46 protein-coding genes and 1 other RNA gene (2 of these 47 cut by a window edge) are annotated in these 57,540 nt (G+C 71.5%); 31 read left to right on the forward strand and 16 right to left on the reverse strand.

Translation table 11 applies throughout. The annotated features are described in order from the left end of the window. From CXR44_RS06120 to CXR44_RS06135, 4 genes are all read right to left on the reverse strand, one after another. Positions 1–673, reverse strand: partial view of an NADH-quinone oxidoreductase subunit NuoF family protein gene (locus tag CXR44_RS06120; RefSeq protein ID WP_245898882.1) — the 5' end (the start) only. 830 nt of this gene lie to the left of the window's left edge; the window shows 673 of its 1,503 coding nt (coding positions 1–673); the start codon lies at positions 671–673; its stop codon lies beyond the left edge, outside the window. Positions 674–716: 43 nt separating this feature from the next. Further along, positions 717–1,496, reverse strand: coding sequence for a ferric reductase-like transmembrane domain-containing protein (locus CXR44_RS06125; protein WP_101783885.1), 780 nt, complete (start codon positions 1,494–1,496; stop codon positions 717–719). A 179-nt stretch (positions 1,497–1,675) separates the two neighbouring features. After that, positions 1,676–3,238, reverse strand: coding sequence for a DUF1996 domain-containing protein (locus CXR44_RS06130; protein WP_101783886.1), 1,563 nt, complete (start codon positions 3,236–3,238; stop codon positions 1,676–1,678). Beyond that, positions 3,235–3,879: a DUF4142 domain-containing protein gene (locus CXR44_RS06135; RefSeq protein ID WP_180903198.1), complete on the reverse strand. Its 645-nt coding sequence runs from the start codon at positions 3,877–3,879 to the stop codon at positions 3,235–3,237. The genes CXR44_RS06130 and CXR44_RS06135 overlap by 4 nt, the downstream gene beginning before the upstream one ends. Before the next feature lie 108 nt (positions 3,880–3,987). Here CXR44_RS06135 and CXR44_RS06140 point away from each other — a divergent pair, with 108 nt between their 5' ends. The 4 genes from CXR44_RS06140 (at position 3,988) to CXR44_RS06155 (ending at position 10,539) form a co-directional block, all read left to right on the forward strand. Beyond that, the gene (locus CXR44_RS06140) at positions 3,988–4,542 is read left to right on the forward strand and encodes a sigma-70 family RNA polymerase sigma factor (protein WP_245898883.1); all 555 of its coding nucleotides are present in this window, start codon (positions 3,988–3,990) and stop codon (positions 4,540–4,542) included. Continuing rightward, entirely contained in the window at positions 4,542–4,739 is a 198-nt protein-coding gene (locus tag CXR44_RS06145; protein ID WP_101783888.1) for an anti-sigma factor family protein, read from the forward strand. The genes CXR44_RS06140 and CXR44_RS06145 overlap by 1 nt, the downstream gene beginning before the upstream one ends. Before the next feature lie 86 nt (positions 4,740–4,825). After that, positions 4,826–5,629, forward strand: coding sequence for a tryptophan 2,3-dioxygenase (locus CXR44_RS06150; RefSeq protein WP_101783889.1), 804 nt, complete (start codon positions 4,826–4,828; stop codon positions 5,627–5,629). Positions 5,630–5,667: 38 nt separating this feature from the next. Then, positions 5,668–10,539, forward strand: a complete 4,872-nt coding sequence (locus CXR44_RS06155) for an NAD-glutamate dehydrogenase (RefSeq protein WP_101783890.1) — start codon at positions 5,668–5,670, stop codon at positions 10,537–10,539. Positions 10,540–10,637: 98 nt separating this feature from the next. Here the strand turns inward: CXR44_RS06155 and CXR44_RS06160 are convergent, their stop codons facing one another. Continuing rightward, entirely contained in the window at positions 10,638–11,648 is a 1,011-nt protein-coding gene (locus tag CXR44_RS06160; RefSeq protein WP_101783891.1) for a DUF8094 domain-containing protein, read from the reverse strand. 47 nt (positions 11,649–11,695) lie between these two features. Between CXR44_RS06160 and prfB the strand changes: the two genes are divergently transcribed. Beyond that, entirely contained in the window at positions 11,696–12,811 is a 1,116-nt protein-coding gene (gene prfB / locus CXR44_RS06165; RefSeq protein WP_101783892.1) for a peptide chain release factor 2, read from the forward strand. Here prfB and CXR44_RS06170 read toward each other — a convergent pair. After that, positions 12,797–12,988: a hypothetical protein gene (locus tag CXR44_RS06170; protein ID WP_101783893.1), complete on the reverse strand. Its 192-nt coding sequence runs from the start codon at positions 12,986–12,988 to the stop codon at positions 12,797–12,799. The two genes, prfB and CXR44_RS06170, sit on opposite strands and share 15 nt — an antisense overlap. A 204-nt stretch (positions 12,989–13,192) precedes the next feature. On the opposite strand from CXR44_RS06170, the gene ftsE reads away from it, so the two are divergent. The 5 genes from ftsE (at position 13,193) to ssrA (ending at position 17,865) form a co-directional block, all read left to right on the forward strand. Continuing rightward, the gene (ftsE, locus tag CXR44_RS06175; protein ID WP_091079803.1) at positions 13,193–13,882 is read left to right on the forward strand and encodes a cell division ATP-binding protein FtsE; all 690 of its coding nucleotides are present in this window, start codon (positions 13,193–13,195) and stop codon (positions 13,880–13,882) included. Between the two features lie 20 nt (positions 13,883–13,902). Then, a complete protein-coding gene (gene ftsX, locus CXR44_RS06180; RefSeq protein ID WP_101783894.1) occupies positions 13,903–14,808 on the forward strand; it encodes a permease-like cell division protein FtsX in 906 nt (301 codons plus the stop codon). Positions 14,809–14,830: 22 nt separating this feature from the next. After that, entirely contained in the window at positions 14,831–15,298 is a 468-nt protein-coding gene (gene smpB / locus CXR44_RS06185; RefSeq protein WP_101783895.1) for an SsrA-binding protein SmpB, read from the forward strand. Further along, positions 15,295–17,163, forward strand: coding sequence for a penicillin-binding transpeptidase domain-containing protein (locus tag CXR44_RS06190; protein ID WP_101783896.1), 1,869 nt, complete (start codon positions 15,295–15,297; stop codon positions 17,161–17,163). The genes smpB and CXR44_RS06190 overlap by 4 nt, the downstream gene beginning before the upstream one ends. A 318-nt stretch (positions 17,164–17,481) precedes the next feature. Continuing rightward, positions 17,482–17,865, forward strand: a transfer-messenger RNA (tmRNA) gene (gene ssrA, locus CXR44_RS06195). Positions 17,866–18,003: 138 nt separating this feature from the next. On the opposite strand, the gene CXR44_RS06200 is transcribed toward ssrA, so the two are convergent. Continuing rightward, positions 18,004–19,269, reverse strand: coding sequence for an erythromycin esterase family protein (locus CXR44_RS06200; RefSeq protein ID WP_219601684.1), 1,266 nt, complete (start codon positions 19,267–19,269; stop codon positions 18,004–18,006). 217 nt (positions 19,270–19,486) lie between these two features. Here CXR44_RS06200 and CXR44_RS06205 point away from each other — a divergent pair, with 217 nt between their 5' ends. Both CXR44_RS06205 and CXR44_RS06210 read left to right on the forward strand, forming a co-directional pair. Continuing rightward, positions 19,487–19,882: a type II toxin-antitoxin system VapC family toxin gene (locus CXR44_RS06205; RefSeq protein WP_245898885.1), complete on the forward strand. Its 396-nt coding sequence runs from the start codon at positions 19,487–19,489 to the stop codon at positions 19,880–19,882. Between the two features lie 305 nt (positions 19,883–20,187). After that, positions 20,188–21,195: a hypothetical protein gene (locus tag CXR44_RS06210; protein ID WP_101783899.1), complete on the forward strand. Its 1,008-nt coding sequence runs from the start codon at positions 20,188–20,190 to the stop codon at positions 21,193–21,195. 5 nt (positions 21,196–21,200) lie between these two features. Here the strand turns inward: CXR44_RS06210 and CXR44_RS06215 are convergent, their stop codons facing one another. Further along, positions 21,201–21,944, reverse strand: coding sequence for an endonuclease/exonuclease/phosphatase family protein (locus CXR44_RS06215; RefSeq protein WP_144069877.1), 744 nt, complete (start codon positions 21,942–21,944; stop codon positions 21,201–21,203). Between the two features lie 168 nt (positions 21,945–22,112). Here CXR44_RS06215 and CXR44_RS06220 point away from each other — a divergent pair, with 168 nt between their 5' ends. From CXR44_RS06220 to CXR44_RS06240, 5 genes are all read left to right on the forward strand, one after another. Next, positions 22,113–22,496 (forward strand): YbaB/EbfC family nucleoid-associated protein, encoded by a 384-nt coding sequence (locus CXR44_RS06220; protein ID WP_245898886.1) that lies wholly within the window; start codon positions 22,113–22,115, stop codon positions 22,494–22,496. Continuing rightward, positions 22,493–22,792 (forward strand): hypothetical protein, encoded by a 300-nt coding sequence (locus CXR44_RS06225; protein ID WP_101783902.1) that lies wholly within the window; start codon positions 22,493–22,495, stop codon positions 22,790–22,792. Before CXR44_RS06220 ends, CXR44_RS06225 begins: the two co-directional genes overlap by 4 nt. 6 nt (positions 22,793–22,798) lie before the next feature. After that, on the forward strand, positions 22,799–29,059 hold the full coding sequence (locus CXR44_RS06230) for a WXG100-like domain-containing protein (RefSeq protein ID WP_101783903.1): 6,261 nt from the start codon (positions 22,799–22,801) through the stop codon (positions 29,057–29,059). Positions 29,060–29,172: 113 nt separating this feature from the next. Continuing rightward, positions 29,173–29,802: a hypothetical protein gene (locus CXR44_RS06235; protein WP_101783904.1), complete on the forward strand. Its 630-nt coding sequence runs from the start codon at positions 29,173–29,175 to the stop codon at positions 29,800–29,802. After that, complete coding sequence (locus CXR44_RS06240) at positions 29,786–30,364, forward strand: OmpA family protein (protein WP_101783905.1); 579 nt, start codon at positions 29,786–29,788, stop codon at positions 30,362–30,364. Before CXR44_RS06235 ends, CXR44_RS06240 begins: the two co-directional genes overlap by 17 nt. 84 nt (positions 30,365–30,448) lie before the next feature. Here CXR44_RS06240 and CXR44_RS06245 read toward each other — a convergent pair whose 3' ends face one another. Next, positions 30,449–31,519, reverse strand: a complete 1,071-nt coding sequence (locus tag CXR44_RS06245; RefSeq protein WP_101783906.1) for a S1C family serine protease — start codon at positions 31,517–31,519, stop codon at positions 30,449–30,451. Positions 31,520–31,627: 108 nt separating this feature from the next. Here CXR44_RS06245 and CXR44_RS06250 point away from each other — a divergent pair, with 108 nt between their 5' ends. Together CXR44_RS06250 and CXR44_RS06255 are read left to right on the forward strand one after the other, a co-directional pair. Then, positions 31,628–32,512, forward strand: coding sequence for a hypothetical protein (locus CXR44_RS06250; protein WP_101783907.1), 885 nt, complete (start codon positions 31,628–31,630; stop codon positions 32,510–32,512). Between the two features lie 62 nt (positions 32,513–32,574). Further along, positions 32,575–34,752: an acyl-CoA dehydrogenase family protein gene (locus tag CXR44_RS06255; RefSeq protein WP_101783908.1), complete on the forward strand. Its 2,178-nt coding sequence runs from the start codon at positions 32,575–32,577 to the stop codon at positions 34,750–34,752. A gap of 43 nt (positions 34,753–34,795) precedes the next feature. Here CXR44_RS06255 and CXR44_RS06260 read toward each other — a convergent pair whose 3' ends face one another. Next, complete coding sequence (locus tag CXR44_RS06260) at positions 34,796–36,622, reverse strand: hypothetical protein (protein ID WP_101783909.1); 1,827 nt, start codon at positions 36,620–36,622, stop codon at positions 34,796–34,798. A 107-nt stretch (positions 36,623–36,729) separates the two neighbouring features. On the opposite strand from CXR44_RS06260, the gene CXR44_RS06265 reads away from it, so the two are divergent. The 5 genes from CXR44_RS06265 to CXR44_RS06280 all read left to right on the forward strand — a co-directional run bounded on the left by CXR44_RS06265 (position 36,730) and on the right by CXR44_RS06280 (position 44,768). Then, positions 36,730–38,514, forward strand: a complete 1,785-nt coding sequence (locus CXR44_RS06265) for an MmpA family trehalose lipid delivery protein (RefSeq protein ID WP_101783910.1) — start codon at positions 36,730–36,732, stop codon at positions 38,512–38,514. A 107-nt stretch (positions 38,515–38,621) separates the two neighbouring features. Next, positions 38,622–38,756 (forward strand): hypothetical protein, encoded by a 135-nt coding sequence (locus CXR44_RS41620; protein ID WP_281260254.1) that lies wholly within the window; start codon positions 38,622–38,624, stop codon positions 38,754–38,756. An 11-nt stretch (positions 38,757–38,767) separates the two neighbouring features. Continuing rightward, positions 38,768–39,571, forward strand: a complete 804-nt coding sequence (locus CXR44_RS06270; protein WP_101783911.1) for a glycosyltransferase — start codon at positions 38,768–38,770, stop codon at positions 39,569–39,571. Further along, positions 39,568–40,689 (forward strand): glycosyltransferase family 4 protein, encoded by a 1,122-nt coding sequence (locus tag CXR44_RS06275; RefSeq protein WP_101783912.1) that lies wholly within the window; start codon positions 39,568–39,570, stop codon positions 40,687–40,689. Before CXR44_RS06270 ends, CXR44_RS06275 begins: the two co-directional genes overlap by 4 nt. Continuing rightward, positions 40,686–44,768, forward strand: coding sequence for an alpha-(1->3)-arabinofuranosyltransferase domain-containing protein (locus tag CXR44_RS06280; protein ID WP_180903200.1), 4,083 nt, complete (start codon positions 40,686–40,688; stop codon positions 44,766–44,768). Before CXR44_RS06275 ends, CXR44_RS06280 begins: the two co-directional genes overlap by 4 nt. On the opposite strand, the gene CXR44_RS06285 is transcribed toward CXR44_RS06280, so the two are convergent. Beyond that, the gene (locus CXR44_RS06285) at positions 44,695–45,951 is read right to left on the reverse strand and encodes an acyltransferase family protein (RefSeq protein ID WP_180903201.1); all 1,257 of its coding nucleotides are present in this window, start codon (positions 45,949–45,951) and stop codon (positions 44,695–44,697) included. The genes CXR44_RS06280 and CXR44_RS06285 overlap by 74 nt on opposite strands. Then, positions 45,864–46,655 carry a class I SAM-dependent methyltransferase gene (locus tag CXR44_RS06290; protein ID WP_101783915.1) on the reverse strand — a complete coding sequence of 264 codons (792 nt, stop codon included), beginning with the start codon at positions 46,653–46,655 and terminating at the stop codon, positions 45,864–45,866. The genes CXR44_RS06285 and CXR44_RS06290 overlap by 88 nt, the downstream gene beginning before the upstream one ends. A 142-nt stretch (positions 46,656–46,797) precedes the next feature. Between CXR44_RS06290 and pgfA the strand changes: the two genes are divergently transcribed. Both pgfA and CXR44_RS06300 read left to right on the forward strand, forming a co-directional pair. Then, a complete protein-coding gene (gene pgfA, locus CXR44_RS06295; RefSeq protein WP_101783916.1) occupies positions 46,798–47,709 on the forward strand; it encodes a cell envelope lipid trafficking protein PgfA in 912 nt (303 codons plus the stop codon). Positions 47,710–47,879: 170 nt separating this feature from the next. After that, on the forward strand, positions 47,880–48,986 hold the full coding sequence (locus tag CXR44_RS06300) for an NAD(P)H-dependent flavin oxidoreductase (protein WP_101783917.1): 1,107 nt from the start codon (positions 47,880–47,882) through the stop codon (positions 48,984–48,986). A 2-nt stretch (positions 48,987–48,988) separates the two neighbouring features. Here CXR44_RS06300 and CXR44_RS06305 read toward each other — a convergent pair whose 3' ends face one another. From CXR44_RS06305 to CXR44_RS06315, 3 genes are read right to left on the reverse strand one after another with little or no spacing between them, the layout of a single operon-like run. Further along, on the reverse strand, positions 48,989–49,393 hold the full coding sequence (locus CXR44_RS06305; RefSeq protein ID WP_101783918.1) for a type II toxin-antitoxin system VapC family toxin: 405 nt from the start codon (positions 49,391–49,393) through the stop codon (positions 48,989–48,991). Beyond that, positions 49,386–49,661 carry a type II toxin-antitoxin system Phd/YefM family antitoxin gene (locus tag CXR44_RS06310; protein WP_101783919.1) on the reverse strand — a complete coding sequence of 92 codons (276 nt, stop codon included), beginning with the start codon at positions 49,659–49,661 and terminating at the stop codon, positions 49,386–49,388. Before CXR44_RS06310 ends, CXR44_RS06305 begins: the two co-directional genes overlap by 8 nt. A 39-nt stretch (positions 49,662–49,700) precedes the next feature. Then, on the reverse strand, positions 49,701–50,510 hold the full coding sequence (locus tag CXR44_RS06315; RefSeq protein ID WP_219601685.1) for a crotonase/enoyl-CoA hydratase family protein: 810 nt from the start codon (positions 50,508–50,510) through the stop codon (positions 49,701–49,703). Positions 50,511–50,705: 195 nt separating this feature from the next. Here CXR44_RS06315 and CXR44_RS06320 point away from each other — a divergent pair, with 195 nt between their 5' ends. The 5 genes from CXR44_RS06320 to CXR44_RS06340 are packed head-to-tail and all read left to right on the forward strand — an operon-like array spanning position 50,706 to position 56,940. After that, the gene (locus tag CXR44_RS06320; RefSeq protein WP_101783921.1) at positions 50,706–52,253 is read left to right on the forward strand and encodes an acyl-CoA synthetase; all 1,548 of its coding nucleotides are present in this window, start codon (positions 50,706–50,708) and stop codon (positions 52,251–52,253) included. Between the two features lie 19 nt (positions 52,254–52,272). Further along, on the forward strand, positions 52,273–53,181 hold the full coding sequence (locus tag CXR44_RS06325) for a Zn-ribbon domain-containing OB-fold protein (RefSeq protein ID WP_101783922.1): 909 nt from the start codon (positions 52,273–52,275) through the stop codon (positions 53,179–53,181). Further along, positions 53,181–54,200 carry a lipid-transfer protein gene (locus CXR44_RS06330; RefSeq protein ID WP_101783923.1) on the forward strand — a complete coding sequence of 340 codons (1,020 nt, stop codon included), beginning with the start codon at positions 53,181–53,183 and terminating at the stop codon, positions 54,198–54,200. The genes CXR44_RS06325 and CXR44_RS06330 overlap by 1 nt, the downstream gene beginning before the upstream one ends. Next, positions 54,200–55,354 (forward strand): thiolase domain-containing protein, encoded by a 1,155-nt coding sequence (locus CXR44_RS06335; RefSeq protein ID WP_101783924.1) that lies wholly within the window; start codon positions 54,200–54,202, stop codon positions 55,352–55,354. The genes CXR44_RS06330 and CXR44_RS06335 overlap by 1 nt, the downstream gene beginning before the upstream one ends. Next, positions 55,351–56,940 carry an acyl-CoA synthetase gene (locus CXR44_RS06340; RefSeq protein WP_101783925.1) on the forward strand — a complete coding sequence of 530 codons (1,590 nt, stop codon included), beginning with the start codon at positions 55,351–55,353 and terminating at the stop codon, positions 56,938–56,940. The genes CXR44_RS06335 and CXR44_RS06340 overlap by 4 nt, the downstream gene beginning before the upstream one ends. Before the next feature lie 65 nt (positions 56,941–57,005). Here CXR44_RS06340 and CXR44_RS06345 read toward each other — a convergent pair whose 3' ends face one another. Then, positions 57,006–57,540 carry the 3' portion of a LysE family translocator gene (locus CXR44_RS06345; RefSeq protein WP_101783926.1) on the reverse strand. 92 nt of this gene lie beyond the right edge of the window, so 535 of the gene's 627 nt are visible here — the last part of the coding sequence; its start codon lies off the right edge, out of view — the gene reads right to left on this strand; it ends in the stop codon at positions 57,006–57,008.

Below are 57,540 nucleotides of genomic sequence, written 5' to 3' on the forward strand. Positions count from 1 at the left end.
GCCCGAGCTCGGCCAGCAGGGCGAGCTGCGCGTAGGTCTCGGTGTTGGACAGCAGCGTGGGCAGCCCGTCCACCCCGCTCTGCGCGGCCCTGCGCTTGCGGCCGGGCGGGATGCCCTCCAGCCCGTTCACGGCGTTCACGAGCGCGCCCCCCTCGCCGGAGATGAACCGCTCCTGCAGCCCGACCACGCGGATCGGGATGTGGCTCTCGGCGGCGCCCGCGACCTTCGCGGCCCGGCGCTCGTTCACGGCGGCGGTGATCGACGCCTCGGCCACCTCGCCGGTGGCGGTCGCGACGACCACCTCGCGGGCGTTCAGCGCCTCGGCCGCCAGCACCGCGCCGTCGAGCACCAGGTGCGGGGCGCGGGTGAGCAGCATGGCGTCCTTGGAACTGGCCGGCTCGCCCTCGGCTCCGTTGACCAGCACGACGCTCTCGCGCGACCCGGCCGCCTCGGCGACCGCGCGCAGCTTGCGGCCGAACGGGAACGCCGCCCCGCCCCTGCCGCGCATGTCCACCTCGTTCGCCATGGAGACGAGGGACTCCACGTCACGGGGGACGGGTTCGCCGTGCACGGTGCGGTGGGCGGGCAGGTCCAGGCGCCGGGTGTGCTCCAGCCCGGCGGTCAGCCGCGCCGGCCCCAGCCGGATCACCTCGGGCACTCGGTGCGGGATCACATGGCCTCCTGGGCGTCGCTCCGGGGTGTCGTCCAGCGGGGGGTCATCCTGCCTCCCGGTACCTGCGCCGGGCGGCGGCGAGGCTCACCGGCGCGTTGATCTCTTCGGGGCGTACGAGCGGCTCGGCCGAGACCGCCGGGCCCGCCACGGACTCCGGCAGGGTGACGGGCCTGAGCAGCGTGGCCAGCACCCGCACCAGCAGGGCCGCGCCGACCGCGGCGAGGCACGCCGCGTACGACCAGACCACCCAGCCGGCGGCGGGCCGGCCCGCGGTCAGCCCGTGCAGCACCGCGACCGGCCAGGCGAGGTAGGCCCCGCCGTGCAGCAGCCGCCACATCCACGGCCGCCCGCTGACCGCGAACCGGCCGCGGACGACACCCGTCACGAGCACCATGACGAGGAGGTTGAACGAGACCGCGCCGAGCGCCACCCAGAGCCCTGCGGTCGGCAGCAGGACGGCGGTGACCGGCACGTGGCTCAGCGTCATCATGAGGACCACGTGCGTCACCAGGTAGCCGAGGCCGATGACGGCGGTGGCCCGGTGCGCGAGCTGAGCCCGCACCCGGTTGGCCGGGGAGAGGAAGACCCGCTCGGTGGTGAGCAGGCCCAGCCCGACGGTCGCGGTGAACAGCATGAGCGCGAACACGCCCGCGTACAACTCGAGGAAGGCCACCCCACGGCCCAGGAGCGCCATCCCGCGTTCGGTCCTGGCCAGGGCGAACACGGACAGCGCCACGGCGGCGATGGCGGCGCTCGCCGCCAGCCGGACATTGCGGGTGTCCAGCCTGGTGGGGGCGTGCCGGGGGGTTCGTCTGTGGAGCATGGATAGGTTTCCCTCCAAGGTCGGTTGAGGGCGCGCCTCGGGAGGGTCAGGCAAGCCTGACGGCGCCGCCCGACCGGGTCACCCGCCCGATCCCGCCCCTGCTCCCGCCGGGGGAGGCGGGAGCAGGGGCGGGGGGGGCGGGGGGGCCGGGGCGGGCGGCCGGGTGGGGCGGGGTCAGGTCAGCAGCGGCGGCCCCGGTTGATGCAGTCGACCACGAAGCGCATCAGCCGGTCGGGCATGACGTTGGCGAAGTCCGCGTGATCGGTGATCGGGTTGTGCAGCTGTTCCGGGAACGCGTCCAAGGCGTACGACGGGCCCTGCGGAACGGAGTACGTGAGGGTCATCCGCAGCTGCGGGACGGGCCTGGTCCCCTGAGGACAGGCGCCGCTCTGGTCGGGGAAGACCACGTGCGAGCGGTGGTTGGCGCTGTCGGTGTTCTGACCGTCCCAGCAGCTTGGGAAATCCAGAATACGCATCACCTGACTGCCGCGCGGGCAAAGCGGATATTTGGTGGTGATCCGGTTGTTGAAGCCGCTGCACGTCCAGGCGGCGCGGGCGTTGGCCCCGCCGTTCGTGGCGGCCTTGGCGTCACCCGTGATCAGCCGCAGGAACCTCGGCATCGGGCTGACGCGGGCGGCCGAGTTGCCCCGGAACTGCAGGATCACCTGGCGGGGCCGCAGCACGCGGCCGACGTTGCCGTCCGGGTCCTCGATGTTGTCGTCCACCCGGCGGTCACGCAGCACCGGCCAGAAGTAGGTCGACCTGTCGCCCAGCCGGCAGGTGGTGCCCGCCGCCGCGAGGCTCTGGTCGGTGGAGAAGGCGTCCGTCGACAGGTTGCCGACGTAGTCGTGCAGGTGGTGGGCGCCGTTGGACACCCCGGGGGCGACGATGAAGTTGTCCGGGTTGTTGTGCCCGTTCTGGTTCGTGCCGCAGCGGGAGACGAACGAACCGCGCGAGCCACGGCGGCCGCCGGGCGGGTCGATGGAGGTCGGCTGGACCTGGCGGATGTCGACGAAGTCGGTCACGAACGGGCCGAGGTCGGCGCAGTCGCCGTCGCCGCCGCCACCGGTGGGGGACGGCGACGGGCTGGAGGTGGGGCGCTGGGTGGGCCGGCGGCGGAACTGCTGCCCCTGCTCCTGGTCCTGGGCGCCCGGGTCCCGCGCGTCCTGGTCCTGGCCCGGGTCCTGGTCCTGGCCCGGATCCTGACCCTGCTCGGGGTCGCGGTTCCGGTCCTGGTCCGGGTTCCGGTTCGGGTTCGGGTCCTGGTTCGGGTCGCCCTGGTCCTGGCCGCCGGGGTCCTCGATCCGGTCGGCGGGGATCTCGACCGGGTCGAGCGACCGGGCGAGGGCGCCGCCGCCCGAGACGGGCTGGTCGCCGTCCTGCTGCCGGCCGATGCCGTCCTGGCCGTTCCCCACGTCCTGGCCGTCCTGGCCGTCCTGGCCGTCCTGGCCGTTCTGGTCGCCGGGGTTCTGTCCGTCGGGGTTCCGCCCCTGGTCCTGGCCGCCGGGGTCCTGTCCGCCGGGGTCCTGTCCCTGGTCCTCGTCGCGGCTTCGGTCCTGGTCCTGGTTCGGGTCCTGGTCCTGGCCGCGCCGGCGCTGGGACTGCGACTGCCCCGGGTTCTCGCCCGGCTCGCAGTGATCCGCGAGCACCGGACCGGCGCTGATGACGGCGGCGGACACCAGCCCGCCCGCCACCACGGCCAGGGCCGACACGGCCGCGGCCAGGCGTCTGGAACTACTCATTGTTGTCTCCTTGGGTCGACCACTGCGGGGGCGGGTGGACTGGCCGCGGGCAGCGCAGGTTCGGGCAGTTGGTCGTAGGCGACCAGCCCGGTGGACTCGAGCAGCGTCATGTGCTTCATGACCACGTTCAGCGTGTGCTGGCTGAACCTTCTGATCTCGCTGTTGCGGGTGCCTGCCCGCACGCCTGCCACGACGGAGAAGACCTTGCCGTGGGCCGCGCGCAGCAGCTGCGCGAAGTCCTTGTCGAACGCGGAGCCGCTCTGCGCGCCCAACTGGGCCATCCAGCTCTGCTGGTCCGGACTGGGGACGTCGGGCAGCGGGACGCCGAGCCGGGCCGCGTACTGGCGGGTGACCAGGTCGAGCTTGGTGTGGTCTTCCACCAGGTGCATCCCGACTTCCTTGACCCGCTGGGAGTCGGCGCGCTCCTGCGCCAGCCGGCCCATGGGTATCTCCCAGAGTCCTGCCTGCCGGACCTTGGCCAGCAGGTCACGATCCGCCGGCCCCAGAGGACCGGAGGGCAGCACCGACCACTCGGCGGACACGGGCGCGGTCGCGGGTGGCATGACCAGGAGGATCGTCACCACCGCGGCCACGGCGAAGCCGCCGAACATGAGGACCTCACCGCGTAAAAGCCTGTGCATGGTGGGAGGTACGCGGGCATCAGCGGGCCGGTTCAGCCATACCGGTGAATAGTTACAAATGACTGGAGTTATCGGAGTGGCTACCGCCCGCATAACGAAGGTGTAAAGATGTGCCCCGTGCTAAGTCACCTCGACGGCAGGTTCGAGAGTGCGGATGCCGAGGCGGAGCACCGCATCGCGGTCCTCTACCAGGAGTTCGGCGGCCCTCTGCTGCGCCACATACGCAAGTCGACAGGTAACGACCTCCAATGGGCTGAGGACGTCGTGCAGGAGACGATCGTCCGAGCCTGGCGTAACTCGGCAAGACTGCAATGGGAACCGAGCCTCATCTGGGCGTGGCTGCTGACCGTGGCCCGCCGCATCGTCATCGACGGGCGCCGGCGCAGAAGCGTCCGGCCCCACGAGGTCGAACCCCCCGAAGTTGACATGCTGGCCGTCCCCGACGGGTCGGAACGGGCGCTATCGGCGATCGTGGTGGCCGAGGCGCTCCGCAGCCTGTCCGAAGAACACCGCGAAGTCATTGAGCAGACGTACCTCAGGGACCGTACGATAAGCGAGGCGGCGGAAATCCTGGGGATTCCGCCGGGCACGGTGAAGTCCCGGCTCTACTACGGCATCCGGGCTCTCCGCGAACATCTGCGGGACAAGGGGGTAGCCGGGTAATGCACGAGGAGGTGGCCGCCTACGCCCTGGGCGTCCTCGACGAGGAGGACATCGAGGCGTTCGAGCGCCACCTCGACGGCTGTGAGTCGTGCAGGCGCGAGCTCAAGGAGTTCGCCGAGGTTCCCGGTCAGCTCGACGAGCTGAAGCATCTCCCGTCCGCCTCGGAAGACGATCCCCCACGTTCGATGTCGCGTTGACGTACTCGCCCTTTTCGGGTGATATCGGTACGGCAAGGCGAACGTCCGGTCAGTGACGCCCGGACGCGATCGGGGAGGTGTGTTCGGTGGGGCACAACGCCGATGCGGTCGTCCCCCCGGACAGGCGGTTCGGCGAGGAGGGCGGCAGGCTCTCCTACGGGGCCTACCTCCGCCTGCCCGAGCTGCTCGCCCAGCAACGGCCCCAGTCCGAGGCGCCCGACGAGCTGCTGTTCATCACGATCCACCAGGTCTACGAGCTGTGGTTCAAGCTGCTGCTGCACGAGCTGGAGAAGGCTCGCGACGCGATGTCCGGCGGCGAGCTGTGGCAGGCCAGGCACCAGTTCAGGCGGGTGCACGCGGTGGAGCGGGTGCTGGTCCAGCAGGTCGAGGTCCTGGAGACGATGACGCCCCAGGACTTCCTCGCCTTCCGCGCCCACCTGTCCCCGGCCAGCGGCTTCCAGTCCGTGCAGTTCCGCGAGCTGGAGTTCCTGTCGGGGCTGAAGGACACCGGCTACCTGGCACGGCTCAGGGACGCCGACGAGGCCGGACTCGCCAGACTGCGCCGCAGGCTGGCCGAGCCCACGTTGTGGGATGCTTATCTCACCGCCCTCTCCCAGCGTGGCCTGCCGGTCTCGGACGACGAGATCATGGGCTCGCTGCTGGCCGTGGCGAGGGACCGCCGGTCGTACGACGACCTGTGGCAACTGGCCGAGGATCTGCTCACGCACGACGAGACCGCCGCGCAGTGGCGGACCCGGCACGTGCAGATGGTCGAACGGCAGATCGGCACCAAGTCGGGCACAGGCGGCTCGACGGGCGCCCCCTACCTGCGCGGTAGGACGCGCCTGCACTATTTCCCGCTGCTGTGGGAACTTAGGGCCTGGCTATGAATTTGTATGGCAAACCCTCACAAAGGAGTGAGAGCGACATGCCGCTTGACGAGGCCAAGGACGAATTGCTCCAACGAGCGGCGCAGCGATGCGCGGCGGGCAGTGACCATGTGAGCCCCGAGGAGGCCCTGGCCCTGCTGCGCGTGTACTACCGGCACGTCGCTCCCGAAGACCTGCTCGACCGCAACCTGGTCGACGTCTACGGCCCCGCGATGTCCCACAAGCAGCTCGCCGAGGTGCGCCCCCAGGGCCGGGCGGTGGTCCGGGCCTTCACCCCGACCGTCGACGAGAACGGCTGGGACCCGGGGCGCTCGGTGGTGGAGGTGGTCACCGACGACATGCCGTTCCTGGTCGACTCGGTGACGATGGAGCTCGACCGGCACGACGTCGGCGTCCACCTGGTGGTGCACCCGCAGATGCGGGTCCGGCGCGACGTCACGGGCCGGATGCTCGGCCGCGGCCAGGACGACGTCACGGGCCAGACGGCGGTCGAGTCGTGGATGCACATCGAGATCGACAAGCAGGCCGACCCGGCGGTGCTCAAGGACCTCGAAGCCGACCTGCAGCGGGTGCTGGGCGACGTGCGCCACGCGGTGGAGGACTTCGCCAAGATGCGGGCGCTGGCCGTGCAGACGGCCGACGACCTGTCGGACAACCCGCCGCCCCTGGAACTCGCCGAGGTCGAGGACAGCCTCCAGCTGCTGCGCTGGCTCGCCGACGGGCACTTCACCTTCCTCGGCTACCGCGAGTACCGCCTGGAGAGCACCGGCGAGGGCGACGCGCTGCGGGCGCTGCCGGGCACCGCCTTCGGCATCCTGCGCGACGACAAGATCGGCTCGACGAGCTTCTCCGTGCTGCCGCCCGAGGTGCGCGCCAAGGCCAGGGAGAAGCGGCTGCTGATCATCACCAAGGCCAACTCGCGGGCGACCGTGCACCGGGCGGCCTACCTCGACTACATCGGGGTCAAGCTCTTCTCGCCCGAGGGCGAGGTCATCGGCGAGCGCCGCTTCCTCGGCCTGTTCACGCACATGGCCTACAACGAGTCGATCTCGCGGATCCCGGTGCTGCGGCGCAAGCTCACCGAGGTGCTGGAGCGCGCCGGGCTGGAGGCCGACAGCCACGACGGCAAGGATCTGATGGAGATCCTGGAGACCTTCCCGCGCGACGAGCTGTTCCAGACCTCGGTCGAGCAGCTCCTGCCGATCGCGCTCGGCGTGCTGCGGCTGCGCGAGCGCAAGCAGGTCAAGCTCTTCCTGCGCCCCGACGACTACGGCCGCTACATCTCCTGCCTCATCTACCTGCCGCGCGACCGCTACACCACGCAGGTCCGGCTGAAGATGCAGGAGGTGCTGCTCAAGGCGCTGGGCGGCAGCACACTCGACTACAGCGCGATGATCGGCGAGTCCGCGCTGGCGCGGCTGCACGTGGTCGTCCGCGGCGGGCGGGGCAAGCTGCTGCCGGCGCCGCGGGTGGACGTGGAGGAGCTGGAGGCGCGGCTGGCCGCGATCACCCGCTCCTGGCAGGACGACCTGGCCACGGCACTGGTCGAGATGAGCTCCGAGGAGGAGGCGCCCCGGCTCATCAGGCGCTACCAGTCAGCCTTCCCCGAGGGGTACAAGGCCGACTTCCCGCCCAAGATGGCCGTCGTCGACCTGCGCCGCCTGGAGCAGCTGCTCGCCGCCGACGACGACCAGGTCGACATCAACCTGTACGAGCCGTACGACGCCACCGAGGGCGAGCGGCGGCTGAAGATCTACAAGGTCGGCTCGCCCATCTCGCTGTCCAAGGTGCTGCCGCTGATCCAGCGGCTCGGCGTCGAGGTGGTGGACGAACGCCCGTACGAGATCGACGTCGACAACGACCCGGGCACGAGGAACGCCTGGATCTACGACTTCGGGCTCCGGTTCACCCCCTCGGAGGAGGTGGACCGCAACGACTTCAAGCGGCTCTTCCAGGACGGCCTGGTCGCGCTGTGGAAGGGCGAGGTCGAGGCCGACAACTTCAACGCGCTCATCCTGCGCGCCGGCCTGACGTACGAGCAGGCCGAGATCCTGCGGGTCTACGCCAAGTACCTGCGCCAGGCGGGCAGCACCTACTCCCAGCGCTACATGGAGCGGGTGCTGAACCACAACGTGCGGCTCGCGCGGCTGCTGGTGCGGCTGTTCGAGGCCAGGCTCGACCCGCGGCGCGACGAGGACGTGCGCGCCGACCTGGCCGACGCCCTCGGCGAGGAGATCCTCGGCGCGCTTGACGACGTGGCCTCGCTCGACGAGGACCGCATCCTGCGGGCCTACCTGGAGATGATCCAGGCGACGCTGCGCACCAACTACTTCCAGCGCGACGGTGACCGGCGCAAGCCGTACATCTCGCTCAAGTTCGACCCACAGGCGATCAGCGTCCTGCCGCTGCCGCGGCCGAAGTACGAGATCTTCGTCTACTCGCCGCGGGTGGAGGGCGTGCACCTGCGCTTCGGGAAGGTCGCGCGGGGCGGGCTGCGCTGGTCCGACCGGATGGAGGACTTCCGCACGGAGATCCTCGGCCTGGTCAAGGCGCAGATGGTGAAGAACACCGTCATCGTGCCGACCGGCTCCAAGGGCGGATTCGTGGTGAAGCGGCCGCCGAAGACCGGCACCCGCGAGGACGTGCTCGCGGAGGGCGTGGCCTGCTACCGGATGTTCATCTCCGGACTCCTCGACGTCACCGACAACCTCGTCGACGGCAAGGTCGTGCCGCCGCCCGACGTGGTCCGCCACGACGGCGACGACCCCTACCTGGTGGTCGCCGCCGACAAGGGCACGGCGACGTTCTCCGACATCGCCAACGGCGTGGCCAAGGAGTACGGCTTCTGGCTCGGCGACGCCTTCGCCTCCGGCGGCTCCATCGGCTACGACCACAAGGCCATGGGCATCACCGCCCGCGGCGCCTGGGAGTCGGTCAAGTACCACTTCCGCACGATGGGCGTGGACGTCCAGAGCACCGACTTCACCGTGGTCGGCATCGGAGACATGTCGGGCGACGTGTTCGGCAACGGCATGCTGCTGTCCCGGCACATCCGGCTGGTCGCCGCCTTCGACCACCGCCACATCTTCGTCGACCCCGATCCCGACGCCGCCGCCTCCTACGCCGAGCGGCAGCGGCTGTTCGAGCTGCCGCGCAGCTCGTGGGCCGACTACGACGCCGGTCTGATCTCCGAGGGCGGCGGCGTCTTCCCGCGCACCGCCAAGTCGGTCCAGATCACGCCGCAGATGCGCGAGGCGCTCGACCTGCCGGCCGGCGTGTCGTCCATGGCGCCCAACGACCTGATCAGCGCCATCCTGCGCGCGCCCGTGGACCTGTTGTGGAACGGCGGCATCGGCACCTACGTCAAGTCGGGCGCCGAGTCCAACGCCGACGCCGGCGACAAGGCCAACGACCCGCTCCGGATCGACGCCGGCGAGCTGCGCTGCAAGGTCGTCGGCGAGGGCGGCAACCTCGGCTTCACCCAGCTCGCCCGCATCGAGTTCGCGCTCAACGGCGGGCTGGTCAACACCGACTTCATCGACAACTCCGCGGGCGTCGACACCTCCGACCACGAGGTGAACATCAAGATCCTGCTCGACCAGGTCGTCCGCGACGGCGAACTGACCGACAAGCAGCGCAACCAGGTGTTCACCTCGATGACCGACGAGGTCGCCGATCTCGTGCTGCGCGACAACTACGCCCAGAACGTGGTGCTCGCCGCGGCCCGGTCGCAGGCCGTGGAAATGCTCCACATCCACGCCCGCTACCTGCGGCGGCTCGAACGCGACGGGCTGGTCAACCGCGAGCTGGAGTTCCTGCCGTCCGACAAGACGCTGGCCGAGCGCCGCCAGGCCCGCCTCGGGCTGACGGCGCCGGAGTTCTCCGTGCTGCTGGCCTACACCAAGCTCGTGGCCGACGCCGAGCTGCTCGGCTCCGACCTGCCCGACGACCCCTACCTCGCCTCCTGGCTGGTGTCGTACTTCCCGTCGGCGTTGCGTGAACGCTTCCGCTCCTACATGGACGCCCACCCGCTGCGCCGCGAGATCATCACCACCTGCGTGGTGAACGAGCTGGTCAACTCCATGGGCACCACGTTCATGTACCGCTTCGCCGAGGAGACCGGCGCCTCGACGCCCGACATCGTGCGCGCCTACCTCGTCACCCGGGAGGTCTTCGACCTGCCCAGCTTCTTCCGCCAGGTGGAGGCGCTGGACAACGTCGTCGACACCGCCACCCAGATCGCCATGCTGCTGGAGGCGCGCAAGCTCGCCGAGCGGGGCACCCGCTGGCTGCTCACCAACCGCCGCCCGCCGCTCGACCTGGAGGGCTCGGCCGGCTTCTTCCTCAAGGGCGTGAACGGCCTGCTCACGCACCTGCCGAAGCTGCTCACCGGCCCCGACCTGGTGGCCTTCGAGGACCGGCGCGACTCCTTCGTCGCCCGGGGCGTGCCCGTGGAACTGGCCGAGCGGGTGGCGGCCATGGTGCCCGCCTACTCCACGTTCGACCTGGTGGAGATCGCCTCGGTGACGGGACGGCCGGTCAACGAGGTGGCGGAGGTCTACTTCGACCTGGCCGACCGTCTCCAGCTGGCCCGCCTGCGCGAGCGCGTCATCGCCCTGCCGCGCGACAACCGCTGGAACGCCATGGCCCGCTCGGCGCTGCGCGACGACCTGTACGCGGCGCACGCCTCGCTCACCCGCGAGGTCTTGACCGGCAGCACCCCCGGCCTGTCGCCGGAGGACCGCCTGGCCCGCTGGAGCGAGGCCAACTCGGCCGCGGTCGGCCGGGCCCGGCAGACGCTGTCGGAGATCTGGGAGAGCGACAACTTCGACCTCGCCACCCTGTCGGTCGCCCTGCGCGCCGTCAGGACCCTGGTCTCGACCAGCAACCTGCCCCGAGTGGAGGACTGACCGGCACGGTGGAGCCGGTCGGCGACCCCGCCACGGGTGAGGAGCCGACCGGCACGGCGGCGCCGGGTCCCCTCCGCGCGGCGGCGGGGCGGGCGGCCCTACTCGCCGGAGGCGCGGGTGAGGGCGCCGTCGTGGGCGACGACGCGGGCGGCGGCCGGGGCCGAGGACGGGGGGACCGCCGTCGCATACTGGTGGGTCTCGGAGAGCCGGAGCGTGCGGCGCAGCACCGGCTCCCCGATGGCCCAGCGGGCCGGCTCGGGCACCGGGATGAAGTCCTTCTCCGCCGTGCGCGTCGTGGTGGTCGTGGTCCGCGTCAGGGAGTACTGGATCAGCGCCCCGCCGTCGGAGGTGCGCAGCGCGTAGACGGGGTGGTCGTTGCCGCTGAAGATCGAGTCGTAGCTGAAGCCGGCGAGCTTGGCCTCGTCGCGCTCCACGGAGATCTCCCGGGCGATGTCCGTCGTGTGCGGGCCGGGCGCGATGAGCCCGGCCGTCACGCCGCTCGCGCCCGCCTCCGCCACGGTGGCGTGCAGCGGGCCCATGTAGTGGGGGCTGATGGTGACGCTCTCGTCCTGGGCGCCCAGGGCCGTCGCGTAGCCGTCGGCGTCGAGCGCGATCTCCGGCGCCCGCTGCCCCTCCAGCAGCCGCGTCGCCGAGCCGAGCCGCCAGTCGGCGGCCTTGGCGAACGTCAGGAGCGTCAGCGCGTCGTCACGGGTGACGAGCACGCTGAACCACGGAGCCCGCTCCCCGGCCGGGAAGCGCGGCACGTAGAAGGTGGGCCGCCCCCACGTGTAGCGGGGCGGGCGGTTGCCGGTGGAGGCGAAGGCGGCCGTGGTGAGCAGCGACTCGGAGTCGCGGGTGATCTGCAGCGACAGCCGCAGGTCGCCGCCCGCGCGCAGCAGGTCGTCGGTGGCGATGAACTCGGCGAACGCCTCGGCGGCGTCGTCCAGGGTGACAGCGGGCGGCGCCGGCGTGGGCGTGGGCGTGGAACTCCCGGCGGCGGCCCGGCTGGGCACCGGCGCCGCGGAACCCGAGCAGGCGGCGAGCCCGGCCGTCCCGGTCAGCAGGGTGACGGCGAGCGCCAGAGCCTTGAGCCGACCAGATGCGCGCACCTCGCCATGTTATTCGGGCGCGCGAGGGTCGCGTACTCTTGGGAGACGTGGCAGTCATCGATCCCGCAGAAGAGATCAACGAGCTCGCGGGCACGCTCCGGAGCATCCAGGACGTGCTCGACCTCGACGCTATGCGCAAGCAGATCGAGGATCTGGAGCAGCAGGTTGCCGCCCCGGACCTGTGGGACGACCCCGACCAGGCCCAGAAGGTCACCAGCAAGCTCTCCCACCTGCAGGGCGAGCTCAACCGGGTCGAGGGCCTGGTCCGCCGGCTCGACGACCTGTCGGTCCTCTACGAGCTGGCGGTCGAGGAGGGCGACGACGACACGAAGGCCGAGGCCGACAAGGAGCTGTCGTCGCTGCGGTCCGACATCGGCGCGCTGGAGGTCCGCACGCTGCTGTCGGGCGAGTACGACGCGCGCGAGGCGCTGCTGACGATCAACTCCCAGGCCGGTGGCGTCGACGCCGCCGACTGGGCCGAGATGCTGCTGCGGATGTACCTCCGCTGGGCGGAGCGCAAGGGCTACCCGACCGAGGTCTACGAGACCTCCTACGCCGAGGAGGCCGGCATCAAGTCGGCCACGTTCACGGTCAAGGCCCCCTACGCCTACGGGACGCTGCGCGGCGAGCACGGCACCCACCGCCTGGTGCGCATCAGCCCGTTCGACAACCAGGGCCGCCGGCAGACCTCCTTCGCCGGCGTCGACGTCGTGCCCGTCGTCGAGCAGACCGACCACATCGACATCAACGAGGACGAGATCCGCGTCGACGTCTACCGTTCCTCCGGCCCCGGCGGGCAGGGCGTCAACACCACCGACTCGGCCGTGCGCATCACCCACCTGCCGACCAACATCGTGGTCTCCTGCCAGAACGAGCGCTCCCAGCTGCAGAACCGCGCGACCGCCATGGCCGTGCTCCAGGCCAAGCTGCTGGAGCGCAAACGCCAGGAGGAGGCGGAGAAGATGTCGGAGCTGCGCGGCGCCACGACCACGTCATGGGGCACGCAGATCCGCAACTACGTGCTGCACCCCTACCAGATCGTCAAGGACCTGCGCACGGGCACGGAGGCGGGCAACCCGACGGCCGTGCTCGACGGCGACCTCGACGGCTTCATCGAGGCCGAGATCCGCTGGATGCGCCGGCAGGAGTCAGAGACCGCCTAGGTGCTTGACCGCCAGGGTCACGAAGAGCAGGACGACCAGCAGCAGGACGATGAGAGCGGGTGGCAGCCCGGCGAAGCCGTGGTTGTGCATCCGCTCCCGATTGGCGCGGCAGAGGGCGCAGCGGCCCTCGATGACGGGGTGTGCGCACTGCGCGCAGACGAGGTGTTGGCAACTCATGTCAGCCCCAAGTGTAGCCGCACAATCGTTTTGTTTCCGTTATGGACGTTCCATGCCAGTCTTCCCCCTAGACTGTCCTCTGGCCCATCGGAACGTCGATCCTCGGTAAAGCCAAGGCGTCCCCGATAGGTGAGTGGCGGGAAGTGGGCATGTGCCACCCTCGCATCCGTCCTGACCCCTAGACTGGCATGCCGTGATGCTCTCGTGATCCATTTCGATAATGTCACCAAGGTCTACGCGAACCAGAACCGGCCCGCGCTCGACCACGTCTCGGTGGACGTGGACAAGGGCGAGTTCGTGTTCCTCGTCGGCCCGTCGGGTTCCGGCAAGTCCACGTTCCTGCGGCTGATCCTCAAGGAGGAGCGGCCCAACTCCGGCGCGATCCACGTCGCCGGCAAGGATCTGGCCCGCCTGTCCAACTTCAAGGTGCCGCACCTGCGCCGCCGCATCGGCTGCGTGTTCCAGGACTTCCGGCTCCTGCCGAACAAGAACGTCTACGAGAACGTGGCGTTCGCCCTGGAGGTCATCGGCAAGCCCCGGCGCTTCATCCGCAAGGTGGTGCCCGAGGTGATCGAGCTGGTCGGCCTGGAGGGCAAGGCGCACCGCATGCCCGACGAGCTGTCCGGCGGCGAGCAACAGCGCGTCGCCATGGCCCGCGCCTTCGTCAACCGGCCTATGATCCTGCTGGCCGACGAGCCCACGGGCAACATCGACCCCGCGACGAGCATCGGCATCATGAAGGTGCTCGACCGGATCAACAGGACCGGCACTACCGTCGTCATGGCCACGCACGACGCGGCCATCGTCGACTCCATGCGCAAACGTGTCGTGGAGCTGGAGGACGGCAAGATCGTCCGCGACCAGTCGCGTGGCGTGTACGGCCAGGCGTACTGACAGGGAGCAGCAGGCAAACCATGCGGGCCAATTTCATCTTCTCCGAGGTCTGGATCGGCCTCCGCCGCAATCTGACCATGACGCTCGCGGTGATCCTCACCGTGGCCGTCGGCATGGCGATGCTGGGCGTCGGCCTGCTGATCAACGCCCAGGTCTCCATGATGAAGGACTTCTGGTACGACAGGGTCGAGGTCTCGGTCTTCCTGTGCCACAAGTCCACCGCCATCCCGAAGTGCGGCGGCAAGGGCGTCAGCGACCCGCAGCTGAAGGCCCTCGAAGCCAAGCTCAAGGGCATCTCCGGGGTCGCGGACGTCATCTACGAGGACCAGGAGACCGCCTTCAAGAACTTCAAGGCGACCCTGGCCGAGGACGACGTGATGTCGCAGACCGCCAAGGTCGAGGACATGCCGACGTCCTTCCGGCTCAAGCTGGCCGATCCCGACAGCAACTACCAGCCGATCGTGGACGCGGCACGGGCGATGCCGGGCGTGGCGTCGGTGAAGGACCAGCGCGAGATCGTCGGCTCGCTCTTCGACATGCTGGACAAGCTCCGGTCGGCCGCGCTCATCGTGGCGGGCACGCTGGTCGTCGCCGCCGCGCTGCTCATCGGCAACACGGTGCGCCTGTCGGCCTTCAACCGGCGCCGCGAGACCGGCATCATGCGCCTGGTGGGCGCCTCCAACATCTACATCCAGCTCCCGTTCGTGATGGAGGGCGTGATCGCCGGCCTGATCGGCGGCGTGGTGGCCGCCGTCATGCTGATCATGTCGAAGGTCTTCCTGTTCGACGGCCTGGCGGGCTACCTCGCGAACAAGACGCTCGGCTGGGACGACGTGGCGACGTCGATCACCTGGACGATGGCCATCGGCGTCCTGATCTGTGTGCTGGCGTCGTTCATCACGCTCCGCCGCTACCTCAGGGTCTGACGAACGCCGGTAAGGTCGAGACATGCCACGTGAGACGGGGCGGAAAGTCATCGCCCAGAACAAGCGTGCTCGGCACGACTACACCCTCGAGGACACCTTCGAGGCCGGCCTGGTGCTGCAGGGCACCGAGGTCAAGTCCCTGCGGGAGGGCCGCGCCTCGCTCGTCGACGGCTACGCCTCCATCGACGGGGGCGAAGCGTGGCTGTTCAACGTGCACATCCCCGAATACAGCCAGGGGACGTGGACCAACCACGCCGCCCGCCGCAAGCGCAAGCTGCTGCTGCACCGTAAGGAGATCGACAAGCTCGCCGCCAAGACCAAGGAGGGCGGGCTGACGATCGTTCCGCTGCAGCTCTACTTCAAGGACGGCCGGGCCAAGATCGAGATCGCCGTCGCCCGGGGCAAGAAGGACTGGGACAAGCGCCAGTCGCTGGCGGAGCAGCAGGCCAAGCGGGAGATGGCCCGGGTGCTGCGGCACCGCAACCGATGAGCCGCCTGCGCCGCACCCTGACCGCCACGATGACGCTGGCGGTCGCGTGCACGACGCTGACCGGGTGCTTCGACGAGTCGTCACCGCACGACGCCGTCCGCGACTTCCTCGTGGGCTGGCAGTCGGGTGACTACGCGACGGCCGCCGCCCGCACCGACGGTGACCAGGCGGCCGTGCGCAAGGCGCTGTCCGACGTCAAGCTGCAGCTCGACGCCGCGTCGTTCCGGTTCCGGATCAAGCGCATCGCCCTGGACGGAGACACCTCGCGGGCCGAGTTCCGCGCCGAGGTGGACCTGGGGGAGAACAACCCGCTGTGGGTGTACGACGGAGCGCTGCCGCTGCACCTCGTCGACGGCCTGTGGAAGGTGCGCTGGTCGCCGTCCGTGCTGCACCCGCAGCTCAAGGACGGCCAGCGCTTCGCGGTCGACCTCGAACCCAAGACGCGCCAGCCGGTGGTCGACCGCTCCGGTGAGCCGCTGCAGAGCGACCAGGTGCTCTACGTGGCCGGGGTCGTCCCGTCCAAGCTCGGCGCGCAGGCGGAGGAGGTCGTCAAGCGGCTGTCGGCGGTCACCGGGTTCGCCCAGGACCGGCTGCTGAGCCGCATCATGTCCTCGCCGCCGGGCGAGTTCGTCCCGCTGGCCACGTTCGGCCGCCAGCGCTACCTGTCGATGCAGGCGCGGCTCGACGCGATCCCGCAGATCTCCGTCGAGCGGCAGCCGCAGCCGTTCGCGCCCGAGGCGCCGAAAGACCTCATCGGCAGGGTGAGCGCGCTCACCCCCGAGACCGAGCAGAAGCTCGGCGGCCCGCAGCGGGCCGGCGACTCGGTCGGGCAGAGCGGCCTGCAGCGGGCCTACCAGGACTACCTGACCGGCTCCACGCAGACCAGGGTGGTCATCCTCGACCAGGCCGGCAAGGAGGTGGCACGGCTGGAGGAGTGGCTGGGCCGCCGGAACCAGTCGGTCAAGACCACCCTCGACCGGGCGACCCAGGCGGCGGCGGAGACCGCGCTGTCCGGCACCACGACGAGCGCGCTGGTGGCCGTCGACAAGAACACGGGCGAGATCCGCGCCGTCGCCACCAAGGGCCTCAACCAGGAGAAGGACGCGCTGGCGGGCAAGTTCCCGGCCGGCACCGCCTTCTCCATCGTGGCCGCCGACGCGCTGGTGAAGGCCGGGGTCAGCACCGACCTGAGGCTGTCGTGCCCGGCCGAGCGCACGGTGGGCGGCGCCAGGTTCGTGGAGGCCGGTCACGTCGCGGGGCAGGCCGGTGGGACGTCTCCGACGTTCAAGGACAACTTCGCCAAGGGCTGCGTGACCGCGCTGGCCTCCCTCGCCCGCCGGGTCGACGCGGCGGCGCTGGCGAGCAGCGCCAAGCAGTTCGGCATCGGACAGCCGTGGCGGCTGCCGCTGCGGTCGTTCAGCGGCTCGCTGCCCGACCTGCGCAGCGACGCCGACAAGGCCAGGGCGATCGCCGGCCAGAACGTGCAGGTGAGCCCGCTGGCCATGGCGCTGGTCGCGGCGGCGGCCGGCTCGGGCACCTGGCGCCCGCCCGTGCTGGTGACCGATCCGCAGACTGCGGGGCCGACCACCGAGACGGTCGCCGCCCCGGCGGTGCAGCCGGTGTCCGTCGATCCGGCGGTCCGCACGGCGCTGTCCGCGATGATGCGTGCCGGCGCCGCGGGCACCCCCGCCCAGGCGGGCCGCGGCCGGGTGTACGGGGTGAGCGCGCCGGCCGGTGACGAGGGCAGCAGGCAGCGGTGGTTCGTCGGCTGGCAGGGGGATCTGGCGATCGCCGTGCTGGTCCGCAACTACGACCCGGCGGCGGTCGCGGGGAGTTTCTTCTCGGCGGTGCGCAGCGGCTCGTGACGGCCACAGCGGGCCGATCTGACGCAGCGTGAAATCTCCGTGACGGAGAGCAACCATCCGGACCTCCCGGAGCGTCTTTCTCAGTGACCGGGTCCGCTCGGGGGGTTGCGGCCCCGGTCACCGCGATGAGACCAGGACTTCATCTCGGGGGAAGTCCTGCCGTCGGACCGGCTCGACCCTGCCGGTCGGCCCCCGGGGACGTGAGCCAACAGCCGCGGCCCCGGGGGTTTCGTCATGGGAATCAAGTTGGCATCACGGGCGTTGTCGGATGTACAGTCGTCTTGCTCGGCTCTCCGGAGTCGTGTTGACAACTGCACAGGGGGTGACTGGCTTCGACTTTGACCTTGCAAGCCAGGTGAAGCGGGCCGAGGACTGCGGACATAACCTCGTTAATCCTGTGACCGCGAACAATAAGTGCCAATAAGAAGCACTCTGAGGTCAGCCAGGACTCCCTGGCTCTCGCTGCCTAAGTAGCGAAACCTCTGTCAGCCCGAGAGCGCCTTCGGCTCGGTGTCTGGCATCGTTAGAAGGCTCCACCGATCGACCCGGCCACGGGGATGATCGGGAAACCAAACAGTGGCTGAGCCCGTCGGCGACTCGCCTGCGTGATCGCCGGGGCCGAGAAAAGCACAGCAGGCTGCGCCCGGAGAAGCCCTGACTTGGGGTTGAAGGACGCGGGTTCGATTCCCGCCACCTCCACAAGATCAAATCGCCTCTGAGCTGTCCAAACATGGACAGCTCAGAGGCGATTGTGCGTTCGTGGTCTTCCGTGGGGCGCTCGTAGGCAGGTAAATCTGCCGGACGCTGCCCCTCGTCATGCTCGCGAACGCGTTGCGCGGCTCAGAGGGGGTCGGCCGCCTTCACCCGGTGGAGGTGGATCAGCGAGTCGTAGGCCTTGCCCAGGGCCAGGGGCTTGGTGAACATTTCGGGCATGTACGTGGCCGGGATCGTGAAGGTGGGCCGGGCGGTGTCCAGCCAGGTGCGCACCGCCGGGTTCCGGCCAGCCTGGCGCAGGCTCACGAGATAGTCGCGGTGGCCGACCTTGTCAAGCGTGTGCTCGCTGCTGCCGGTGCCCGGGGCGCCGGTGTCGAAGACCCCGACCTTGCCGGTCTTCGGATCGATGGCGCGGAACCGGCCGCCGTGGATGGTGGTGCCGATGGCCACGTAGGACTTGCCCGCCATCGCGCGCAAATGGGCGCCCTGTGTGACCGGGTACATCTCCGGCCAGGCCGAGACGTAGCCAATGTGGCCGTTGTGAGCCGCCGCCACCGTCTTCAGGCCCGTCTGCCGGTTCCACCACCATGTGTTCTCCGCCATGGCCTTGTCGCGGTGGCTGTGCATGGCGGGGCCGTCCAGGGTGTACATCGTGGCCATGTGCGCGATGACCCGCGCCTCCTGGGCCACGATCGGGGGGGCTTTCTCCACCAAGCGGTAGGCGGCCTCGGCATTCTCGGCCAGGGTCTTACGCCGCTCCGGTGGGAGGGCGGCGATGGCGTTCATGCGTTCTGCCGTACCGCCGGGAAGGGCGAGCAGATCGGCGTAGCGACGGCGCAGATCGGGCACGATCGCGGGCTTGTTCTTCTCGGCCCAGGCGATCACTCGCCCGTACTGGTCCGGATGGACGTCGCCGATGTCGAAGCCCATGACACGCAGCTTGTCGCGGGCCGTTCGGTTGTACTCGCGCATCCAGGTGTAGAGGTCCAGCCACTCCTTTGTCTGCCAGAAGCCGTAGGAGTGCTGGAAGTCCTCGCGCAGGATCGTGCGCAGGTCGCCCTTTCCGGTGCGGACGTACTCGTCCAGCCGGACGCCCGCCGACCAGGGCGCCTCAAGGGCGATCGTGGTGAAGCCCTGATCTCTGACCAGGTGCCGGAACATCCGATTGCGTACGGTGAACAGCTCCTTTGACCCGTGGGTCACTTCGCCGATACCCACGATCGAGGCGTCGCGGGTCATCTCGGACAGCGCGTCCAAGTCGCTCAGTGGGCGGGCGTACCGGTCGAGTCCGGCCACGACGCCCTTGTCGGAAGCGGCGTGGGCCGGAGCGGCCAGAATCGGAGCGGCCAGTGCCGCGACCAGGCCGAAGGTCAGTAGGGAGAGCTTCTTCATGTGTTCAACCGTAGGGATCGGTCCTCGCCGTCTCGATCCCGTGAACCGGCCTCTCGCTGGTACGGCTGGCATTACCTCGGGTCGGCCTCCAGGTAGTGCAGGGTGGGGATGCTCGGAGGTCTCGCCCGCCCGAGGTGAGCGTGTGCCAGTTCGTCGCGCTGCGTGAGGGGACCGGCCTGTGAATCGGCCTGAGCGAGGCGTTCTGGACACCGATATCGTGGCCGCCTTCAAGCTCTTCGATCCCGCCGAGCTGCCCGTGGAGTCGGCGATCACCGCCGTCACACTCGGTGAGTTGTCGCGGGGGCCGTACGCCACCGATGATCCGGTCAAGCGCGCAGGAAGGACCGCGGTGCTCCAGTATGTTGAGGCGGCGTTTGGTGATCCGCTGCCGTACGACGCCGGCGCGGCCCGGATGTTCGGGCAGCTCTGTGCCGTCGTGTGTGCGCAGGGCCGGCAGCCACGAAGTCGGACCGCCGACCTGATGATCGCCGCGACAGCCGCCAGTAATGAGTTGCCGTTGTTCACCGCGAATCCCAAGGACTTCGACGGCTTGGAACGGCTGGTGGACGTGGTCGCTGTGATGCCCCTTCACGGCGCGACGGGCCAGCCGTAAGAGGCGGGTGTTGCCTTGTCGAAAAGAACTTGGCGAGTGGTCGACCGATCGTCCTCCCGAAGAGCGGTTCGTCGCGCCGGTTCTGGTCGAGGCCGATCGACTCCTTGAGGCGTCAGATCATCCGATACAGCTTCACCACCTGCGACATGGTGTTCGAGTAAGCGTTGAGCACCTCCACTGACGAACGGTGGCGTCCCACGGGGCGCCGCCGTTCTGTTGTGAGCGGGCTCCGATCAGTGATCTTGCATGGGGCCGTGCGGTGATGGAAACCTGGTGCGGCTGTCCCGCGCACCGAGGAGGCGCTCATGGCCGAGCCGGCCCCGATCACGACCACCGACCTCTGGGATCTGAAGGCCGATCCGGTCCGCCTGGAGAAGCTGGCCGACACGTGGCGCAGCCTCGGCGCCAAGGCCGGCTCCGCGGAGAAACTGATCAACGACGCCGCCCATCTGGTGTTCACCAAGGACCACTGGACGGGCGACACGGCCACGTCGTTCAACGACTACCGCAAGAAGTTCACCGCCGACGTGGAGCTGTTCGGCAAGTGGGCCGCCAACGTCGGTGACCTGCTCTCGTACACGGCCACCGTGCTGAGGGTGCAGCAGGGGCTCCTCGACGAGGAGCGCAAGCGGCTCAACGGGGTCCCCGCGAGCGCCGATCTCAGCGGCCTGACCTTCCGCCCGCGCGACGCCGAGCAGGCGCGCCTGGTCTCCGGCGCGATCACGACGGCGAAGGAGATCCGCCGGCGCGTGGACGAGGTGCTGGCGGAGAAGAAGCGCGACATGAAGTTCTACCAGGACCAGTTCGAGGCGATCAGCAAGGAGTGGAAGCCGCGCACGGTGCGCCTGCTCAACTTCAACATCGGCCAGGGCGCCGGCAACTCGCCCGGTGACTCCGCCGGCACCGACTCCGAGGACATCTCAAAGATCGCCGGAGTGATCGCCGGTCAGGACACGGACATCGCCACCGTCCAGGAGGTCTTCAAGCACGACATCTACAACCTGGAGGAGGAGCTGGAGAACCGTACCGGCGACAACTGGGACGTCAGGTTCGAGGAGGCGAGCAAGAAGTACCACGCGAACGACGACTGGCCCATCATCGGCGACATCATCAACGCGCCGTTCGGCAACGCCGTGCTGGTCCGGGAGGGCGACGTCATCGAGGGCACCGGAGACAGCGAGCGGGTGAAGCTCGACGTCGAAGGCGGCAGCATCACGCTGCCGGCCAACGGACCCGGCACGGGCGACACCCGGATCGACGACGGCGAGGGCCGCTCAGCGGCGAGGACCGAGGTCGAGATCAAGCCGCGGTGAGCGGCCTACCAGTTGGGGACCTCCACGTCCACCTGCTGGGCGTCGTGGTCGGAGGTGGCTCCGTCGACCAGGACGGGCTGACCGTTCATGGCGAACGCCGGAGAGCCCGCGACGTGGTCGATGCGCGTCCCCGAGGGTGAGGTGCCGACGACCTTGCCGTCCTCGCCGACGGCGCCCGAGTAGACCGTGTAGCCCTCGGTCTTCAGGTCGTGGATGGCGTCGCCGGACGAGGTGTTCTTCGGGTTGTCGCCGTGGTGGGTCACGACGTTGAGGTCGCCGCCCAGCAGCGACGGGCCCCGGTTCATGGCCTCGTGGAGCTTGTCGATCTGGCCGGTCCTGACGAAGTCGTCGTACTCGTGCAGGCCGTGGCTGTGCACGTGGGCGCTGTAGACGTCGAACCCCTTGCTCGCCTGGGCGAACAGCCGGTCGGCGATCTCGTCGTCCAGTTCCTTGAAGGCTGTGATGACCTTGCGCAGCCTGCCCTCGTCGGAGTCGATCACATTGATGAGGATCTCCGCCAGGCTGTCGGCGGTCGACTGGAGCTCGGCGTGCGCGGAGCCGGCCAGGCCGGCGTTGGTCGTGTCGCCGAACGCGTTGGAGCCGGGAACGCTCGGCACGGGGATGTAGGTGACGGCTCCGGGACCCTCGGCGAGGGCCGTGCGCCCCTGCTCGACGGCCTTGCGGGCCTCGCCCACCTTCCCGGCCAGCTTGCCGACCTCGTCGAAATCCATGCTCGCTTCAGCACCCATGGTGGTCCAGCGTAGACCCGACGATCATCCGGGCATAGCGCGCACCTCGACCAGCGTCCTCAGTGACAGCGTTGTTAACAGTGGGCCAACATCACCTTGATCAGCTAAGGTCAGGTGAGAAGTCGCCTTATGCTGCTGTCCGGAAGCAGGCGGGTGGAAGGTGCATCTGTGGCGAATGCGTTCGAGGCCGAGATCACGCAGCTGGCGGCGGAGGTCAACCAGAAGATCGCACGCATCCGCGAGACGTACGAGGAACTCTCCGCTCTGGAGCACACGGCGCATTCCCGGGACGAGATGGTCAGCGTGACCGTGGGCCGGCACGGGCAGGTCCGCGGCATCAGGCTGAATCCGCGGGTGTATCGCACCCTGTCCCCCTCGGAGCTGGCCGACGCCATCATGCAGCAGGTCAACGACGCCACCGCCGCGGTCTCGGAGCGGAGCAGGCAGCTCCTGGCGCCCCTCATGCCGGAGGACGTGCCGCTGGAGCAGGTCTTCGGCGAGCACGCGACGCTCGACGCGTTCCTGCCCGCTCCCGTGGAGCCCGCCCCGTGAGCGGCTACCACGTGCGGTGGGAGGCGTTGCGCCGCGAGGCCAAGGTGTACGGCGAGTGCCGGCGCAACGCCCAGGAGGCGCGCGACGAACTGCTCGCCGCCTTCGACCGGGACAGGAACACGCTCGGCCACGACGCGTACGGTGCCGAACTGGCCAAGCACCTGCCCGGCGTCGAGCAGAAGATCTTCGACTCCCTGAAGGAGTACATCGACGAGCTCGACGGCGTCGCCTCGGGCCTGCACGTCAACGCTCGCGACTACGAGCGGCCGGAGCAGCCCCCCGCCGGGCGCAACTGATCGTTCATGGGCTTCGACGGATTCCTCGTCCCCGACTTCGCCAAGCCGTACATCGGCTGGGTGGTCGGCACGGACTGGCCGGAAGGCGACGAGTCCGGCTGCTTCCGGCTGGCCGACGCCTGCGTGCTCGCCGCGCACCGGCTCGTCGAGGGCACGTTCGCCGACCAGCCGGCGAGCGCGAGCAAGATCGGTGCCGACTGGGACGGGGAGGCCCATCTCGCCTTCGCCGCCCATGTCAAGAGGGTCGTCGGCGGTAAGGTCGCCGATCTGGTCGAGAGGCTGATGGGGACCGCCGTCGCGCTCAACGGCGTGGGCGTGCAGATCCAGTACGCCAAGTACATGATCGAGCTCACCGTCTGGCTGCTGATCGCGCAACTGGCGTATCTGCTGGGCGCGGCCCTGGCCACCGGCAACGCGAGTCTGGCGCTCATCCCGCCACGTCTGCAGATCGCGCGGATGACGGTCGCGCAGATCGCCCGGCAGTGCCTGCGCAACATGGTGCTGTTCGCGCTGATCGTGGCCGGGATGGACGGGGGCATCCAGGTCCTGCAGATGGCGAAGGGGCGCAGGGACGAGATCGACGTCCAGCAGCTCGCGATCTCGGCGGTGAGCGGCGGCGCCATGGGCGGCCTCATGGGAGTGTTCTCCGGTGGGCTGAACCGGCTGGCCACGCCCGCCCTGCGGGCCGGCCTGACCAGGGCCGAGATGACGACAGCCGAGAAACTGCTGGCCGCGGCCACCTCCTCGTTGTACGGGCAGGCCGCGCAGTATGCCGTGGCGGGCGGCATCACGACCGCGGGCACCCTGCTGGCCCAGGGGAACTTCAGCTGGGACATGCTGGCCAAGGGCATCACGTCGAGCGCGCTCGGAGCGGACGGGCAGCACCTTCTCACGACCCTGCCGCACGGCGGCGGCCCGTCCTCGCCCCACCCGGGTTCCTCGCCCGGCCCGGACCCCGCGCCCGGTCCCGGCGGCTCCACGCCTGGCGGCGGTCCCGGCGGGCCGGGGCACGCCACCGGTTCCGCCCCGAGCACGGGACGGGGCCCCGACGCGGGCCCGGGCGCCCACGGCGTCGGCCCTGCCGTGCCCGGTGACCCGGCTTCCGCGGGATCCCGCAACGGGACGTCCGGCCACTCGGTCGCGCGCGCGCCCGACACCGGTGCGGAATCGACGCTGGCGGCGGTGAACCACAACCAGCGGACCATCGACCAGCTGATCAACTCGCCGGTCGCTGACGGGCCGCCTGCCGGCAAGAGCCCCTCAACGCTGTCGCACCAGGCCGACGGCGTGTCTCGTCCGCCGTTCGAGGGCCAGACCAACACGGTGATGCCGCAGCCGGCGAACGGCTCTCCGGCGTCCCGGCCTGACGGCTCGCCGTCGTGGAAGCAGGCCGAGGTGGCCGGGCAGTCGTCGAACGGCGCGGGGTCGCGGCCTGACGCCGGCTCGCCGCCGGCCGGCCGAGGATTGCCGGAGATGGTCGCGGACGCCGGCCGGACGGCTTGGCCCGAGGGCGCTCCTGGAGGCAAGGGCGCGGAGCCGGTCACGCGGCCGGACTTCGGTTCGCAGCCGGTCAACAGGAGTGTCCCGGACACGGCGGCGAACGCCCCTCTGGCCTCCCGGCCGGATGGCCCGGTGGTCTGGAAGGACAGGACCGAGATCCATCCACCCCGTACCGTCGAGATCGGCGCCCTGGGGGAGACGGCCGTGCACGACGTCAAGGTCCCGGAGGACCCGAAGGCGTCGGCCAGGGCGCTGGCCGACGGCATCACGGGCGTCACCAAGCGCGAACGGGCCGCGATCCGCGACTGGCTCACGCAGGTGCTCTCCGACGGCAACCGCGACACGTGGACCGACCACCTCCACAAGGGCGTGGCGCTCAGCGTGCGCAACAAGCTGATCTACCTCAAGCTGAGGCCGAGCGAGCTCGCACACGTGGAGAACCCGAGCCTGGCGCCGGAGAAGCCGGTCGCGTTCGGCGGTGACGGTGTGGAGGGCAAGTCCGCGCAGGCGTCCTCCCTGGGCAGCACCGCGGGACTGATCCGCGAGTTGGGCCCCTCGGCGGACGAGGCCGAGGCGCACGCCGTGCCTCGGATCGGCGTCACCAGCACGTTGCGCACGACCCACACGAGCAGCATCGAGGTCATCAGCGGTCACAAGGCCGTTTCGCCGGAGCACGACTACTTCGTCGCGAAGGTCTCCGTCGAGGTCTACCGCGGCGGTGAGAAGGTCGCCGAGACCGGCGGAGTCCCCGGGATGTCCGTGACCCTCCCCTTCCCCAAGCAGTTCACCCGTGAAGGGCCGCTTCTGGCCGCCGACCATCCGCCGGCGCTGCCACGTCACGAGGTGCCCGCCGGAGCCGGGCACAAGTTCCGTGATCACGGGATCGCCATCACCGGGATGGACCCCACGCCTCTGGTGCTGGAGGTGCAGCGCCGGGCGCTGTCGATGGGCGTGCCCGCGCACGAGGTGGCCAAGATCATCGACCACCTCACGTCCACCGTGCTCAGCGAGCAGGGGTTGAAGAACCGCAGCCAGTCGTTGCTGTCGAGCGGGGCGGCCTCCGAGGCGGTCCGGTACCGGAGCTCCGTGCTGCGGTCAGCGGAGGAATCCATCCAGGTCACCGGTGAGGTCACGCGGATCGAGCCCGTGGACGGAGGCGCCCGGCCGCCGATCGAGACGATGTTCCGCGACGACCTGGGGCGGCGCGCGAGCGAGGGGACGACGCATCGGCAGGGTGCGAGCGTCAACATCCATGCGGGCGGCAAGGTCGGTCTGGCCCTCGGAGACCGGGTGGAGGTCGTCGCCCGGGCCATCGGCGGGTTCCATCTGGGATCGGACCATGTGACGACCGCCCACCAGGCGCACGGCAACCACACCGTCCTGAACAGGGTCGGCGACGTCACCCTCTACGACGCCCGGATGAGGCTGCAGGTGGTGACCGAGAGGATGGGCGCCTTCGACGTCGAGGTGCAGGCCGAGCTTGCCGTACCCGCTCGCGACGCCTCCCGGATGGAGCAGGACGTCTTCGGCCACGATCTTCGGCCGCAGGGCGAGTTCAACAGGGTTCGGGAGGCGCTCGCCGACCTTCACCGGGAGCTGGACGACGTCCGTCAGGAGTTCATGCGGAACGAGCCGGTCGGTGAGTATCCGCCCAGGGGCGAGCACCCGAACCGTGGCTACGACCCTCACGCGCTGGAACCGGAGACGCTCGCGGCGGGGCGGGGGACCGGACTGGGCAGCGGCGTCCGCGTCCACGCGGACGCGCGGCTCAGCACGGAGATCCGCCAGGCCGTCGATGAGGCACTGCCGGACCTTCCCCCCGGGATCAGGCGGCAGGTCATGCGGGACATCGACAGCCGTTTCGGCGGGCCGGCCCTGGAAGCGGACCTGACGGGCGCCCTGCACGGGATCACCTACAGGAAGACGATCGGCGGCTACACCGTCGAGATCCTGGCCGAGGGTGCCCTCGGCCGGCGGCACGAGGTCCGCTCGACCGACCTGACGGTGAACGAGCGCAGGATCACGTCCCGGATCGACACCAGCCAGCGGGAGACCTCGTCCGGGGGCCGTGCGGAGGTCCGTGCTGTCGCGCGCCTGGAGGTGAACGAGGGGCTGAAGGTCGATCCGGTGAACGTGTCGGTCGCCGGGAGCAGCGCGAAGGCGGGCAGTGTCGCCGTCACGGCCGGCCACACGAGGTACGACCGCACGGAGACCACCGGCGGAGGCTTCACCATCACGCGGGATCTCTCCTTCGACGTCAGGATGAGACTGTCGCGAGACGGTGCGGAGGTGACGAACACCTCGTGGCAGGTGCACGGGAGCAGGGCGGAGATCGTCGTGCCGAACGCCCACCTGCCGGAGACCCCGGTGCTCGCGGGGGACCTCGGGGACGTGGGCCGCGTGGAGGCGTCGGCCAGACCGCCCAGGGACGTGTGGGCGCACGACGACCGCCTGCACGCCATCGTCCGCCTGGGCGCCATGCCCGACCTGGCCCAGGCGGTGGCCGGCAGGTACGCCGACTGGGCGGGACTGCCGAGGCCCGCGGAGCGTCTGGACGTGCCGGCGGTGATCGAGACCGCCACCGACGTGCTCAAGCTGGAAACCATGATCACATCCCATCCCGACGGACTGCACTACACGGTGTCCGAGGAAGGGGGATGGCGTCATGACCTGCAGATCAAGGCCGACGTGGCCGGGCTGCGGCACGTCAAGTCGGAGACCGGGGTGGAGCACGAGACCTACGCGAACAGCAACTCGAAGCTGACGGACGGCGAGCGTCGCAGAGGGACCCTGGGCGGGCACGCGCGGAGCGGCCTGCGCGCCGGGTTCGGCCGCGACGGCGAGCACGGCGGTGAGCACGGCGGCGAGGCGGCGGGTCACGAGGCCGGGGAGAGCACGGGGACCGAGCACAAGGTCGTGGCACGAGCGGGGGTGCACGCCGCCGTGAAACGGATGTCCCACGAGACCTCCTACGTGGGAGGCAGCGACGTCGCCCGGGTCACCTACGGAGACCGGACCACCTCGCACTGGTATCGCGGAGATCTCGTCCTGGAGGTCACACCGACCAGGACCGACGGGATCACGGTCGAGCGGGGCCCGAGCACGTACGTCCGGGTGAGCGACATCATGGACGTCGTCCTGCCGGACGAGGTGGCGCGCCGTCACGGACTGGAGGGGCCGCAGGCCGCGGAGCCCGCCCAGCAGGCGGGAGACACGGCTCGCGCCTATTCCGCGCCGGACGCGGCGTTGAGCGCCGCCTCCGTCCAGCATCTCGACTCGCGGGCCGTGCTCCCGCAGATCGTCCAGAGCCTGCGTGACGAGGGCCTGCTCCTGCCGGGTCAGGAGTTGACGAACCATCCGGTGGCCGAGCACCTGCGCGGCATGTACGGCCAGGACGCGCTCGCCACGAGACTGGGCGAGCTCCGCGGCAACGGGGTGTCCTCCTGGCTGTTCGCCACAGACCAGCACGGCCGGGTCACCGAGCGGATAGGCATCCGGGTCACGGCCGAGATCGGCGACGGAGCGCACGTCGGTGAGCGTCCGGACGCCGGCCTCATGCTCCGCAGCGAGCGCCTCGGCGGCGAGCTGAGCCTGCGCGAGGCGGGAACCGACCGCGGAGTGGAGGCGCTCGCGCGCTACATCAGGTCTTCGGACGGCGATCTCGCGGGAGGCGAGGCGGCGTACACGAACGTCCGCGACTCCCACGCCGTGGACTCGCGCGGAACGAACGTGAAGGACATCAACCGCTACCAGACGCGCGAGGCTCCGCACGAGTTCACGCATCCGGTCACCTACAGGATCACGATCGAGCGGGCCCACGTCCGCCCCGTCCTGGAACCCATGCAGAGCGCCGCCCGCAGCGTTCTGCTCAAGGTGGGCGAGATGACCGGACATGACGGGGCCGTGAAGCTCTTCGACAAGCACGTAGGCGTCACCACGACGTCCAGCGCGGTCGCGGCCGGCGAACTCGGTGTGCTGGTCCCGGGGCACCTCACCACGGAGGTCCCGCCGGGCACCCCGGTCGCGGCGGGTACGCCGGTCGCCGCCGTGGAGCCCCGGTGGGCGGAGTCGGCGGGGCCCAACGCCATGACCACCACGCTCGGGAACGGCGTCCCCAAGGGGGACGTCAGCCAGGTCGCGTTCCCGGCGGCCCGGTTCGTGGAGGAGTGGGCGCCGATCGCCGCGGTCTCGCCGAAGCTGCGGGAGGAGGTGCCCTCGCTGAACGACAGGCCCAACGGGTTCGAGCTGTCCCGCCCCGCCGGCATGGCCCTCGCCGAGGCCACCAAGGAACGGACCATGCGCGCCCACCTGGAGCAGCTCCTCGCGCATGCCTACGAGATCCCGGGGGTCGGCAGGGTCGGGATCGACGTCAACGGGGCTCGCGAGGTCACCACCGCGCTGGTCAAGCAACGCGTCTACGCGCAGACCATGAGCACGGCCGGGCACGGCCAGGAGCATGGCCGCGGCCGGTCCGTCCGGGGAGGCGCGTCCGCGGGGGGGACCGAGGACGGGCTGCTGGGCTACGGCGGCATCAGCGGCAGCACGAAGACGGGGGACGAAGCCGCGTCGCGGAACGCCAACATCGTCGAACGTAACTTCCTGGAGAAGCAGCACGAGAACACCTACCTCGAACTGGACATCTCCGTCGTGCTCCATGGCGAGGGCAAGCCACTGGTGATCGACGTCGACAAGGGTCTCTACCTGAGGCTCACCCCGGAAGGGCTCGCCGCGTTCGAGGCCGCGCATCCCGGGGTCGTCGCGCGTTGACCCCGGTCTGGCGGGATCACTGGGGCAGTTGAGGTGATTACAGGCGTTATGGGAGAGTCTGACATTCTTGGTCCCCCGGGCGCGTACCCCTGACCAGTGAAGGTGAGCAGAAGATGCGAAAGACGATCGCGCTGGCCGTCGCGGCCGTCGCGTTGGCCGGCTGCGGGATGCTGCCCGGCCAGCAGGGCGCCGGTGGCGAGGAACGGCAGTCCCAGGACACCGGCCCGCTGACCGGCCGGTCGCAGACGGTGCGGGAGCCCGCCGCCTCCGCCACCGCGCCGCAGGAGCCGGCCGCCTCCGCCACCGCGCCGCAGCAGCCCGCCCAGGGCGGCGAGGTGATCGCCAGTCGCGAGGCCAAGGTCATGGGGGGCGGGCAGTCCGGCGAGGCCCGCGTCGAGATCACCGCACTCAAGCGGCAGGGCCGGACCGTCAGCCTCAACTGGACCGTCACCGCCCTGTCCGGCAACGTCAACCTGCACAACGGCATGAGCACCGGGCCCCTGACGTTCTCGGTGGACGCCGTGTCGCTGATCGACCCGGTGAACGCCAAGCGCTACCGCGTCGCGCGCAACGGCTCCGGCAGCGACGCCGAGTGCGTGTGCTCCGCGACGCAGGGGCAGTTCCTCAAGAAGGACGAGTCCTCCACGCTGTACGCGGTGTTCGCCGCGCCGCCGCCGGACGTCACCAAGATCAATGTCGAGATGCCCATGATCGGCGTGATCACCGATGTCCCGATCTCGTAGAGCCGCCCTGGCCGTCGCGGTGAGCGCCGCGGTCGTGGGGACGGCGCCCGCCGTCGCGGCGGCCACCCCCGTGCCGACCCCGCCGCCGGGCGTGACGGGGACCGTCGAGGACCTGGTGCTGCCGGTCGAGGACATCATCGGCGAGGTCGAGTCGCTCGACGGCACCGAGAGCCAGAGCCGGCGCGGGACCGAGGTGACGCTCGCGCTGACCAGCGACGTCCTGTTCGCCGTGGACAAGTGGGTGCTGACCGCCGAGGCCAGGCGGCGCCTGGAGCAGGTGGCCGCCAAGGTGCGGGAGGAGGCCGCGGGGGGCGTGGTCCGGATCGAGGGTCACACCGACGACCAGGGCGCCGACGCCTACAACCGCACGCTCTCGCAGCGCCGCGCCCAGGCGGTGGAGCGGGCCATGCGCGGCCTGCTCGGCGACGCGGGCGTGACGCTCCAGGCCCGAGGGTACGGCGAGAGCCGCCCGAAGCTGCCCAACGTGGTCGAGGGCAAGCCGGTGGCGAAGAACCGCGCCAAGAACCGCCGCGTGGAGATCGTCTTCGACGCCCGCCAGTGACGGCCGTGCTCGTCATCCGCGCGTACACACGCCCGGGAGCTCCCCCAGCGTCACCGTTGACGGCCGTGCTCCTCCCCGCGGCCGTCACTCGCCCGGGAGCTCTCCCAGCGTCACCGTGACGGTCTCCCGGGAGCCGTCCTGCCGCAGCAGCTCCACCTTGGCCTGGGCGCCGGGCTTGAGCGTGGTCAGCACCTCGGCCAGCGCGGCCATCGTGGGCGTGTCCGCGCCGTTCACGGCCACGATCACGTCGCCTTCCTCGATGCCCGCCTTCGCCGCGCCGCCGCCCGGCTCGACCCTGGCGACGGCCGCGCCGATCGGCCGGCCGTCGGCGCCGACCACCGTGCTGCCCCGGATGCCGAGCGCCGCCCGGTGGGTGTTGGTGACCTTGCCGTCGCGCACGATCTGCGCGGCGATGTCGGTGGCGGTGTTGCTCGGGATGGCGAACCCGATGCCGGGCGCGGCCCCACCGCCCAGCTCGGGGTCGGTGGCGGCGAGCGTGGGAATGCCGATCACCTGGCCCGACAGGTCGACCAGCGCGCCGCCGCTGTTGCCCGGATTGATGGCGGCCGAGGTCTGGATCGCGTTGGCGATCGTCGCGCCCGGCGATCCGGCGGTCTGCGGCTCGGTCACCGTACGGCCGAGCGCCGAGACGATGCCGTTGGTCACGCTGCCGGACAGGCCGAGCGGGTTGCCCATGGCCAGCACCATCTGGCCCACCCGCAGCTTGGCCGAGTCGCCGAACCTGGCCGGCTTGAGTCCCTCCGGGTCGTCCACCTTGATCACGGCCAGGTCGCCGGCCTCGAAGCTCCGGACGAGCCGGGCCGGCCGCGGCTCGCCCCCGGTGGCGAGGGTCACCGTCATCGTGGTGGCCCGGCCGACCACGTGCGCGTTGGTCACGATGTGCCCGGCGGCGTCGTACACGACACCGGATCCGAGCCCCACCCGCGTGTTGATCTGCACGATCGACGGCAGCACGTCGCCGATCACCTGCTGGAACGTGGCCTCCAGCGGGTGCGCGGCGGTGCTCGTGGGGGCGGGCCCAGTGGGGGTGGCGGGGACTGGCGAGGGAGACGCCGTGCCGGCCTGCTGGAGTGCCGAGCAGCCGGAGAGCGGGATGACGACGGCGGCGCCGATCGCCGCGGCGATCCTCCTCATGGGAAGGTACCTTCCCTGGCCGGTCGCGACGACACGCCTGCGCCGTTCGCACTGCTCAGCTCGCGGGCGGGGTGCGACGGAACGACCCAAGTGACGTAATCTCGACGCATGGCGGACGTCGGTGACCAGAAACCTCCCTTCGATGCCCCCACCACCCCGTTCCGCAAGGTCGTCGCCGAGGACGAGACCGCCGTGATCCCGCGCCCGGTCTCGCGGGGGCCGTTCGTGCCCACGTCGCCTCCGCCGAAGCCGGGCCTGCTCGGGCGCGTGTCGCTCAAGTCGCTCTACCTGGTCGGTGTGTCCATCACGACCGTGGCGGCCCTCGTGCTGACGTTCACCATCTTCTCCGGCGACGGGGCGGGCGAGGACCCGGCCCAGCACGACGTGGCCGGCCTGGCGACCGTGCCCGACGCCGCCACGCCCGCCGTCAGCGCGCTCGCGCTGCCGCCGGTGCCGGCGAAGAAGGCCCTGGCGGGCCTGTCGGGCACCGCGTCGGTGGTGGCCGGCATCGTCTACGACACCAAGAACGGCATCAGCTACCCCCGGCTGGGCGCGCCGTGGCGGACCGCGAAGCACAAGCCGTTCACCCGCGCCCAGCGCGCCGGCAAAGCCGCCGATCCCGCCTCCGCGCCCGTCGCGGTGATCGGCTCGGCGCTCGTGCCGGGCGCCGCCCCGACGCCCAAGCCGTCGAAGGACGCCGACTACCGCAGGCTGGCCGTGCGCGCCGCCACGTGGACCCTGTCCCGGCAGTACCCCGCGGGGGCCAGGCTCACCTGGACCGCGTCCCAGAGGAACCCGGTGGGCGCCGGCTGGACGCTCGGTTACCGGGTGACCTACACCGTCGCGGGCCAGGCGCAGGTGTCGCAGGCGCTGATCTCGGTGGTGGAGGTGGGCAAGGCGAAGCCCGCCATGCTCTTCGCCTCGATCCCGCAGAGCGGCAGGAAGCGCTGGCGCGACCTCAACACCCTCGCCGCGCAGATTCGTCCCATCTAGTGTAGAAGCATTCTCTAGAATATGGTTCTGGGCATCACCGGGACCTGCTGGAGGATGTAGCGATGGCGATCGGGTTGAACGAGGAGCACGAGGCGCTGCGTGAGTCGGTGAGCGGCTGGGCCGAGCGGAACATCCCCGCCGAGCTGCTCCGCGCCGCCGCAGACGAGCGCCCGCCCTTCTGGCGGAGCCTCGCCGACCAGGGGCTGCTCGGCCTGCACCTGCCCGAGGAGGCCGGCGGGTCCGGTTATGGGCTGCTGGAGGCGGCGGTCGCGATCGAGGCCATGGCCGAGCGGATGGCGCCCGGCCCGTACGTGCCGACCGTGCTGGCCGGGGCCGTGATCCACGCCTCCAAGCGGCACGAACTGCTGCCCGCGCTCGCCGACGGCACGCTCACCGGCGCCGTCGCGCTGACGGGCGCGCTCACCGGCACCCGTGACGGCGACGGCGCGCTGGTCGTGTCGGGCACGGCCGAGCCGGTGCTGGGCGGCGCCCTGGCCGACGTGCTGGTGCTGCCCGTCTCCACCGACGAGGGCGAGGAGTGGGTCGCGCTCGACGCCTCCGCCGCCACCGTCACCGCGGTCAAGTCGCTCGACCTGACCAGATCCGTGGCGAAGGTCGAGCTGGCGGGCGTGACCGTGCCCGCCGAACGGGTGCTGGAGGGGGTCGAGCGCTCCGGCGTGCTCAACCTGGCCGCCGTCCTGCTCGGGGCCGAGGCGGCGGGGCTGGCGTCGTGGTGCGTGCGCTCGGCCGCCGAGTACGCCAAGGTACGGATCCAGTTCGGCCGCCCGATCGGCCAGTTCCAGGGCATCAAGCACAAGCTGTCGCGCATGCTCGTCGCCCTGGAGCAGGCCCGCGCCACCGTCTGGGACGCCACCCGCGCCGAGGGCGCCGAGCTGGAGTACGCCGCCGCGATCGCCGCCGTGATGGCGCCCGACGCGGCCGTGCAGTGCGCCAAGGACGCCATCCAGACCTTCGGCGGCATCGGCTACACCTTCGAGCACGACGTCCACCTCTACTATCGCCGCGCGCTGACGCTGCGCGCCCTGCTCGGCCCGTCCGCCGGATGGGCGGCCACCGTGGCGGCGCTGGCGCTGCGGGGCGTCAGCCGGGAGATGGAGATCGACCTGCCCGAGGACGCCGCGCCGCTGCGCGAGTCCATCCGCGCCGAGATCGCCGAGATCAAGGAGCTCGCGGGCGTGGAGCAGAAGCGGGCGCTCGCGGCGCGCGGGTTCGTCATGCCGCACCTGCCGCGGCCGTGGGGCCGGGCCGCCTCGCCGCTGGAGCAGGTGCTGATCGCGCAGGAGCTGAAGGCCGCCCGGGTCAAGCTCCCCGCCATGATCATCGGCGCGTGGGTGGTGCCGTCCGTCGTCTCGTACGGCACGCCCGAGCAGCAGGAACGCTTCCTGCCCAAGACGCTCAGCGGCGAGCTGATCTGGTGCCAGCTCTTCTCCGAGCCGGGCGCCGGCTCCGACCTGGCCTCGCTGCAGATGAAGGCCGAGAAGGTCGAGGGCGGCTGGCGGCTGAACGGCCAGAAGATCTGGACCTCCGTCGCCCACGTCGCCGAGTGGGGCATCTGCATCGCCCGCAACTCCTCCGAGGGCTCCAAGCACGAGGGCATCACGTACTTCCTCGTGGACATGAAGGCGCCGGGCGTGACGGTCCGGCCGCTGACCGAGATGACCGGCGAGAACCTGTTCAACGAGGTCTTCCTGGACGACGTGTTCGTGCCCGACGAACTGGTCGTCGGCGAGGTCGGCCAGGGCTGGAAGGTGGCGCGCAACACGCTGTCGAACGAGCGCGTGTCGCTGTCGTCCGGCTCCGGCGGCACCGGCGCGTCGGTGCCCGACCTGCTCGGGCTGGTGGGCCGGCTCGGGCGCGAGCTGACCCCCGTCGAGGAGCAGCAGGTGGCGGAGGTGGTGTGCGAGGCGCACTCGATCAACGCGCTGTCGCTGCGGGTCACGCTCAAGCAGCTCGCCGGGGCGGAGCCGGGAGCCGACGCCTCGGTGCGCAAGCTGCTGTCCACCTCGCACGCCCAGCACGTCTCCGAGACGGCCGTCGCCCTGCTGGGCGCGTCGGCGGTGGTGGCCGCCGACATGTCGCTGGGCGACGCGGGCTACTGGAACCGGGCCGTGCTGGCCACCCGGGCGATGACCATCTACGGCGGCACGACCGAGGTGCAGCTCAACATCATCGGCGAGCGCATGCTCGGCCTGCCCCGGGATCCCGAACCGGGCAGATGAGCGGCGGAGGCCGGGCCCCAGCGCCCGGCCTCCCACGGGGGTCTCACCGGCGGCCGGCCGTGACCGGCTGGAGCGGGGTGGGCGTCCCGTGCCTGGCGGGACGCGGGACACCGACCCTGATCTCGCCGACGCACGCGGTGCCGCCGTCCACGGTGCGGACGACCAGCTCGGCGCCGCCGCCGGTGACCGTGGCGAAGGTCCAGCCGAAGTCCTTGGCCGCCGGGACCGTCTCCTCGGCCCCGCCCAGCCGGACGGCGAGCCGGGTGGCGGCCGGGTTGAGATAGCCGATCTGCACCGTCCACTCCCCGCGGGGCATCGGCAGGGGCAGCGGGAAGCGCGTCTCCCGGCCCGGGACCGGCGTGCAGCCGCCCCGCTGGGGGATCGTCAGGCCCTCGACGCTCACCGGGCGCAGGCGGCCCTCCGGATCGAAGGCCAGCGGGTTGGGCAGCGGGCCGGACAGGCGCCTGGCCCAGGTCAGCGGACGGTCCGCCGCGAGCGGGCCGAGCACCTTGGAGACGCGCGCGTAGTCGTAGAAGAACTGCGGCTCGACCACCCTGGCCGGCACGTGGGCGTCCAGGATGACGGCCCCCGCCGGGGCGCGCTGCAGGGCCAGCCGGCCGGTCTCGACGTAGCTCCTGACGTGCTCGCCGAGCGGCAGGCGGGCGTACGCCGTCACCGACCACACCGACCCGGCCGCGACCGCCGCCGCGAGGGGGATCCAGGCGTGCCGGAGCCGGGGCGGCGGCCGCAGCCAGGGCCGCTCCTCGCCCTGCACCGGGATGAACGCCAGCCCGACGACCAGCGCCAGCACGACGGCGGTGGAGGAGACGTACCTCAGCTCCATGCCGCCGAGGTCGGGCCCGAGCTGCGCCACCCGCCCGATCATGACGGGCACCACGTCCGCCAGCACGAAGTAGGCCAGCAGCGTCAGCCACGCCAGCCAGGCCCGCCGCCGGTAGACCAGCGACGCCGCGACGGCGACGGCCGCGACGCCCAGCGCGGCCCACATCGGCGCCGGGGGAGTGGCGGCGATGGCGTAGTCCTCCGTGATCGGATGCCAGCGCCACGGCCCGCCCAGGGCGGCGGGCACGAACGAGCCGCTCAGCAGTTTCCAGGCGAAGCTCGCCGCGACCGCCGGGTCGGGCAGCGCGGGCCGTACCGTGTCGTTGGTGAGCTGCACCGAGGTGAAGAGCTGCCGGAAGAAGACCGCCGCATAGACCGCGATCACGGCGAGGTACAGCAGCCACGCGGGCCGGCGCCGGGCGCGCGGCAGCCACCCCACTGTCAGCACGAACGCGAGCACCAGGATGAACGGCGCCTTGACGTAGAAGACCATGCCCAGGACCGCCCACCCGGCTGTGGCGACGGCGTACCGGAACCTGCCGGTCCTGGCGTGCAGCACCTGCGAGCCGAGCGCCATCGGCAGCGCGACCTGGAACGGCAGCGTCTCGATGACCACGGCCCACCACGACAGCGACGAGATCGTCATCGGTGTCAGCAGGTAGAGCCCCAGCGGCACCAGGATGGCCGGGCGCGCCCCGAACAGCAGCTTGAGCAGCCACAGCAGCGCCAGCCCGGCCGCGGCCTGCAGGCCGATCGTGATGGCGTGCGCCAGCACGTCGTTGTAGACGCCGAGCCGGCCCATCGCCCAGTGGACGGCGAACGGCCCCGGCACGAGGTGGCCGTAGTCGACGCGCATGAGGTAGTCCCAGGACAGCTCCTGTTCCAGCCCGCGGGCGATGAAGGTGAAGTCGTCCTGGCGGAAGTACGTCCGCCGCACGAGGCCGAACTTCCAGACGAGCTGCACGACGATCATCACGATGGCCGCGGCCAGCACGATCTCGCCGCGTTCTCTCGGACGCGTTCCCACCGTCTCCCCGCTCGTCGACCGGCCTGGCCTGTCCCCTATGCCCGGAACCTTAACTAGGTGGGCATTCATGCGGAATGCCCGTTGTGTGGTTGTGATGTCATAGCGGGATGTTCCGCACCCCGCTCCGAGCAGGGCCGGCCGCAGCGCTGCTCGGCCTGGCCCTGGGCTGCCTGGCGCTCGGGCCCGCGCTGGGATGGGGGTTCGTGCTCGTCCAGGACATGGTGTTCGTGCCGGACCCGGCGTTCTCCCGGTTCACGTTCGGGCTGGCGGGGGGCGCGCCGCGGGTGGTGCCCAGCGACGCCGTGGTGACGGCCCTGTCGGCGGTGCTGCCCGGCGAACTCGTGCAGAAGGCGATCCTGCTCGGCGTGTTCGTGCTCGGGTGTGCGGGGGCGGCGCTGCTCGTGCCCGCGCCCGGCCTCGCGCCGAGGCTCGTCGCCGGGACGTTCTACGTGTGGAACCCGTACGTGGCCGAGCGGCTGCTCATGGGGCAGTGGGCGCTGCTGCTGGGGTACGCGGGGCTGCCCTGGGTGGTGGCCGCGGCCTGTTCGGCGCGCCCCCGGCCGGCGGGAGGGGGGCGCACGGCCCTGGCGATGCTGCCGGCGGCCGTGGGCGGGTTCGCCGCCATGACGGTGACCGCCCTGGCGGCCCTGCCGGTGGCCGCCGCCAGGTCCCGCGCGCGGGCCGTGCGGGTGACCGCGGCGCTGGTGGCGTTCAGCCTGCCGTGGCTGGTGCCCGCGCTGCTGAGGCCGGGGACGGTGACGGGCGACCGGGTGGGGGTGGAGGCGTTCGCCGCGCGGGCCGACACGCCGTTCGGGACGGTGGGCAGCCTGCTGTCGCTGGGCGGGATCTGGAACGCCCACGCGGTCCCCGCCGGGTACGAGACCGTGGCGGGGGCGGTGGCCCGACTGGTGCTCGCGGTGGCGGGGATCGCCGGGTTCGCGTGCCTGGCGGGCTTCGGCCGCAGGCGCCGCCCCGGGCAGGCCGGCGTGGCGCGGGAGGGCGTGGCGCGGGAGGGCGTGGCGCGGGAGGGCGTGGCGCGGGAGGGCGTGGCGCGCGAAGGCGTGGGGGAGGGGCCGGTGGCCTTCCGGGTGGGGCTGGCGGTGGCGGCGGCGGCCGGGTTCGGCATCGCGTGTCTCGGCGTCACCGAGCCGGGCCGGGCGGCGCTCGCCCGGCTGATCGGGGTGTGGGGCGGGTTCGCGGTGTTCCGGGACGCCCAGCAGTTCCTCGCCCCGCTCGCGCTGCTGGTGGCCGTCGGCCTCGGCCTGCTGACCGCCGCCGCCCAGTCGCCGGGCGCGCGCCGGTCGGGGGAGCCGCAACCAGGGGAGCCCCGGCTGGGGGAGCCTCGGCCGGGGGAGCCTCGGCCGGGGGCGCGCTGGGCGGGTGTCATGGCGCTGGTGCCGCTGGCCGTCCTGCCGACCCTCGCATGGGGCGCGGCGGGCGCGCTGGAGGCGGTGCGCTACCCCGGCGACTGGACGGCGGCGCGCGAGGCGATCCGGCGTGACGGCGAGCCCGGCGACATCCTGGTCCTGCCGTTCGAGTCCTACCGCCGCTTCCCCTGGAACGGCGGCCGGGCGGTGCTGGACCCGGCCCAGAGATTCTTCGCCGTGCCCGGCCGCGACGTGGTGGCCAACGACACCGTGCGGGTCGGGACGATGGTCGTGCCGAGCGAGGACGAGCGGGCCCGCGCAATAGAACGTGTACTAGAAAGATCCTCGCCAGACCTGGCCGCACAGGGCTTCCGGTACGTCGTGGTGGACGCCGGTACCCCCGCGGAGCGCTCCTCAATCGCGACGCTTCTGAACCGTGCCCGGATCATCGTGAACGGACCTGACCTGCGGTTGTATCGTTTCGATGGCCCCGTGGCGCCGGGCGCGCCCGAAACGGGCTATTGAACGTTGAGTTTATTAAGATTTCGTTTAGCTACTTCCGAGTAGCAAGAATTGGTTCTAGGTTGGTGTACCGCCCCCGATATGCGTCAGTGCCCGAGGAGGAACCCCCCGTGATGAAGATCCTCTTGGCGGCGATCGTAGGCGTTGCCGTGGCAGCCCTCGTGGCGACGGTCACGACCGTCTCCTTCACAGGCGCCACGGCGACGCCGGTCAACCAGCCGCTCTACAACTACGGCGACCGGTAGAACCAGCCGCCATGCCGCCCTCCCTCCAAGGGGACGAGAGGACGAGCCGACGACCACTGCTCGAGATCGTCATTCCCGCGTACAACGAGGAAGGACGACTCCCCGGGGGGCTCCTGCAGCTGTGCGCGAAGCTTGCCCGCATGCCGTTCCCGACCGCCGTCACGGTCGTCGACAACAACAGCACGGACGCCACCGCCGAGATCGTCAGGACGTGGCCGCGGGGACCGGTGCCGGTCCGCCTGGTCGAGTGCCCGATCCCCGGCAAGGGCGCCGCCGTCCGCGCCGGGCTGCTGCAGACCCGCGCGCCCTTCGTCGGCTTCTGCGACGCCGACATGGCCACCGACCTCGACGCCATCGACGTCGCCTTCGGCCTGCTGCTCACCGGTGAGCGCGTGGTCGTCGGCTCGCGCGCGCACGCCTTCTCCGACGTGGAGAACCGGCACAGCCGCATCCGCGAGCTGGGCGCCGTCGGCTTCAGGTCGCTCGCCAAGGTGCTGGTGCGCGGGGTCAGCGACACCCAGTGCGGGTTCAAGTTCTTCGACGGACCGCTCGCCCGCGAGGTGGCCGCCCGGCTGCGCACCCCCGGCTTCGCCTTCGACGTCGAACTGCTCGCCCGGTGCGCCGAACGCGGCGCCGGCATCCACGAGATCCCGGTGCAGTGGCGCGACATGCCGGGTTCGCGCTTCTCACCGGCCCGGCACAGCGCCGGCATCCTGCTGGAGCTCGGCAGGATCTGGCTGACGCTGCGCACCGAGCCGCGCACCGCCGCGCGGCCCGGCTGGGAGCCGCCGCTCGACCCCGTCGGATATCCGTGAACGTCGCCGTCGTCAACTGGCGTGATCCGTGGCATCCGGCCGCCGGTGGCGCCGAGACGTACGCCTGGGAGATGGCCCGCCGCCTCGCCGCGGCGGGCCACCGGGTCTGCTTCGTCACGGCCCGCGCCCCCGGCCAGCGGGCCGCCGATCGGATCGACGGCATCCGCGTCGCCCGGATGGGCGGCGCCTTCACCGTCTACGCGCGGGTGCTGCTGTGGCTGCTGCTCCGGCGCGACCTCTTCGACGTGGTGCTCGACTGCCAGAACGGCATCCCGTTCTTCACCCCGTGGGTGCTGCCCCGCCGGACCCGCGTGATCTGCGTCGTGCACCACGTGCACGACCGGCAGTTCGGCGTGCACCTGCCGCGCTGGCTGGCGGCTGTCGGCAGGTTCCTGGAGGGGCCCGCCGCGCGCCGCACCTACCGGCGGCACGACAGCGTGGCCGTGTCGCCCTCCACCGTGACCGCCATGCGCGAGCGGCTCGGCTGGACCGGGCCCGTGCACATCATCCCCAACGGGGTGACCGTGACCACCACACCTGCCGGACCGCCCCTGCCGCATCCCGCCCCGCGGCTGGTCTGCGTGGGCAGGCTCGTCGCGCACAAGCGGGTCGCCCTGCTGCTCGACGCGGTGACCGAACTGCGGCGGCGCTGGCCCGCCCTCACCGTGGACGTCGTCGGCCGCGGACCGGAGGAGGCGGCACTGCGCGCCCGGCTGCCGGAGGGCGTCACGCTGCACGGCTACCTGTCCGAGGCGGACAAGGAGCGCCTCATCGCCTCCGCCTGGCTGCACGTGACCGCCTCGCAGGGCGAGGGCTGGGGGCTGTGCGTGCTGGAGGCCGCCGCGTTGGGCGTCCCCACGGTCGCCTTCGACGTGGACGGCCTGCGCGACGCCGTACGGCACGGCGAGACCGGCTGGCTCGTGCCCGAGGGCGCCGACGCGGCGGTCAACCTGGCCAAGGGCATCGCCGCGGCCCTCGACGAACTGCACGACGGGCGCCGCGGGGACTACGCCGCGCGGTGCCGCGACTGGGCGGCCCGGTTCCGCTGGGACCGCAGCGCAGAACGCATGGCCGCCCTCATGCAGGGACGGACCCCGCCTGCCTGGGAGGAGCGGTGAGCGAGAAGGTACGGCACAGGTTCTGGCTGGCGATCTGCTGTCTCGGTTTCGCCGTCCTGTCGTTCACCACCGAGCCGGGCAGCATCATCGGCGACACCAAGATCGATCTGGCGCTGAACCCGATCGGCTGGCTGGAACGCGCCGCCCACCTGTGGGATCTGCAGCACTTCGGCCAGCTCCAGAACCAGGCCGCGGGATACCTGTTCCCGATGGGCCCGTTCTTCGCCCTCGGCGACCTGCTCGGCGTCGCGCCGTGGGTGACGCAACGGCTCTGGCTGACGCTGCTGCTGTGCGTGGCGTTCCTCGGCGTGGAGCGGCTGGCCAGGCAGCTCGGCGTCGGCACGCCCGGCACCCGGATCGTCGGCGCCCTGGCGTACGCGCTGGCGCCGCGCGCGCTGTCCATCCTCGGCGAGATCTCCATCGAGTGGCTGCCCGCCGCGATGCTGCCGTGGATCCTCATCCCGCTGCTCACCGCGGCCGAGACCGGCCAGCGGGCCCGCGGCGCGATCAGGTCGGGGCTCGCCGTGGCCCTGTGCGGCGGCGTGAACGCGGTGGCCGTGCTGGCCGTCCTCGTCGGCCCCGTCATCTACATCCTCACCCGGCCGAGACCGGTGCCGCGCTGGCGGATGCTCGGCTGGTGGACCGGCGCCGTCGGCGTGGCCACCCTCTTCTGGTGGCTGCCGCTGCTGCTCGTCGGCCGCTACGCCTTCTCCTTCCTGCCCTACACCGAGACCGCCGCCACCACCACGCAGGTCACCTCGCTGACCAACGTGCTGCGCGGTGCGTCCGACTGGGTCAGGTACCTGACCGTCGGCGGCGTGGCCGAGCAGCCGCCCGGCTACGCCATCGCGACCGCCGCCGGCATGGTCGTCGTCACCGGGCTGCTCGCCGCCCTCGGGCTGGCCGGGCTCGCCCGCCGCGACCTGCCCGCCAAGGGCTTCCTCGCCGCGCTGTTCCTCGTGGGCGTGACCGCGCTGGTCGCCGGGCACGTCAGCGCGCTGGAGCCGATCGTCGCCGAGCCGGTGCGCTGGCTGCTCGACGGGCCGCTCGCGCCGCTGCGCAACCTGCGCAAGTTCGACCCGCTGGTGCGGCTGCCGCTGGCCCTCGGGCTGGCCCACCTGCTGGCCGCGGTCGCCGGGCGGATCCGGGTGCCGGTGCGGGCGGTCGCCCTGGTGGCGTTCGCCGGGCTCGTGCTGCCCGTCTTCAACCAGGGGCTGGCCGCCCCCGGGGGGTTCAAGGAGGTGCCGCTCTACTGGAAGGAGGCGGCGGCCTGGGTCAACGAGAACGCCGGCGACGACGGCGTGCTCGTCGTGCCCGGCGCCAAGTTCGGCGAGTACCTGTGGGGCCGGCCCATGGACGACCCCATGCAGCCGATGTTCCGGGGCCGCTGGACCACCCGGCAGGTCACGGCCGCCGGGTCCGTCGGCATGACCCGGCTGCTCGACGCCATCGACCAGCGGCTCACCGCGGGCCACGGCTCGGCCGGGCTGACCGAGGTGCTGCGCCGCATGGGCGTGCACTACCTCCTCGTACGCAACGACCTCATGCGCGCCCACCTCCAGGGGGCCTGGCCGACCAGGATCCACGAGGCGCTGCGCGAGTCGCCGGGCATCACCCGCGTCCGCTCCTTCGGCGGCGAGGTGGGCGACGCACTGACCGACGACGTCGTCGAGTCCGTCGACTGGCCGTTCCCGGCGCTGGAGCTGTACGAGGTGACCGGCGCCGCCGACCTGGTCGGCGTGCAGCCGGCCGGCGAGGCGCTGCGGGTGCGCGGCGGCCCCGACTCCCTGCTCACCATGGGCGACCTCGGCCTGCTCGGCACCGGCCCCGTGCTGGTCAACGACGACGCCGCCAAGCAGGAGGCCCCGGCCGTGGTGTCCGACGGGCTGCGGCTGCGCGAGCGGCAGTTCGGCGAGATCCGGACGAACTGGACGCCCACCCTGCCGGCCGACCGGCGGGCCGACTTCACCGGCGTCAGGGAACTCGACCTGCTGGACGAGGGATGGCTGGACGAGGCCGCCACCGCCGAGTACGAGGGCATCTCGGCCATCACCGCCTCCTCCTCGGTCGCCGACGCCGACGCCGTCGCCGGGCTCAGCACGCCCGGCCGGGGCCCGTGGGCGGCCATGGACGGCGACTACGAGACCGGCTGGGAGAGCGGCGGCTGGACCCGCCCCCAGGGTGAGTGGCTCCGCGTCGACCTGCCGCAGGAGCGGCGGATCCCCCGCTTCCAGGTCGTCTTCACCAACAACGTGCTGCTCGGCCAGTCGATCAAGCGGGTGGCCGTGGAGACCGCCGCCGGCCGCCTGGTGCAGGACGTGCGGCAGACCAACGACCCGCAGTGGCTGCGCGCCCCGGGCGGCCCGACGAGCTGGCTGCGGATCGAGGTCGTCGAGACGTACGGCAAGAGCTGGAGCTTCGTGCAGCGCGTCGGCATCAGCGAGATCACCATCCCCGGCGTGCTGCCGGGCCGGACGATCCGGATGCCCGGCGAGGGCGGCGAGGTCTTCGTGATGGACCGCGGGCTGGACGGCCGCCCGCAGTGCATGCGCAACCGCGACCGGTGGATCTGCAACCCGCTGCTCGCCCGGCCCGACGAGGAGGGCGCCGGCTTCGACCGGACCTTCACCAGCGACAGCAAGCGCCCGGCCGACGTGCGGGGCACCGCCGTGCTGCGCGACGCGGCGCTGGTCGACCGCTACACCCGCCTCAGCGACGACCTCACCAAGGTCGAGGGGTCGTCCCAGGTCAGCAAGGAGGCGGTGGTCGCGCCGCGGTCGGCGTTCGACGCCGACGCCGCCACCACCTGGATCCCCTCGCCCAACGACGGCGACCCCACGCTCACCCTGAGCTGGAAGGGCAGGCGCACCATCTCGCGCATCCAGGTCGCCCGGCCCGGCGGCGACCGGCAGCCGCTCGACATGATCGTGGCGGGCGACAAGGGCGTGCTGCGCAGCGGCCGGGTGGACGAGCGGGGCTTCCTGACGTTCAAGCCCGTCACCACGAGCCGGCTCACGCTGCGCTTCTACGCCGCCTCGCGGCGCCTCCAGGTCACCGAGCTGATCATTCCTGGCGTCAGCCCGGCGAGCCGGCCCGAGGGCATCCCGTTCCGGCTGGCCTGCGGGCGCGGCCCGCAGCTGCAGATCAACGGCAGAGCCGTGCCGACCCGGGTCAACGGCACCTACGCCGACCTGCTCGAACAGCGGCCGGTGCGGTTCACCGGCTGCTCGCGGGCGGCTCTGGCGGTGGGCGACAACCGGGTGCGCGCCGCCGGCTGGGACCCCTTCGGCATCACCAACCTCGTCGTCGGCAAGCTGCCCGAGCAGCCCGCCTCCGTCGAGGGCGGCGCGGCCACGGGCACCTGGTCGCCGTCCGTGCGGGAGGTACGGGTCAACGCGCCCAAGGACGCGTTCCTCGTCGTCAACGAGAACCACAACGCCGGCTGGCGGGCCACCATCGACGGCCTGACGCTGCGGCCCGCCCGGATCGACGGCTGGAAGCAGGCCTGGGAGCTGCCCGCCGGCACCTCGGGGACCGTGCGGCTGGAGTACACGCCGGACCGGCCCTACCGGCTCGGCCTCGGGCTCGGGCTGGCCGGGATCGCCCTGCTCGCCGTCCTGTCCCTGGTCATGCGCGGGCCGCGTCCCGAGCACGTGCTGGAGACGGCGCCGGCCGCCGCCTCCCGCCTGTCGCGCTGGCGGGTGCCGTACGCGATCGCGCTGGGGCTGGCGTTCGGCGGCTGGGTGGCGAGCTGGCCCGGCATGGCCGTCGCGCTCGCCGCCGTGGTGGCCGGGCTGTGGCTGCGGGACCGGCCGCCGGCCGCCCGGCGGGCCGTGCCGTGGCTGGTGGGCCACTGGGTGGCCGCCGGGCTGTTCGCCGGGGCGACGGCGTCGCTGGCGCTGGCCATGGCGCTGCGCGACTACGCGACCGACGTGGAGCCGCTGGCCGACCACATCCCGCAGCTCCTCGCCTGCGCCGCGATGGGCGTGCTGTTCGCCCAGCTCGTCACGGAACCGGAGCCGCCGGACGAGACGCCGGAGCTTCGGGAGGCGGAGCCGGTGCTGACGAGCGCCCGGTGAGCCGCAGCGCGTTCTCCTCGACGAGGTGGTAGCTGGCCACGCTGACCAGCATCGTGCCGGCGAAGGTCAGGATCGCCACCTTCACGAAGTCGCCGCTGAACGCCTCGGTGCCCGTCGCCTTGTAGTAGAGGGTGATCACTGGGGCGTGCCAGAGGAAGAAGCTGTAGGAGATGCGGCCCAGGTAGGCGGTCACCGGGTTGCCGAGCACGCGGTGGCGCAGCGAGTCGCGCCGGGAGGCCAGCGCGAACGGCGCCACCACGAGGACGGCCACCGCCGTCTCCAGCGCCATGCGCCACAGCGACTGGCCCATGCTGGGCAGCGTGAGCGTGCGCGGCCCGGCCAGCTCGGTGCTCAGCACCACGTACAGCAGCAGCGCCAGCACGAGGAGCTGGGGTGCGAGCGCGTCCACCGCCCGGCTCTCCCTGATCCACACCGACACCACCGCCATCGCCATCCCGGCGGCGAAGTAGATGAGGTGGTGCGGCAGCCACAGGGCGAGCTGCGGCTGCTCCAGCACGTGCGTGGCGACCACGCTGAGCACGGAGACGACCGGGAGGACGGCGATGCCGGCCAGCAGCCGCAGCGGCCGGTTCGCCGCCGGCCCGCCCCGGCGTGTCCAGCGGTGCAGCAGCCAGGCCAGCGCCGGCAGCGCCACGTAGAACGCCATCTCGATGGGCATCGTCCACATCTGGTAGAGGCCCTCGGGGGCCCGGCCCTGCTCGAAGTAGTTCTGCAGCAGGAGCAGCCAGGTCAGCCAGTCGGCCCAGTCGAGGGCGCTCCAGCTCCACATGGCCAGGGCGAGCACGGTGACGACCCAGTAGGCCGGCATCACCCGGAGCACGCGCCGCCACAGGTAGCGGCCCGGCCTGGGGGACGGGGTGCCGAGCAGGACGGCCTTCGCCCACGGCCGGTAGAGCAGCAGGCCGGACAGCAGGAAGAAGATCGGCACGGCGATGCCCAGGCGCGTCGTCATCCAGGCGAACATGCCGTCGCGGTACATCACGCCGGTGTTGCCGGCGACGTGCAGCACCCAGACGCCGAGTGCGGCGAGGGCGCGGATGCCGTCGAGAGCGGCGTCCCTGCGGGCGGGCTCCGTCAGCGGGGCGGGTTCGACGGGCCGTGGCTCGTCGGCGGGGGCGGACTCGGGGGCGTGCGCTTTCTCAGGACCAGGACCAGGTTCCACGTGGCGAACTCCCTGACGATCGGGACCTTGAGCATCGGGCGGTACCACCAGGGCAGGTAGCGGGGGAAGGCGTCGACCACCTCCACCTGCCGCTCGCCTCTCGCCCAGCGCAGGCCGTCGGCGACGGAGACCGGGTAGAGGCTCCGCCCGTAGTGGTTCTTGGGCGGCTTGCCGTACTTTTCCTGATATTTCTGGGCGGCCCGGTGGCCGCCCAGGTAGTGCCAGGGCGACGTCTCGTGTCCGCCCCAGGGGGAGAGCCAGTTGGTGTACGCCAGGAAGACGAGCCCGCCGGGCCTGGTCACCCGGACCATCTCCGCGGCCATCCGCCACGGGTCGGGCACGTGCTCCAGCACGTTGGAGGAGAAGCAGACGTCCACGGCGCAGTCGCGCAGCGGCAGGTCGAGGGCGCTGCCCAGCAGACCGCCGCCGGGCGCGCCCTGGCCCGCCAGCTCTCCCGCGTCCACGTCCACGCACAGGCACCGCGCGCCGTGGCGGCGGAACTCCGTGGCGAAGTAGCCAGGACCGCCGCCCACGTCCAGCACCAGCCGGTCGGCGAGGTCCGTGTACTGCCGCAGCAGCGCCGCGGTGTCGGCCGCCAGGGTCGTGTAGTACCCGTGGCCGTCGCTCTGCTCGGAGCGGAACGCCCGGAACAGCCGGATGGACCGCGCCAGGTCGGCTCGCCTGGACATAGTTCCCGCTTTCATAGGGAAGCCACGATAGAACCTGTTTCTATCAATTTGATTGCGGCTCCGTACCGGCCGGTGACGCATGTCACTCACTGTCATACTTTGATGCCGGACGTATCGGCAAGACGACAACAGGTTCTAGGGATCGCGGAGGCCTTTGATGGGTCGTATCTCCACGCTCGTCCTCATCGGGGTCGGCGCCTTCTTCATCGCGCTGGCGCCGTTGCTGAAGTTCTGGGCGGCAGAGAAGATCATCTCAGCCCCGGCGGACCAGTTCGGCATCTCGCGCCTGGAGGCCAAGGGGGCCCAGTACTTCTCGCGCCAGGACCTCAAGGTGCTCACCGCCGACCTGGACATCATCGTCACCACCCGCGGCGACGTGAAGGAGGCCGACTCCAGCCGGGTGGTCTGGGACGAGGCCACCGTGGTCAACGACGTCACCAACGGCCGGCGCCAGATCGACCTGAGCGAGCGGCGCAGCGCCTTCGACAAGTACACCGGTGAGGGGCTCAACTGCTGCGGCGTCAACGTCGGCAAGGCCCCCGTGACGCTGGAGGGCCAGATCTACAAGTTCCCCTTCGGCACCGAGCAGAAGACCTACAAGGTCTTCAACTCCACCGCCCAGAAGGCGTTCGACGCCCAGTTCGTCCGCGAGGACTCCGTCAACGGCCTGCCCGTCTACGTCTTCGAGCAGACGGTGCCGCCCACCAAGACGCAGACCCTGACCGCGCCGGCCTCCGTGCTGGGCATGGACGACTCCGGTGACGTGCAGGTGGACCGCTGGTACGACGGCAAGGTCACCTACTGGATCGAGCCCGTCACCGGCGCCCCGGTCAAGCAGGAGCAGCAGCGGCACGAGGTGCTGAAGACCCAGGACGGCGTCGAGCGCTCGCCGGCCTTCGTCGCCACCGCCAAGATGACCGACAAGACCGTGGACGAGCTCGTGACGTCGGCCCAGGAGGGCAAGAGCCAGATCAACCTGCTGACGAACGTCATCCCGCTGGTGTCGCTCGTCGTGGGCGTCGCCCTGGTGCTGCTCGGCGTCCTGCTGGGCCGCCGCAGCACGACCTGACCGCCCGAGCTCCCGAGGGCCCGCCCCCGTGCGGGCCCTTTCTCGTTCCCGGGGTTGTCACGGTCAGTAACTAGAACGTGTTCTCATTGCATGTTACTGGTCGGTACCGACGGAAGGTTCTAGAGTAGAACGCGTTGCAGTTCGCCGTTCTGCGGACGTATTCTCGGGCCATGCGGACACGTGTCACGGACATGTTCGGAATCGAGTTGCCCATCTTCGCCTTCAGCCACTGCCGCGACGTGGTGGCGGCGGTCAGCCGGGCCGGCGGGATGGGGGTGCTGGGAGCCCTCTACTTCACCCCCGAAGAGCTCGAGACGGAGCTCAAGTGGATCGACGACCACGTCGACGGCAGGCCCTACGGGGTCGACGTGGTCATGCCCGCCTCCTACGAAGGAGCCGAGTTCGCCGCCGACGAGCTGGTCGGGCGGTTGCAGGCGATGATCCCCGAGGGGCACCGGCGCTTCGTGGAGGACCTGCTGGCCTCCCACGGGGTGCCGCCGCTGTCGTCCGACGCCGACGCGGGCAAGGTCCTGCTCGGCTGGACCGACGCCACGGCCCGCCCGCAGGTGGAGGTGGCGCTCCGGCATCCCATCGCGCTGCTCGCCAACGCGCTCGGCCCGCCCCCGGCCGACGTCGTCGAGCTGGCCCACACCCACGGCGTGAAGGTCGCCGCCCTCGCCTCCACCCCGCGCCACGCGCTCAAGCAGGTCGAGGTAGGGGTGGACGTCGTCGTCGCCCAGGGCACCGAGGCGGGCGGGCACACGGGCGAGATCACCACCATGGTGCTCATCCCCCAGGTCGTGGACGCCGTGGACGTGCCGGTGCTCGCCGCCGGGGGCATCGGCAACGGCCGCCAGATGGCGGCCGGCATGGCGCTGGGCGCGGAGGGCGTCTGGACCGGCTCCCTGTGGCTGACGGTCGAGGAGGCCGACACGCCCGAGATGGCCAGGCGCCGCATCCTGCAGGCCACCTCCCGGGACACGGTCCGCTCCCGCAGCTGGACCGGCAAGCCGGCCCGGCTGCTCAGGAACGAGTGGACCGACGCGTGGGAGTCGCAGGAGTCGCCGGGGACGCTGCCGATGCCGCTGCAGTTCATGCTGGTGTCCGACGCCCTGCGCCGCATCGGCCGCTCCGACGCCGCCGAGCTTGCCACCTTCCCGGCCGGGCAGATCATCGGCATCACCAACCAGGTGCGCTCCACCCGCGACGTCATGTACGCCCTCGTGGAGGAGTACACCGAGGCCCTGGAACGCCTCGGCCGCCTCACGGACGCCTGACCTCACACGGGAACGACGGTCAGCAGATCCTCCAGGCCGGCGAAGTCGTCGGTGGTCCGCGTATAGAGGGGCAGCCCCCGGCTGGACGCGATGGCCGCGATCATCAGATCGACGCGCCGTGGCCGGGGGTCGCGCTTGGCCGCGAGCGTGAGGGCGACGAGGCTCCCGTATCGGGACGCGGCGTCGGCGTCGAAGGGGAGCGGCTCGAAGTCGCCCACGGCGGAACCCAGCTTCTCCAGGCGGGCGGCCCTGACGGCCGCCGACTTGGCCATCGCGACACCCTGGTGCAGTTCGGCGAGCGTGATGGCCGTGATCTCCGGGAGTGCCGGAAGGGCGTCCGCGGAGAGGTCGGCCAGGTCGATGAAGACGCAGGTGTCGATGACTCCTCGGGGGTGCCGCTCAGGCACGGCGCCGCTCCCAGGGATCCTCGCCGATGATCTCCTCGCCGCCGAAGACGTCGTCCGCCTCGCGGCGCATGGCGGCGTAGTCGACCTGGGGGAGCTGTCGATGCTTCGCCACGAGCGCTTCGGCGCTGAGCCGGCGGTGGCGCGGCAGTGGACGGAGCTCCGCCACCTCGACCCCGTTTCGGGTGATGTGGAAGGTCTCGCCTGCTTCAACCTGATTCATGACGGCAGCGGAGTCGTTGCGGAACTCCCGTTGCGTGATGACCTTCATACCTCCACTGTAGCGCTGTGTAGCCCCAGGTGCTACGGATCAGTGGCCCTCGTAGGTGGCGGGGCGCTTCTCCTTGAAGGCGCGGGTGCCCTCGCGGGCGTCGGCTGAGCCGATCACCGGCCAGCCGAGGTCGTCCGAGACCTTGAGCGCCTCCGGCTCCGGCATGCCGAGCGTGTCGCGGTAGGTGCGCAGGATGGCCTGGACGGCGAGCGGGCCCGAGGCGGCCACGTCGGCGGCGACCTCCAGGGCCACGGCGAGCGCCCGCCCGTCGGGCACCACCCGGTTGACCAGTCCCATCGACAGGGCCTCGGCGGCGGTCACGGCGCGGCCGGTGAGGAGGAGGTCCATGGCGTGGCAGTACGGGATCTGGCGGGGCAGCCGGACGGCGCTGCCGCCCATGGGGAACAGCGCCCGCTTGGCCTCGAACAGCCCCAGCGTGGCCGACTCCGCCACGATCCGCAGGTCCGTGCCGACGAGCAGCTCGGTGCCGCCCGCCACCGCGTGGCCCTCCACCGCGCAGACGATCGGCTTGGTGGGCAGGTCCTCGCGCAGCAGGCCCTTCCAGTGGAAGTTGGGGATGCGGGCGGCGCGGGCCTGCACCTCGGGGTCGTCGGACGGCTGTCCCATGGCCTTCAGGTCGGCGCCCGCGCAGAAGGTGCCCTCGGCACCGGTCAGCACGGCCACCCGGACGTCGTGCTCGGCCGACACGTACGCCCAGGCGGAGGCGAGGCCGACCAGCATGTCCGAGGACAGGGCGTTGCGGGCCTCGGGACGGTTCATGGTGACGACCACGACGTGGCGGTCGCGTTCGACGCGGCAGTGGGGGGTGCTGATCGGCAGGAGCTCCACGGACGCCTCCACAGGAGTTGAATCAAGCGCTTGTTCGGTCAGGATCATACTCCCGGCCGGTCCTCGCGAAACCCTGTAATCAAGCGCTTGCTCTGGTCTTCTTTCCCGGGTTACGCTGCCCTGGCAAATAAGAACTTGTTCTTGTTTTTCCCTTCCTGGGCAGGCCGGTGACTCGACCACCGACGAGGAGACCCCATGGGCACGCTCGGATTCTGGAGGCTGGCGCAGGCCGATCCGGACTGGATCGCCGCCGTGGACCCCGACGGCACGGAGCACCGGGCCGGTGACCTGCTCGCCCGCTGCAACCGGCTCGTCCACGGGCTGCGCGAGCTGGGCCTGCGGCCCGGCGACGGCATCTGCGGCCTGATGCCCAACGGCGCCGACGGCCTCGTCCTCTATCTCGCCGCCCTGCAGGCCGGCTGGTACTACACGCCCGTCAACTGGCACCTGACCGGGCCGGAGATCGCCTACATCGTGGCCGACAGCGAGGCCAAGGCCTTCTTCGCGCATCCCCGGTACGCCGCCGAGGGCACGCGCGGGGCCGAGGCCATCGCCCCCGAGCGCCGCTTCGCCGTACCGGGGGACATCCCGGGCTTCCGCCCGGTGGGAGAGCTGACGGACGGGCGGCCGGACACCGCGCCCGCCGGGCGCACGGCCGGGGCCACCATGCACTACACCTCGGGCACCACCGGCAAGCCCAAGGGCGTCAGACGCCCGCTCAGCGGGCTCGACCCCGACGACGCCGCCGAGCTGATGACGTTCCTGCTCGGCCTGTTCGGCATCACGCCCGGGCGGCCCAACGCGCACCTGGTCACCTCGCCCAACTACCACACCGCCGTCACCCAGTTCGGCGGCACGGCCCTGCACATGGGGCACACGCTCGTCTACATGGACAAGTGGGACGCCGAGGAGACGCTGCGGCTCTGCGAGCGCCACCGGATCACCAACTCGCACCTGGTCCCCACCCACTTCAAGCGCCTGCTCGCGCTCCCGGACGAGACCCGCGCCCGGTACGACCTGTCGTCGCTGCGGTGGATGATCCACGCCGCCGCCCCCTGCCCCGTGCCGGTCAAGCGGGCGATGCTCGACTGGTGGGGCGACTGCGTCTACGAGTACTACGCGGCCACCGAAGGCGGCGGCACCCTCGCCACCCCCGAGGACTGGAAGGCCCACCCCGGCACGGTCGGCAAGGCGTGGCCGATCAGCGAGCTGCTCATCGTGGACGACCAGGGCGAGCCGGTGCCGCCCGGCACCCCCGGGACGATCTACATGAAGATGCTCGGCGTCAGCTTCGAGTACAAGGGCGACCCCGCCAAGACCGAGGCCGGCCGCCTCAAGGACCACTTCACCGTCGGCGACGTCGGCTACCTCGACGAGGACGGCTTCCTCTACCTGTGCGACCGCAAGTCCGACATGATCATCTCGGGCGGGACCAACATCTACCCGGCCGAGATCGAGAACGAGATCATGGTGCACCCCAAGGTCGCCGACGTGGCCGTGTTCGGCATCCCCGACGACGAGTGGGGCGAGCAGATCAAGGCCGTGGTCGAGCCCGCGCCCGGTATCGAGCCTGGCCCCGGGCTGGCGGCCGAGATCCTCGCCTCGCTGGAGGGGCGGCTGGCCCGGATGAAGTGGCCCAAGACGATCGACTTCATCGCCGAGATGCCCCGCGAGCCCAACGGCAAGCTGCTCAAACGCAAGCTGCGCGCCCCCTACTGGGAGGGCCGCGAGCGTGCCATCTGACCGCACGGGAGGTCGTCCCATGCCCCCACCCGAGACGGACGGGCCGCCGGCCGCCCGGCACGTGCTGGAGTTCCCCGGCGGCTACACCCGCACGACCGGGCCGGTGATCGGCAGGTTCCTGACCGAGTTGCGCGCCGGCCGCCTCGTCGGCGTGCGGACGGCCGAGGGCCGGGTGCTGATGCCGCCCCTGGAGTACGACCCGGCCACCGGCGACGCCGTGAGCGACGAGTACGTCGAGGTCGGCCCGGCCGGGACGGTCACCGCTGCGGCCTGGGTGCCCCAGCCGCTGCCCGGCCACCCGCTCGACCGGCCGTTCGCCTGGGCGCTCATCAGGCTCGACGGCGCCGACACCGCGCTCGTGCACGCCGTGGACGCCGGCAACCCCAAGGCGCTGCGCCCGGGCTCGCGCGTCTGGCCGGTCTGGCGGCAGGACCGCACCGGTCACATCACCGACATCGCCCACTTCGCGCCCGAGGTGACGCGCATCGTCTCGCCCGTCGCGCCGGAGTACCGCATCCAGGCCGGCGGCGCGCTGCGCGTCTTCCTCGAAGGGGTCCGGCGCGGCGTCTTCCTCGGCGGCCGGTGCGCCACCTGCGCCAAGGTGTACGTGCCCTACCGGGCCTCCTGCCCCGAATGCGGCAGCGCCATCGACGAACGGGTCGAGCTGCCCGACACCGGGACCATCACCACGTTCGCCATCAACAACCTGCCCGACCCGCGCGCCCCCGAGGTGCCCTTCGTCTCGGCGTACATCCTGCTCGACGGCGCCGACATCCCCATGATCGCGCTGGTCGGCGGGGTGCCCGCGCACGAGGTGCGGCAGGGCATGCGGGTCCGCGCCGAATGGCTGCCCGAGGACGAGCGGACCCTGTCCATGGCGAACGTCCGGTGGTTCACCCCCACCGGCGAACCCGACGCGGAGCTGTGATGAGAGACGTGGCGATCGTCGCCTTCGCCCAGACCCGTCACACCGGCCACGACACCGGCCTGTCCGAGCCCGAGCTGATCCTCCCGGTGATCAACGAGGTCAAGGACCGCACCGGCCTGCGCAGGTTCGGCTTCACCTGCTCCGGAAGCTGTGACTATCTCGCCGGGGCGCCGTTCTCGTTCGTCTCCGCGCTCGACGCGCTCGGCGCCTGGCCGCCGATCTCCGAGAGCCACGTGGAGATGGACGGCGCCTGGGCGCTGTACGAGGCCTGGGTCCGGCTGCAGCACGGCGACGTCGACTCCGCCCTGGTCTACGGCTTCGGCAAGTCCTCCCTGGGCGACCTGCGCACGATCATGACGCTCCAGCTCGACCCGTACTACCTGGCGCCCCTCGGCCTGGACCAGCTCTCCCTCGCCGCCCTCCAGGCCGCCGCCCTCGGGGCCGACCAGGCCGAGCTGGACGACATCGTCCGGCGCAGCCGGGCCGACGGCCTGGCCAACCCGTACGCGCCGGACCCGCCGGCGGAGATCCCCGACGGCTTCGCGGTGGAGCCGCTGAGAACCTGCGACATCGCGCCGATCACCGACGGCGCCGCCGCGGTGGTGCTCGCGGCCGGTGACCTCGCCACGCGGCTGTGCGAGCGCCCCGCCCACATCAGGGGCATCGCGCATCGCATAGAGCCCCACTACCCGGGTATGCGGGACCTCGCCCGGTCGGCCTCCGCGGCCGAGGCCGCACGAGCCGCGGGGGCCGGCAAGGGCCCGATCGACGTGGCCGAGCTGCACGCGCAGTTCGCCCACGAGGAGCTCATCCTGCGCCGCGCGCTGGAACTGCCCGGCGGCACGGTCGTCAACCCGTCCGGCGGGCCGCTCGCCGCCAACCCCGTCATGGCCACCGGCCTCATCCGGCTCGGCGAGGCGGCCCGGCGCATCCACGACGGCACCGCCTCGCGCACCGTCGGCCACGCCGCGAGCGGCCCCTGCCTGCAGCACAACCTCGTCACCGTCCTGGAGGCATGATGGGCCACCGCTGTGCGGTCATCGGCGTCGGCCAGACGCACTACACGACCAAGCGCCGCGACGTGTCGATCGCCGGGCTGGTGCGCGAGGCGGCGCTGCGGGCGCTGGAGGACGCCGGGCTGACGTTCAGGGACATCGACGCCGTCGTCATCGGCAAGGCGCCCGACCTGTTCGAGGGCGTCATGATGCCGGAGGCGTACCTCGCCGACGCGCTCGGCGCGGCCGGCAAGCCGATGATGCGGGTGCACACCGCGGGCAGCGTGGGCGGGTCCACCGCGCTGGTCGGCGCGAGCCTGATCCAGGGCGGCGTGCACGACCGGGTGCTGGTCGTGGCGTTCGAGAAGCAGTCGGAGTCCAACGCCACCTGGGCGCTGTCCACCCACCTGCCGTTCAACGCCTCCCTCGTGGTCGGCGCGGGCGGGTACTTCGCCCCGCACATCCGCGAGTACATGCGCCGCACCGGCGCGCCCGGCCACATCGGCACGCTCGTCGCCGTCAAGGACCGGCGCAACGCACTCCGCAACCCCTACGCCCACCTGAGGATCCCCGCCATCGACCGGGCCATGGTCGAGTCGACGCCGATGCTGTGGGAGCCGATCCGCTACCTGGAGACCTGCCCGTCCAGCGACGGCGCCTGCGCCATGGTGCTGTCGTCGGAGACGGCGCTGGCCGGAGGCGGCACGCCGGCGTGGATCCACGGCGCCGCCATGCGCTCCGAGCCGATCTTCCGGGCCGGCCGCGACACGGTCAACCCGCAGGCCGGCAAGGACTGCGCCGCCGACGTCTACCGGCAGGCCGGCATCACCGACCCGCGACGGCAGATCGACGTGGCCGAGGTGTACGTGCCCTTCTCCTGGTACGAGCCGATGTGGCTGGAGAACCTCGGCTTCGCCGCCGAGGGCGAGGGCTGGAAGCTCACCGAGTCCGGAGCCACGGCGCTCGACGGCGACATCCCGTGGAACCCCTCCGGCGGCGTGCTCTCCAGCAACCCGATCGGCGCGTCGGGCCTGATCAGGTTCGCCGAGGCCGCACTGCAGGTGCGCGGGACGGCGGGCGAGCACCAGGTGGACGGCGCCCGGCTGGCGCTCGGCCACGCCTACGGCGGCGGAGCGCAGTTCTTCGCGATGTGGATCGTCGGACGGGAGAAGCCGTGACGGAGTTCAACCACGCAGACCTGTTCGAGGGGCTGGCCGACACGATCGGCGACCGGGTCGCCGTCGTCTGCGGCGACGAGCGCCGCACCTACGCCGAGCTGGACGCCGAGGCCAACCGGCTCGCCCACCACCTGCTCGACCGCGGCGTCGAACCCGGCCAGCACGTCGGGCTGCAGCTCTACAACGGCATCCCGTACGTCGCCGGGCTGCTGGCCGCACTGAAGATCCGCGCCGTGCCGATCAACGTCAACTACCGGTACGTCGAGGCCGAGCTGCTCTACCTCTACCGCGACTCCGACATCCGGGCGCTCCTGTACGACGTGGAGTTCGACGCCAGGGTGGCCGCCGTGGCCGGGGAGGCGCCGCTGCTGCGGCACCTGGTCGCCGTCGGCGGCGAGCCGGGGGTCCCGGGGGCGGTGCCGTACGGGACGGCGCTGGCGGGCGGCAGGGCCGAGCGCGGCTTCGCGCCGCGTTCCGGGCAGGACGTCTACATCATCTACACCGGCGGCACGACCGGCATGCCGAAGGGAGCGATGTGGCACGTCGAGGACCTGTTCATGGCCTTCGGCGGCGGCAACCCGTACGGCGAGCCGCGCGCCACCCCGCGGGAGGTGATCGACGCGGCGGCCGGGTCCGGCCCGATGGTGATGATGGCGGTGCCGCCGCTGATGCACGGGGCCGCGCAGATGGCCACGTTCATCGCCTGGTGGATGGGCGCGACCATGGTGTACGTGCGCAGGTTCGACCCGGGCGAGGTGTGGCGGACGGTCGCGCGGGAGAAGGTGTTCACGATGAACATCACCGGCGACGCCATGGCCCGGCCGCTCGCCGACGAGCTCGCGGGCGGCGGCCACGACGTGTCGTCACTCGGCGTGATCAGCTCCACGGGCGCCATCCTCACCGGGTCGGTGCGCGACCGGCTCCAGGAGCTGCTGCCGAACGTGATGATCCTCGACAACTTCGGCTCCACCGAGTCGGGCTTCACCGCCTCCGGCGTGGCCGGCTCCTCGCCCGAGAAGGGCCTGCGCTACCAGCCGAACGCCACGGCCCGGCTCGCGGTCCTCGACGAGAAGCTGCGGCCGGTCGAGCCGGGCTCCGGGCAGCTCGGCACCGTCGCGAAGGCGGGCCGGATCGCGTTCGGCTACTACAACGACCCCGGCAAGACCGCCGCCACGTTCGTCACCGGCGAGGACGGCACGCGGTGGCTGCTGACCGGTGACCTGGCCACCGTCGAGACCGACGGCACCGTCAACGTCTTCGGCCGCGGCTCGCAGTGCGTCAACACCGGCGGCGAGAAGGTCTTCCCCGAAGAGGTCGAGGCCGTGCTCAAGGGGCACCCGGCCGTGTTCGACGCGGTCGTCACGGGGGTGCCCGACGAGCGGTGGGGGAGCAGGGTGGCGGCCGTGGTCGAGCTCCGCGAGGGCGCCGAGGCCGGCGTCGAGGAGCTGGACGCGCACTGCCGGCGGCTGCTCTCGGGCTACAAGGTGCCGCGCACCTACGCGTTCGTCGAGGAGGTGGTCCGCTCGCCGGCGGGCAAGGCGGACTACCGGTGGGCCAGGCAGGCGGTCGAGGCCGCCGGCTCCTGAGGCCGCCGGGCCTTGTCGTCGAGGGAGAAGGCCCTGCGGGCCTGGTCACCGGCCGAGGAGGGCCGTCAGGCCTTCTCGCCGGTGAGCCAGGCGGCCAGGCCGAGGTAGACGACGCCGCTCCCGACGTCGAGGCGGCGGCGCGCCCGCGCGGAGCCGCGGATTCGCCCGGCCAGCGCCGAGGCCAGCATGGCGTAGGTGCCGTCGGAGGCCATGCCGAGCACGATCCAGACCACGCCGAGCACGAGGATCTGCGCGGCGACGGGACCGGCGGCGGGGTCGGTGAACTGCGGCAGGAACGCCAGGAAGAAGATCGCGGTCTTGGGGTTGAGCACGTTGACCACGAACCCCTCCCAGAACATCCGCCGCCGCGAGTGCGGCTCGATCTCGACGACCTCCGCGGCGTCGCCCCGCCGCAGCAGCTTGCGCGCCCCGAGCCAGACCAGGTAGGCGACGCCCACCCACTTGACCACGGTGAACGCGGTCGCCGAGGCGGCCAGCAGCGCGCTGATGCCCAGCGCGGCGGCGGCGACGTGCACCAGCGAGCCCGCGTGCACGCCCAGCACCGAGACCAGACCGGCGGCTCTGCCCTGGGCGACGCTG

It is taken from the genome of Nonomuraea indica (assembly GCF_002850745.1).
GTDB classification, from domain to species: Bacteria; Actinomycetota; Actinomycetes; order Streptosporangiales; family Streptosporangiaceae; genus Nonomuraea; species Nonomuraea indica.

Excerpts from the sequence above, each read along its gene's own strand:
- CXR44_RS06145 (WP_101783888.1), top strand. The coding sequence starts at position 4,542 with ATGCACGAGGAGGTGGCCGCCTACGCCCTGGGCGTCCTCGACGAGGAG.
- pgfA (WP_101783916.1), top strand. The coding sequence starts at position 46,798 with ATGGGTCGTATCTCCACGCTCGTCCTCATCGGGGTCGGCGCCTTCTTC.
- CXR44_RS06200 (WP_219601684.1), bottom strand. The coding sequence starts at position 19,269 with ATGAAGAAGCTCTCCCTACTGACCTTCGGCCTGGTCGCGGCACTGGCC.
- CXR44_RS06235 (WP_101783904.1), top strand. The coding sequence starts at position 29,173 with ATGCGAAAGACGATCGCGCTGGCCGTCGCGGCCGTCGCGTTGGCCGGC.
- CXR44_RS06130 (WP_101783886.1), bottom strand. The coding sequence starts at position 3,238 with ATGAGTAGTTCCAGACGCCTGGCCGCGGCCGTGTCGGCCCTGGCCGTG.
- CXR44_RS06245 (WP_101783906.1), bottom strand. The coding sequence starts at position 31,519 with ATGAGGAGGATCGCCGCGGCGATCGGCGCCGCCGTCGTCATCCCGCTC.
- CXR44_RS06310 (WP_101783919.1), bottom strand. The coding sequence starts at position 49,661 with ATGAAGGTCATCACGCAACGGGAGTTCCGCAACGACTCCGCTGCCGTC.
- smpB (WP_101783895.1), top strand. The coding sequence starts at position 14,831 with ATGCCACGTGAGACGGGGCGGAAAGTCATCGCCCAGAACAAGCGTGCT.
- CXR44_RS06230 (WP_101783903.1), top strand. The coding sequence starts at position 22,799 with ATGGGCTTCGACGGATTCCTCGTCCCCGACTTCGCCAAGCCGTACATC.
- CXR44_RS06135 (WP_180903198.1), bottom strand. The coding sequence starts at position 3,879 with ATGCACAGGCTTTTACGCGGTGAGGTCCTCATGTTCGGCGGCTTCGCC.
- CXR44_RS06300 (WP_101783917.1), top strand. The coding sequence starts at position 47,880 with ATGCGGACACGTGTCACGGACATGTTCGGAATCGAGTTGCCCATCTTC.
- CXR44_RS06155 (WP_101783890.1), top strand. The coding sequence starts at position 5,668 with ATGCCGCTTGACGAGGCCAAGGACGAATTGCTCCAACGAGCGGCGCAG.
- CXR44_RS06330 (WP_101783923.1), top strand. The coding sequence starts at position 53,181 with ATGAGAGACGTGGCGATCGTCGCCTTCGCCCAGACCCGTCACACCGGC.
- ftsX (WP_101783894.1), top strand. The coding sequence starts at position 13,903 with ATGCGGGCCAATTTCATCTTCTCCGAGGTCTGGATCGGCCTCCGCCGC.
- CXR44_RS06190 (WP_101783896.1), top strand. The coding sequence starts at position 15,295 with ATGAGCCGCCTGCGCCGCACCCTGACCGCCACGATGACGCTGGCGGTC.
- CXR44_RS06170 (WP_101783893.1), bottom strand. The coding sequence starts at position 12,988 with ATGAGTTGCCAACACCTCGTCTGCGCGCAGTGCGCACACCCCGTCATC.
- CXR44_RS06255 (WP_101783908.1), top strand. The coding sequence starts at position 32,575 with ATGGCGATCGGGTTGAACGAGGAGCACGAGGCGCTGCGTGAGTCGGTG.
- CXR44_RS06250 (WP_101783907.1), top strand. The coding sequence starts at position 31,628 with ATGGCGGACGTCGGTGACCAGAAACCTCCCTTCGATGCCCCCACCACC.
- CXR44_RS06290 (WP_101783915.1), bottom strand. The coding sequence starts at position 46,655 with ATGAAAGCGGGAACTATGTCCAGGCGAGCCGACCTGGCGCGGTCCATC.
- CXR44_RS06320 (WP_101783921.1), top strand. The coding sequence starts at position 50,706 with ATGGGCACGCTCGGATTCTGGAGGCTGGCGCAGGCCGATCCGGACTGG.
- CXR44_RS06325 (WP_101783922.1), top strand. The coding sequence starts at position 52,273 with ATGCCCCCACCCGAGACGGACGGGCCGCCGGCCGCCCGGCACGTGCTG.
- CXR44_RS06125 (WP_101783885.1), bottom strand. The coding sequence starts at position 1,496 with ATGCTCCACAGACGAACCCCCCGGCACGCCCCCACCAGGCTGGACACC.
- CXR44_RS06335 (WP_101783924.1), top strand. The coding sequence starts at position 54,200 with ATGGGCCACCGCTGTGCGGTCATCGGCGTCGGCCAGACGCACTACACG.
- CXR44_RS06270 (WP_101783911.1), top strand. The coding sequence starts at position 38,768 with ATGCCGCCCTCCCTCCAAGGGGACGAGAGGACGAGCCGACGACCACTG.
- CXR44_RS06240 (WP_101783905.1), top strand. The coding sequence starts at position 29,786 with ATGTCCCGATCTCGTAGAGCCGCCCTGGCCGTCGCGGTGAGCGCCGCG.
- CXR44_RS06265 (WP_101783910.1), top strand. The coding sequence starts at position 36,730 with ATGTTCCGCACCCCGCTCCGAGCAGGGCCGGCCGCAGCGCTGCTCGGC.
- CXR44_RS06210 (WP_101783899.1), top strand. The coding sequence starts at position 20,188 with ATGGCCGAGCCGGCCCCGATCACGACCACCGACCTCTGGGATCTGAAG.
- CXR44_RS06215 (WP_144069877.1), bottom strand. The coding sequence starts at position 21,944 with ATGGGTGCTGAAGCGAGCATGGATTTCGACGAGGTCGGCAAGCTGGCC.
- CXR44_RS06140 (WP_245898883.1), top strand. The coding sequence starts at position 3,988 with ATGTGCCCCGTGCTAAGTCACCTCGACGGCAGGTTCGAGAGTGCGGAT.